Source organism: Clostridioides sp. GD02367 (assembly GCF_045900275.1).
In the GTDB taxonomy this organism is placed as follows: domain Bacteria; phylum Bacillota; class Clostridia; order Peptostreptococcales; family Peptostreptococcaceae; genus Clostridioides; species Clostridioides difficile_A.
The window spans coordinates 1-57,671 of record NZ_JBJODK010000002.1 but is presented as its reverse complement, the minus strand read 5'-3'; the positions used below and the strand labels follow the sequence as shown (position 1 = coordinate 57,671).

Genomic DNA, 57,671 nt, shown 5'->3' with positions numbered 1-57,671 from the left:
GAGTATCAATTTGTGGATTATTACCTATTAATTTTTCAACTCTTATTTTTAATAGCTTTGCTGTCCCTAGACCAGTACCACATATAATTGCTATTTTCTTTATTGAATAAAATCTACTGCTATTTCTTTCTAAATATCCACTAAAATGAATTGCTATATATCCAATCTCATCTTCTGAAACTTCTAAATTATATTTCTGCTCTATTACTCTTCCTGCTATTTGAGCTAATTTAAAAGGAAGTATATAGTTCTGTTTAATCTCTTCTAGCAATATATTCTTTAATTTTATATTAAATAATAGCCTATTTAGAGTAAAACTAAGATGATATCCTAGTCCTATCCTTAATTCATCCTCATTTATCAAAATACCCATATCAATATATATTTGGTTAAATATATTTTCCATCAACTCATCAATATTTTTATTAATTCTACTACTATTTAAAGCACACTCTGATGCTGGTGCATTTCCACTCACTAATGGTATAGTCAAATAAATAATTTCCTCATCATTTAAAACACATTCAAATCTTTTTGATAATATTTGTTTTATTTCCCTAGCAATAAGGTATTCATCATATGATTTGAGTAAATCAAACTTTGCATTATACTCTTTTACTCTATTTTTTTCTTTTACTCTATAAATTAAAACTACAATATAGTTAAGAACTTCTCTTAGCATTTCATCTGTAACATAAAAATTATTATTTTTGAACAAAGTCAATAATTCCTCTTCCAAACTTGTGAGTTCTTCTTTTTTAATGTCTTTAAAATATTTTGAATTATTTAAATCCTTTCTTGAGTTCTTATACAACTGATTTAATATAAGTAATCTAATATCAAGTTCATTTCCATGTAATTTCATCCCTGTATTCTGTTTTTTTATTAAGTTTAAATTATATGAAGCTAGAACTTTTTCTACATACTGGAAATCATTTACTAGAGTAGTTCTTCCTACACACATCTCATCTGCCAAACTATCAAGTGTAATAAATCCATCTAGTTCTATCAAATAATTTAGTATAAACTCTACTCTATCTTCCTTTGAGTTTAATGAGAATATATTTTTTCTATTCATATCAATAATCTTATTAAGTACTTTTTCATCTTTTATTTCCAGTTTATATCCTTGACCTTTTACATATTTAATTACTGCTATATCACTCCCTAAGTCTTTATTCAATTGTTTTATATATGTTCTTACACTTCTAGTTGTAACATTTAGTTCATTTGCTATTGAATTGATACTTACAAACTCTTTTTTACTACATATAATCAATATTTTAAATATCTTGCGGTCAATAGAAGGAATTTTCTCAGTTACATTCATTTTGTATCTCCTCCTTGATTTCATTCTAGTACAAACTTGAAACCAAATTAATACATAAAATTTCACTTTAATAGAGGAAAATTTAGTATTAATCTAAATCGATAATTACAGTTGATTAATAGTATAAAAGCTAGTCTTTCATTAACAAAACTCTTGACTAGCTTAAATTTATATTTTAAATTTTATTAATCAAATTTAAACCTAATACTGACATTAAATATTATCTTAAAGCAAATACCGCAACTCCATATGCAATAATAACAGATATTGGACCAGTTATTAAACGAGAATAAAATAGAGCTGGAACACCATATTCCACGGTTTCTGGTTCTGCTTCTCCCAAACTTAATCCTACTGGGACAAAATCGCATCCAGCTTGTCCATTTATTGCAAATAAAGCAGGAAGTGCTAAGTATGCTGGTATTGCTCCAAGACCAATTTGAGTACCTACAAGAGTTCCTACTACTTGTGCTATAACTGCACCAGGCCCTAATATTGGTGATAAGAATGGAAGTGTACAAATTATTGATATAATCAATAACCCACCAATATTACCAGCAAGTGGAGATATTACCTTTGCAATCCAATCTCCCAACCCAGATGCTAAAATAATTCCCATAAGCATACTTACGAATGCCATAAATGGTATTACATTATTCATTATCATTTGGATAGTATCTCTACCAGCATCATAAAACTTTGAAACTACTTTTCCTGCGCCTTGGCCAATAGAAAGTATTATGTTCTTTTTAGCATATTCACCTTGTGCTTTTGATTTTACTTCATCATAATTATCAGGCTTTCTAATGGAACTCTTATTTTCACTTTTATTTTCTTGAGCTTTTTGTGGCATATCTTCTCCATCTACAACACTTATACAATTAGGGTTAACATCTGATACATAATATTCCTCTGTTATAAATTTTGCTAGAGGACCTGTTTTTCCAACTGGATTTACATTAATTGTTGGTATTTTTTTCTTTGGATATACTCCACATCTAGCAGTTCCACCACAATCAATAATAACTACTGCCACTTCTTCATCAGAAACACCAGTTTTAAATCCATCTACAATCTCACAACCCAGTAGTTCTTTTATTTTTAATGTTACTTCATGGATACCACCAGCAGTCATTGATAAGATTTTATTTCTATTGCCTTCTTTTTTTATATATAAAGGTCCTCCCCAACCTGAACTTCCTTTTTCTATTTTTAATATCTTGTTTTCATCCATTTTAACTACCTCCTAAGCTTTATTTGCTACTTTATTTTTTCTTGTTAAAAAAGCATACATTTTTTCTGTTATTATACCTCTTATAAAAATCACGATTAAACCAACTATAAAATACCATAATGCTAATGTAGTAGTTTCTTTACCTAAAGTAGTTAAACCAGCTGATATTCCTAACCATACAAAAAGTTCTCCTGCATTTGCATGTGGAAAAAGACCTGTAATTGGATGTACAAATGAAACTGCTGCATCATAAAATCCTGCTTTATGTTCTTCTTTTAAAAATCTACCAAATGTATAACACATAGGATTTCCCAAGAAAAACACTGATACTAATGGAAGTAAAATATATCTTGTAAAAGAATTCCTTCCAAGCTTAGAAGCCCAATTATTAACTCTTTCCTCACCAATTATTTTAATCAAAGAGTTAATAGCTACCATTAACACGATTAGCGTTGGAAGAGTTCCTGAAACAAGACCTACAAATTGTTCTCCTCCCTTCTGAAACAAACCAATAAACCACTCTGCACCTTTACTTAGACCTGTAATAACGTTTTCCATAAAATTATAACCTCCCTATAATATCTTTAAATTTTTAATTTTATTACTCGCTATTAATTTTACAAATTACTTCTTTTTTCTGTACTATATGCTATTATTATAAATGTTTTTTATATTAATATCATTTTAATATAATACTTTTGATAAATAAATACATCTTTTTTCAATTTTATGAAGGAAAAAATTGTACTAATTAGAATTTTCAGAAATATACAAATCTTATTTCGACTATATTTTAAATTCTTCTTAAAAATTTAAGAACTTATTTTCATTTATTTTATTATTAATACTATCTAAATCTTATAGAAATAAAAAAATAGATGCTTTATGATAAGCATCTATCCTTTAATTAAATTATTTTTTAGTTTTTTTATAGATTATTTTATAGGTATATAAATATCAATTTGTGAATCCATATTATCAGGACCTAAAAATCGTTCATCGTATACTTCAAAATCCTCTCTTATATCAATTTCGTCTTTTGAACTTAAAAACCAAGTGCCCCATATATATTCATAAGTTTTATCTAAACTTTCCAAGCTACCAATATGAGTAAATACAGCATACTTTCCTCCTGTAATAGTTTTTGAAACAAATGAATTTGGAATATACTCATAACTGCTAACTTCAAACCCTATTATCTCATTAAATTCCATATTTTCACTAACTAGATGTATTTTAGATGTTGCATCACAAATTCCAAAAGCTCTCCTTGCTGGTAAAGTATTTGGAACAATATGATGCACTTTCTTAAACTTTTCCCACAAATTAGGTAATGAGTTATTTTCTAGTATCACATTATCTCTTATACCAATTACCATTATTTCATCTATTTCTTTTATAACTGGTTTAATCGTTATATTCTCCATAAGATGCTTCATAAAATCTAATTCTAATTTTTTCTTTTTACCAACAAATACATCTATTCTATTTTTTCTATATTCCATAGGGCTAACTTTATATATAGACTTAAATGCTCTGCTAAATGCTTCTGAAGATTCAAAACCACTATCAATAGCTATATCTATTATCTTTTTTTCACTGTATAAAAGTTCTTTTGTGCTATTGACCAAACGTCTTTTTTTTATGTAGCTTCCTACACTTTCACCAAACATAGACTTGAATAGGCGTGTCAAATGATAATAAGAATATCCTGATTCTTTTGCCACATCATTTACAGTTATATTTTCTTTTAGATTATTCTCAATATATACTACAGCTTTTTCAAAATACTTTAAGTAGTCCAATATGACACCTCCTCAAATCAGATATTCTTATAATTTGTAAATATACATATCTAAATTAATACTATTTTGTTAATATACTAAAATATAACAAATAATTCAATACCATGTTATATAAAGACTATAAATTCTCATTATGTCTACTAGGATTTAAAATATAATATACTATTTATATATCCTACATTACATATAAAACCTATCCAAAATCATCAGTTTTATTATCAAGCTTCATCATATTCTAATTTATTCTTGTACTGTAATTTTAATTGTTTTTGAAAGTGTCTCAATATAATCTTCACCTGATATAGCAACACATAAAATCAGCTTCTTCATATTATTTGCCCTCTCTTTGGTATATTAAAGGTATTTTTTACTCAATCAATTCAAAAAAATCAGAAGGTGCTTTTTCAATATCTATATTTATTAACTGTGTTGTAGATTTAATATTGTCATTTAGATAGTATTTATTCCATATATTACTTTCTAGTCCACCCCATAATATGTTAAACGTTCCTGTATTTAAGTCCATAACTATACTTTTTAAAGTTCCAAAAAAATCGTTGTAATAATTACAAGATAGTCCATATGGATATTTTAAGGATAAGAAATTCATTAAATCCTTCTCACTAATTTTTTTAGAATTATCTACGTATTCTTTAATTAAATTATATCTATGAATAGAATTATTCATAGACTGTGGTTCTAATTTATGAAGTTTATCAATATGAATATGATTTGTAGAGTGAAGAAAATATTCTCTCTTATTTCCAAATTCATTTATTTTCTTTATCTCTTTTTTTCCATCTAGAGTTTCTACAAGTACCATATTTCCAGACTTATCTGCAAGTAATAGATTAATGTTATATGCAATAGGCATATCTTCTATATATCCTAATGCCTCCTCTACATCTTTGCAATTTTCTAATAAATATCTAATAACAGCCCAAAACTGTAAACCTACAATTTTAGGTTTTCTCATACCTTCTTGAGCTCCTACAGGATAACCACAAGATGTTTGACTTACACCCAAACCACACTCATTCATACCTTCAGTTCTTCCAAACTGCATTACTGTAGTTCCAATGTGTGCATATTTACCAACCACCTTAGTTTTACATAAAGCAAAATCTTCCATATGGTGTGAGAAATCAAAATTACGAGCAAAGAGAACATGCCCATTTTCAGTTAATTCTGGTGTTAAAGCAACTTGACTGCAACCTGGTCTAAGATAGGTCATAGTATAGTATAAAAGTTGACTACTATCTACTTGAATGGCATCAGCAAAACCTTGTAATTCTTCATTAAGTCCTGGGCAATATTTGTCAAATAACTCTACCATATAGTTTTCTTCTTCTTTAGTTACAACATTAGATTTATTAGTTTGTTCACATATCAACTCTGGTATATTTACAATTGATTTTCCTAACTCATATCCTATTTCATAGTTTGTGCCACATAATTCGTAAGTTCTTACTTTTAAAGTCTCCATATTATTTCCTCCTATATATCTCGTGTACTTGATTTTATCATTAGGGCTACAACCTTTCATGATATTTTTTGCTATAATAAGTTTGCAAATCTAAAAAATCTAATACGTACTAGATTTATATAGGATTATTTAAGTGCCTATTATATAAATTAAGTGTCCAAACTTAAAATATTACTTTTGTTCATGCATATTTATTCTTTTAAGCCATGAAATAATTTTTTCTTCTGCGCTATTTCCTCCATTTCCATAAATATCAAATATATCTAAAACTTTTGAATTAGGACATAATTTTTTTATGTCTTTATCAGCATGACCTTTTCCACCACCTCCATGAGTAATAAAAGGTATAATATTTTTTCCACTTAAATTATTCTGGTTAAGTAAAGTTGCTATAGGTGGTGCAATTGTACTCCACCAATTTGGTGTCCCTAAAAAAATAGTATCATAATCACTTAAATCATATGATATTTTTTTAATACTAGGCATAATCCCCTTCTGTATCTCTTGTTGAGCTTGTTTCACTAGTGCATTATAATCCTTTGTGTATGGTGTTTCTGTAAATATCTCTTGTATATCAGCCAATGTATACTTTTGAATAATTTCTGCAATTCTTTTAGTGTTTGACGAACTTGAAAAGTATAATACAATATTTTTTTTACTCATATCTATTCCCCCTTATTTTTCAATGTCATACATTTAGCAACTGTATTTCCTGTTTTTAAATATGTATAACCAGGCATTTCAAATAAAATTGGTTTTAGTTTTTCATAATCAATTTTGTTTTCTTCATTTAAAATTTCTTCATCTGCATATGTATGGCTTATTTTTAATATAAAACTTTCAAATCCCTTTGTTTCATAAATATCATCCACATAACATTCCATGTTTAGTTTTGATTCTTTTATTAGTGGAGCTCCTTCATCACCTATTTCGTATTCAAATACTTTTGATTTATCGATTTTACTTCCACTTACACAACCAACATAATCTGCTTTTGACAACATAGACTCATCTACAACATTTATGGAGAGTACTTTACTTTCTCTAATTCCTTTATTTGTATAATGTGATTTTGCTAAACTTATCATAATATGGTCATGCCCAATAATACCTAAATGTCCTACTAACATCCAGTTAGGGCTTTCATCAATTACTACTCCAACAACTACCAATGGTGTAGGATATAATCCTATTATAGAACCTAAATCCTTTTTCATATATAATTACCTCTTTTCTTTTATTTTCTTATATTGTATTCCCTTAACCAAACTTAAGGTCAAATATTATTTTTTATATTCGTGCTTTTCTTTCCATTCCCTAACCATTTTTTGTGTTACAGGGTCACATAGGTTATAGTAATTTTCAATTTTATACTCAACAACATCTAAACATTCTCGAAGTTTATTAATCTGTGTAGTCAAATCTTCCTTTACTTCTACCAATATTTCTCTACGTACTTCTTTTGTATCATCATCAGAACATGCAAGTCGTACATATTCAATAATAGCTTCTAAAGAAGCTCCTGCTTTCTTAAACTTCATAACAAACTCAATCCAGTGAATAGCACGTTCATCATAATCACGAATTCCAGACTTATTTTTAGGAATAGGTGGTATTAATCCTATCCTTTCATAATAACGTAAATTATCTACTGATATTCCAGTACGTTTTGAAGCTTCTTTAATTGTCATAAGCATCACACTCCTTATAAGTATCTTTTTTTAATATACAACCTTAAGTTAACTTCAAGTCAAGCCTTTTTTAAAACTTTTTTACAAATTGGAAAATTAAATTAAAAAGGTGAACTACACAGAGTTCACCTTTTGTTTTAGAAACTATATTTAAATGTAATTTACTATATTATAAATAATTTAATTTAATATGTTTAATCATAATATATATTGGTTTAAAACTATATAAATATATTTTTAACTTTTTAAAAAGGACCTAAATTAATCTGCACTGCAATCATCAAAAATATAAACCCTAAAGCTAACTCCATAAGTATTATCTTTGATGCAAATTTAAACCATCTTGTATAAGGCACATGAGCAATAGATATTCCAGCCATAAGAACTCCAAGTGTTGGAACTATTCCATTTGCAAATCCATCACCCATTTGGTAAGCTAACACTGCAACCTGTCTAGGTATACCTATAACATCTGCAAGTGGAGCCATAAGGGGCATTGTTACCATAGCTTGACCAGTGCCTGAAGGTATAAAGAAATTGATTACAGACTGCATAATCATCATTACTCCACCGCTAAAAATTCTAGGAACATAATTCAACACCAATGACAATCCATGAACTATTGAATCTAAAATTACTCCCTGTTCTAATATAACTACTATACTAGATGCAAATCCTATCAAAATAGCTGGATAGACCATTTCTTGCATACCTTTCACGAATCCAGAAGCAATTTTATTTGGACTAATTCCATAGACTACTCCACATAAGATTCCTAAAGCAAAGAAATAAGCTGATAAGTCTGACATACTCAAAGAAAATTTTACAATCAATATCATCAAAGCAAGTATACCACCAAAGAATGTAACTAATACTCTTATATTTCCAGCAGACAATTTTTCTTTAATGGAAGACTTATCTAATTGCCAATGACTATAATCAATATCTGCTACTAAACTTTTGCTTGGGTCTTTTTTTATTTTTTTACAATAAAAAATTATGTATGTTGAAAGTAAAATCATGGTGCAAATCCAAAATATCCATCTAAACCACATTCCTGAAAAAAGTGGCAATCCAGAAATACCTTGCGCCAATCCTACAGTAAAAGGATTAATAGTAGCCGAACCATAACCCGATGCAAGCCCTAGAAGTAAAATACCTGCAGCAACTAAAGCATCATACCCTAAAGCAATACACAGAGTCATTAATATAGGCAAGAATGCAATACATTCTTCATACATACCTACCACTCCACCAGCTAAACCAAACGTCAATACTAAGCAGGTAATTATAATCTCGCCTTTTTTGCTTCCTTGACTTTTAGAAATAACTCTTCCAATTAAAGCATCTAGTGAGCCAGTAGAATTTACTATACCAAATGCACCTCCAATAATAAGCACAAAGAAAACTGTTACAGAATTTTTCCCAAGCCCACTTGGTATAGCTCTAAATACATCCATTATACTGACTGGATGTTGTTCTCCATATTTAAAACTTCCTGCTTGCACAAGCATATTTCCAGTAGTTAAATCTTCAACTCTATTATATGTTCCAGAAGGAACAATATAGGTCATTATAGCTGCAAATATTATGAGACCTATCATCAAAACATATGCATCTGGGAATGATAATTTTCTCTTTTTGCCTTCAGTTTTATTAGTCATAGCAAAATCCCCTTTATCTAAAGTCTACTCTTCTTTCATCTTTTTAATTAAGTCTGGGTTTTCAAATAAACTAAAGCCTGTTAAAGCTAATATCTTTATACCATCAATCACTCTGTTTTTTGCATATGGATTCATAGAAGCTTTCAAAAATTCCTTTGTATGTAGCTCTTCACAATTTTCTGAGAATTTCATTAAAGGGTGTATACATGGTATCATTTGACTTAGATTTCCCATATCTGTAGAACCTAGTAATACTTGTTCATCGTCATCATATATACCAAATTCCTCCATAATATTTGTAAAGATACCTGTTAAAACCTTGTTTGCATTTAAACCTTGGCAAGTTGGCTCAAAATGGTAAAACTCAAGTTCACAGCCAGTAGCTATTGCAGCTCCTCTAGCACAATTTTTTACTTTTTCAACTACCTCATCAAAGTAGTCTTGCTCTTTTGCTCGTATTTCTAGTCTTACTTTTCCCATGTCAGGTATTACATTTGCAGCAGTTCCTGCTTCTAGTATGATACCATGTATTCTAGTTCCATCTACCAATTGTTGTCTCAATGCATTCACATTATTATATAATAATACTACTGCATCCAAAGCATTTATTCCATTATATGGCTTAGCTCCTGCATGAGATGCTTTTCCAGTAAATATGAAATCTAATCCCCCTATTGCTATAATTTCTGGCGTTACACATGTTTTTGAATTTGGATGTATCATCATTGCTGCATCATATCCATCAAATACTCCATGTTCTATTAAGTAAGGTTTTCCATCTCCAGTTTCTTCAGCTGGTGTCCCAATTATACTTACCTCTCCTTTGTAAGTATCTAGTATACTTGCAAGAGCTATTCCAGCTCCAACTCCCATGGAAGCTATCAAATGATGGCCACATGCATGACCATTGCCTGGAAGAGCATCGTATTCTGCTATAAATGCTATTCTTGGACCATCACCATTTTTCTTAGTTGCTTTGAAAGCTGTTGCCATACCTGCCAAGTTTTCCTCAACCTCAAAACCTTCTTCTCTTAGAAATTCTGCTATTTTTTTAGCAGACTTGTATTCTTGTAAGGCAATCTCTGGCTCATCATATAAAGATTGACATAGACCTAAAATTTTTTCTTTCTTTAAATCCGCCACTTGTGTTATTTTTTCTTTCATATCAATCTTACCTCCCACTAAATTTATTTATTAATTCTTTTATCCTATTATAAACTTTGATTTACTATATTGAACTTATAATCTATCTACAGTAACATTATTATTAGATTTCTTATAAAATTTAATGATAATGTTACTGTAAAATCTAATCACACAATGAATATCCAAATATCTTTCTATCTATTAAAATAAATAATCTTACTATATACTACTATCCAAAATAACAGTTTTAAATATAAATACTCTATATTTCAAATTCATAAAGTAATCTTCAATAATTTAAAGGTTTAAATAGATTTACTTTAAATTTCAGTTTTTCTCGCATACATAATATTAAGTTGATATTTAATTTTTATTATAAATAATTAAATAAAACATGTATAGGACTCTGTAAAATATCTTTAATTTAACTCATGTTTATTTTCTTTTATGTATTTACTTTCCCAAAATTCAGCATTTTTTATATCTAATTCTATAGGATTAAAAGTTCTATCGCTCCTTTTTACTCCCATCTTTTTCTGCCTTTGATAATCGTAATATGCTTTTATAGCTGGTTTTTTTAGTGTAAATATACCAACTAAGTTTATATATGTTAATACACCTATACATATATCACCAAGTGCCCAACTTGTAAGTGGTTCTATAAAGCAACACATTGCTGCACATATTATAAGCATAAATCTACAGACATTAATTATGTGCTTTTCATGTTTTTCTGCCTTAATTCTAGTCACTAAGTAAGATACGTTGGTCTCCATCATGTATGAGAAGGCTAATAATGTTGTAAATGTAAATAGTAGTAAAACTATTGCTATAAAAATATCACCTAATTGAGGATGTAATGTATTTATTGCACTCTGTACATATTGTGGACCTGGTTCTACACCTGGTAATGTTGTGTAAACATCTGTAACATTATACATTCCTGTTATTATAATCATAATACCTGTAGCCATACATATTAATAGTGTGTCTACATAAACAGAAAAAGCTTGGACTAATCCTTGTTTGGCTGGATGACTCACTTCTGCTGCTGCTGCACCATAAGTTCCAGAACCTTCTCCCGCTTCATTTGAGTATATACCTCTTTTTACTCCCCAAGATATTGCTGAACCTAACATCCCTCCAAAAACCGAACCAAATCCAAATGCAGATTTAAACATTGTCATAATAGCTCCTGGAACTAGATTTATATTTGCTATGATTATTACCAATGTCATAATAAGGTATGCTCCACCCATTATAGGTACTACTTTCTCAGCAAATAAACCAATTCTTTTAATTCCTCCAAAAATTATTATACCTAGTGCAATAGAAGATGTAACTGCTATTGTCATTTTTGAAAATCCAAATGCTTGATTCATTGCTAGATATAGAGTATTTGATTGTGTACCAGGCATAAAAAATGTATAACTTATGATTGCAACCACTGAAAATAAAATTGAACATTTTTTCCAACCAAGACCTTTTTCAAAGTAATATGGAGGACCTCCTCTGTACTGTCCATCATGCTCATCTTTATATATCTGAGCTAAAGTAGATTCTACAAATGCAGTTGCCGACCCTAATGTAGCCATTATGCACATCCACACTAATGCTCCTGGTCCTCCCATTGCTATCGCTACAGCTACACCAGCTATATTTCCAGTTCCTATCCTTCCTGCCATAGATGTAGCAAAACCTTGGAAAGAAGATATTCCAACATGAGAACTATCTCCTTCAAGCAAAAGAGTAAACATTTCTTTTACATCTTTTATTTGAAAAAATCTTAATTTCATTGAAAAATATAATCCTATACACAAACACATTGCAACTAATACAGGTGACCAAACAATTCCATTAATGGTGTTAACTAAATCGGTCACTTAACTCACCACCATTCATTTTATATTTATAGACAATAATTTAAATATCTATGTTTCAACATTCTATATAATCTTCAACTAAATATATCTAAAAAATCTATCTTCTATTTATATTATTTTTAATCCAAAAACTATAAGTATCTATTTCTAAAACAAAGAATATTAATCGATATATAAACGTAAATTTATAAACTTTTTAACGATATGTATTTGACAAATAATCAAACAATATAAATTGGAATACATGTAATGAAAAGCCTGAAACTGTTACTATATAAATAGTACCATATACAATTATTAATATATAATTGAATAGTATATAGTTAGATTTTAAATTTTCGTATTTATTATGAGGTGTAAAATTGAGTACAATTACCACCTATTTTTGAAATTCTTTTAATTTAAATTAAATAGGTTTATGTAAATATATAAATAGATGATAATTGCTACTCAATTCCAGACCTTTAGGGGTAACTTTATACTAAAACCTAGAAAACTTGATAACATTTTGGTGTGTTGCACTTTAAATTTTAAGTATTGCTATAAAACTTAATAATTTGGTATTTTTACAATATTTATGCTTCTAACTTACTTTCTCTTTTCTTCTTAACTTTTAATATATATAAACAAGATAGTATACCAATTATTAGAATTGCTATCTGGAATATAAATGTATATGTGTAACCTTTATTACCATAAGTATCTATCCAGTGTCCTATTAATGCAAATTGGAATACATCTGGTGAAAATCCTAAAGCTGCAGCTATACCTATAGTAGTTGCTGAATATTTAACTGGAACTTTTACTTCATCTTGAACTGCATAGTATATACCTTTTCCCATGTAACCTAATATGCCTACTACAAATGTTAAAGCTATAAATATAGTCATTGGAGTAGATGCAGGTAATACTAGGAATAAAACTATTACTGCTATACCAAATACATATATTGGTAGTAGTACTTTTGTAGGTGATTTTACTTTATCTGCACAATATCCTCCAAATGGTGCTCCAAACAATTTTAGACCATGTTGTCTTATTATTGCTAATGCCCCAGACAATGCCACAGAACCTCCAAGTACTGATGTTATATATGGTGTAAAATAAGACATTGTAACTGTGAATGAATATACACAGAATATGCTTATTCCTACTAGCCAAGTGTTTGGTGATTTTAGTACTGTCATAAAATCACCAGCAGACATTTTTTCACTTGCTTCTTCTTCTTTGTCTTCTCTGATATCTACATCTTTAATTACAAACCATAATACTGGACACATTACTATTGATAATATTCCTAAAGATATCATTACCCATCTCATACCCAATACAGGAGTTGAAAAGCATGTATAAATATATAAGAATATTGCTCCCATTACTACGCCAGAAACTCCAACCATAGCTTCATTGAATCCATAAACTTTACCTTGATTATCTTTTCCTATAACTCTAAGTATTTTTACCATAGAAGGATAGTTCATAACTAATGATGTGATTGCACAACCTACCCAAGTTGCAACTGCAAACGGATAGTTCATGTTAAATGCAAATGCAAATGATACTAATCCATTAAGAAATATAGAACCTAAAATTATCTTTCTATAATCAAATCTATCTGCTAACCAACCCCCTATAGGAGCTCCAAATATATTCCCTAATCCATAAATCGTAAGTAGAAAACCTAGTTGAGTATTTGTACACTCTAATGCTTTTAAGATTGGATCATATAATGTATATTGGATAAATGGTATAATATAAACTAATTCCCAAGATATTGCTATAATAACAAGTTGAAACATTAACTTTCCAAACTTTATACCGTTCCCTTTTTCTCCCATATTTAAGCCCTCACTTTTTATATTTATTCACAAGCATAATTGAGTTCTTTTTTTATAACTTCTGCAAGTATTTGAATTCCATCAACTATTTGTTCTTCTGACATAGTTGTATAGTTAAGTCTCATAGTGTTCTTTGGTCCATTATTTGCAAAGAATGACTCTCCAGAAACGTATGCAACTCCAGCATCAATAGCTTTGTCTAGTAAATCATCTACATTTATGTTTTCAGGAAGCTCAACCCATATAAACATTCCTCCATCTGGCTCTGTATATTTAGCTTCTTCTGGAAAATGCTTTTTCATAGCATCTAACATCAATAAACATCTTTTTTTGTACTCAGCTCTTATTTTTTCTATATGTTCATTTAAATTATATTTCTTTAAGAATTCTATTACTTGTACTTGAGAAAATTGATTTGATTGTAAATCTATACCTTGTTTTAAAAGTTCTGCTTTATCTATGATGTCTACATTACCACACATCCAAGCAACTCTAAACCCTGGACATAATACTTTTGAAAATGAACCTAAGTATAATACTTTATCTTTAGTATCAAGAGATTTAAGTGTAGGTAGAGGCTCTGGTGTAAATCTTATTTCTCCATAAGGATTATCTTCTATTACTATGACATCATACTTATTCACGACTTCCATAAAATCTTTTCTTCTTTGTAAAGACCATGTTTTTCCTGTAGGATTTTGAAATGTTGGTATTACATAGATTACCTTTATGTTAGAATTTTCAGATAATAATTTATCCAAATCATCTGTTACCATTCCTTCATCATCAGTATCTACTCCTAAAAAATCACATTCATAAGGTCTAAATGCATTTATTGCACCTAAGTAACTTGGATTTTCTGTAACTACTATGTCTCCTTTTTCTAATAAAATCATAGCACTAAGAGATATACCTTGTTGTGAGCCAGTAGTTATTATGATATTTTCTGCTTTTGTATCAATATTTTCTTCTTCCTTCATTCTTTTTACTAATAACTCCAATAACTCATCTTCACCTTTAGTAGGTCCATATGCTAAAGCAAATTTGCCTCTTTCACTAAGTACTTTTTGAGTTACTTCACTTATCTCTTCTATTGGAAATAAGTTTGGGTCAGGAAGTCCTGCAGCAAAAGATATAACAGTACCACCACTTGCCACCTTCTGAGCTATTTTCTTTTGAGAAGCTCTTATAGCTGAAGCTTTTACCATATCCATTCTTTTTGCATATTTCATAATACTTTCTCCTCCTTAATAATAATTTCTTATTGTGACGCTAAGCATGCTAATGCTATTGAATTTATTTTAATTTCAGCTGTATCAGAACGTGAACCTAAAATTATTGGATTTGTTGCTCCTAAAACTATACCAGCCCACTTAGCTTGATTAAATCTAAGCCATGATTTTCCTAATATATTCCCTGCTTCTATATTTGGAAATACTAGCAAATCAACATCACCAGCTATATTACTTTTAATACCTTTATGTTCTGCTGCATGTGCATCAAATGCCACATCAAATGCTATCGGACCCTCTGCTATACATTTTGGTATTTCTCCTGATTTTTCCATTTCTACAAGTAGGTTTGCATCTACTGTAGATTGTATTTTATGATCTACCATTTCATTTGCAGTAAGTATAGCAGTTTTAGGATTTTCCATGCCTATACTCTTCATAGTAAGAAGTGCATTTATCATTATATCTTTTTTTTGATTTAAATTTGGTGATACATTTATACCACTATCAGTGCAATAAAGAAGTTTGTGATATTGAGGTAATTCATATACTGCAAGTAAACTCAATAATCTCCCTGTTCTAAGACCTGTTTCTTTATTTAATATAGCTCTCATATAGACACTCGTATTAACTAATCCCTTCATAAGAACTTTAGCCTCTTTATTCTTAACTATCTCTACAGCTTTTTTAACTGATTCATCAGGATTTTGACATCCTATTATTTCGTGACCTTTTAATCCAATTTCTTTTGATATATTTTCTATTTTATCCTTGTCTCCTACAAGAATTGGCTTTATAATATTTAAATCTGTTGCTGATTTTACAGCCTTTAATACTTCTTTATCTTCTGCAACAGCAACACTTACAATAACAGGTTCAAGCTTTTTAGCCTCTTCTAATAAATTATTAAAATCTTTTAACATACTCTCTCTCCTAAATATTAATAAGTTTTTGCTATTTCTTCTCCTTTAAGTACTCTAAGTGCTCCAAGAGCAAGTGCTTCCATTTCCATTTCTCCTGGAACTATTTCTACTGGTGCCAAATATGAAACTTTTTCTATTACTCCTTTAACTACCATTTCCGAATGTGATATCCCCCCAGTTAAAATAATTCTATCTACATTCCCTGAAAGTGAAGCTCCATACATAGATATTTCTTTTGCTATTTGATAAATAAATGCATCCATTATAAGTTTTGCCTTTTTATCACCATCATTAATTCTATTCTCAATTTCTATCATATCCTTAGTTCCTAAGTAATCGTACATTCCTCCAATTGAACTTACTTTTGCGACCATTTCATCATGAGTATATTTTCCAGAGTAACACAATTCTACAAGAGGATATGCAAGTAATCCACCACTTCTTTCTGGAGAAAATGGACCATCAGACCTTCCACCACTTCCATCAATCATTTTCCCTTGTTTATGTGCTACAATTGATATCCCTGAACCTAGATGGGCTACAATAAAGTTATAATCCTCGTATTTTCCACCTAGTTTTTGTGCAATTTTTCTTGAAACAGCTTTATGGTTTAATGCATGTAACCAACTAGCTTTTTCTATGTCTGAAATTCCTGTAATCCTTGATACATCATCAAACTCATCTACAGAAACTGGATCTACTACAAATGATTGTACTCCTATTTCATCTGCTATAGTCTTAGCCAATAATGCACCTAGATTAGAGGCATGTTCTCCATTTATCTCATTTCTCATATCCTCAATCATTTCTTCACTAACAGTATAAGTGCCGCCTTTTATAGCTTTCATAAGTCCACCACGTCCAACTACTGCATCAAAAGAATTTATACTATGATTCTCGCTACTTAAGATATCCACTATTAATTGTTTTCTATAGTCATATTCATCAAATACTTTAGAAAATTTTTTTAAATCCTCTCTTGTATGAGTTATATTTTTTTTCAAAACTTCATTTTCATCTTGGAAAACAGAAATCTTTGTAGATGTACCACCAGGATTTATTACTAAAACTTTCAATTTAACACCCCCAGTTTCACTATGTAGAACATCGTTCTGATATTTCGTTTTAAAAAGTTACGTCCTACTACTCAGAACGATGTTCTATATTTTATTAATTAAATACTAACATATAAAAATAAGTATTTCAATAATTATTTTAAATATTTAAAATATTCACTTATAATCATACCCAGCTTCAAATGCTTCTATATTTTTGGCATTAAACTTGCCTTTTCCTTGATTTTCAAAGTATTCGCACATACCCTTTTCAAATTCTTCCTTTGTAAATAAATCTAAATTTTTTACCATAACACCTAACATACAAATATTAGCAGCTTTTTCATTACCTAAATTTTGTGCGATTTCAGTAACAGGTGCTTTTATAACATTTATATCTTCTCTATATTTTCTATCCTTACTTACTAGTGATTCATTGACAAACATATAACCATTTTCTTTCATTAAACTTTCATACTTATCTACTGATACACTATTCATTCCTAATAATATATCTGGATTTTTTACACAAGGATTTGCAATTTTCTCATCACTTACAACAACATTACAATTTGCACTTCCTCCTCTCATCTCATTTCCGTAAGATGGGAACCATGTAATTTTCTTATCTGCTTTATATGCAACATACATTATAATTTTTCCTGCTGTAAGAACTCCCTGTCCTCCAAAACCAGCACATATGATTTCATTTAACATATCATTTCCTCCCTAATCAATAAATTCTCCAAGTGGATACTTTGGAACAAGTTCATTTTCGATTCTCTTCATAGCATCTACTGGCTTTAACCCCCAGTTTGTTGGGCATGGTACAAGTACTTCTATTAAACAAAAACCTTTATTTTCTTTTTGTTTTTCTAGTGCTTTTTTGATGTATCTTTTTGTTGTATTTATTTCTTTAGGGTTAGTTATTGTTCCTCTTGCTAGATACGCTATATCTAAATTACCCATAACTTTTACAACATCAAATGTTGAACCATGATCTGCGTAATTTCTACCATTTGGAGTAGAAGCTGTATATTGACCTTCTATAGTAGTTGGAGCCATTTGACCACCTGTCATTGCAAACATATTATTGTTCATAACAAGGAATATAACATTATCATTTCTAGTAGCAGCTGACATAGTTTCCCCAAGCCCTATCGCATAAGCTCCACCATCTCCAGCTATTGTAAATATATATTTATCTGGTCTAACTCTTTTCATAGCTGCCATTGCTGCACCCATTTTACCATGTGGTGGAACGACAACATCTACATTCATACTAAATTGAAACATATGATTACAACCTATATCTGAACATATAATTGTATCTTGACATATATCCATTTCTGTTAATACTTCTCCAATAATTCTATCGACTATAGAGTGTCCACAGCCTCCACAGAACATATTTTCACACATCATTATTGCTGGTGCTTTCTTAGCCATAATTAAAATACCTCCTCTTGCTTAGCTTTTCCATCTATAATCTGTTGAGCAAAATCTATCAATTGATTTACTTCTGCCATATATTGAGCTGTTGCTACTGAATATACTGGGAATCTATTATCACATGCTATAATTACATCTTCCTTCATTTGTGCCATCATGTTCATTTCAACTGTTACAAGACCTTTTAGTGAATCATTCAATTTTTTAAATGCTTTTCTTGGGTAAGGCCACAATGTTTTTGGTCTTATTAATCCTAATTTTATTCCTTTTGCTCTAGCATCTCTAACTGCACCTTCTGCTATTCTTGATGAAATCCCATATGCTACAAATACTACATCAGCATCTTCTATCTCTATTTCTTCCCATCTTTGTTCATTTTCTTGAACTTTTCTCATTTTTTCTATATAACCTTTTTGCCATGTATCTTGGTCTTCAAAATATGTTATATCAGTTATAACTTTATTTTTTTCTCCTACAGGAGTTCCTTTTGCTGCCCATGGAGCTTTATCCTTATCATACTCTTTCATTGGTGGGGCTATACAAGGCTCTACCATTTGACCTATTGTAGCATCAGAAAGTATAAGCACTGGATGCATATATTTCTCAGCTAATTCAAAAGACTCATATGCCATATCCATATTTTCTTGAACACTATTAGGTGCCAATACAATTAAATGATAATCTCCATTTCCTCCACCTTTTACAGCTTGCCAATAGTTATCTTGACCTGCTCCTATAAATCCATCACCTATACCATATCTTTGTACACATGCTACAACTGCTGGCAAACCAGCTGATACCCAGTATGCGATGCCTTCTTGTTTTAATGAAAATCCTGGCCCAGATGAAGAAGTCATAGCTCTTGCTCCAAGTGCACTTGCTCCCATAACCATATTTACACTGGCTATTTCTGATTCACCTTGAATAAATACTCCTCCTACTTCTTTTTGTCTCCATGCCATCATTTCTAATATTTCTGATTGTGGTGTTATTGGATAACCTGCATAAAATCTACAGCCACCACGTATAGCACCTTCTGCTAAAGCTTCATTTCCCTTAATTAATAAACTCTGCATACGTTTTCTCCCCTCCAATAAAATATAGTTTATAATATCTCAAATACTAAATCAGGACACATTGTATAACAAGCGCCACATTGAATGCATTTTTCTTCATCAACTTTGATAGTTACAAAGCCTTTTTTATTTGTGTAATCAGAAAGACTTATTGCATCTTTTTTACAAGCTTCAATACAAAGATAACACCCCTTACATCTTTCAACACTCAACTTGACTTTTTCCATTTCTTAAATCTCCCCTTTATGTAATATTTTTTTACTTAATTTTAAATATATAATATTTATATTTTATATAGACATTATATATGCTTCAGCATTGTTCCATACTTTAGAACATCGTTCTATTTTATATTGCTTAATTAAAAGATAACACATTCGCTTATATATTTCAACAACATTTTAAATTTTAAGAATATTTAATTTTTGATTAAATAAAAAGAGGTCACATTTAAACTGATATTCACAAATAACAATTTAAATATAACCTCTTTTTATTGTTTCGATTAAAAAATTATCTAAAAAGCTCAGATATACTTTTTGCAGTTTCCATAACTCTTTTAATTTTATACTCAAAATCTCCTTCTCTCATTCTTATAGTTGGACCAGATAAACTTATTGCTGCAATAGCTTTATTATCTTTATCTAAAATAGGTGCTCCAATACAAGTTAGCCCATGTTCTAATTCTTCATCATCTATGGCATATCCTTGTTCTTTTATTTTTGCTAAAAAAAGCATCATATCATCCCAATTATCAATTGTATGCTCTGTGTATTTGTGTATTGGTGTCTTTCTATATTTTTCAAAGTCTATAGAATCATTAAATGCCATAAGACATTTTCCAACTGCTGAACAATAACATTCGCTACTGGAGCCAACTGATGGATTTACTGAGAGTAGTTGATTTGAGCCATATTCTTTATGTATTATTATACTTCTTGGAGAATCTTGAGCTCTTTCTTCTAATATAGATACATTAACCACTTCGTTAAATTCTTGATTTAATTTTTTCGTATATGGTTTTACTATTTCATTCAATGACATTTTTTCTCCCACAACCATACCTATTGCATATAAATTTATTCCTAGCCAATACTTACCATTTTCTGTGTTTTGTATAACAAAACCCTTGTTTTCAAGAGTGACTAAAGTTCTATGTACAGTACTTTTATATACTCCCATAGCTTTACTTATTTCAGTTATTCCCATTTCTCTCTTTTCATGATACAATAGCAAAATTATGTCTAGGGCTCTATCTAATGCATTTATTATTTCTCCCATATACAAATACTCCTCCTGCGAATATTAAGTGCTACTTCAACACTCTACTAAATATTATATATTAAAATTACAAAATTATCTATTTATCTTAATTATATTTTATAAAACAAAAATATTATACTTATTTTATAAAATAAAAACAAAATACTTGCCATGTCTTCCTTATTTTTTCTCTGAATGATATTGTACTGTTATATTTTCATCCTATCTAGATAATAATAATATATATCTCTATTATACAATAGATTCAGTTTTATACAAGACTAATAACGAGGTGTGACAATGGATAATTTTAAGAAAAGATTGTTAAATGAACTACCCAACTTTAAAGAATATTCTTTGAAGTTCTTAAATGAAGAGATAAATAAAATGCAATACAAAGGCTTTTCTGGTGGATATGGAGTTTATGCTCAAAGGGACAAAAAGTCTTTTATGATAAGGCTTAGAGTATCTGCTGGAGTTTTATCCAAATATCAACTTAATAAAATTTACGAAATGGCTGTTAAGAATGACTTAAATAAAATACACTTAACAACTAGACAAGCTATACAACTACATGATTTGTCTATAGACTCCATTGTTGATGTTATGGAAGAAGGAATAAAAAACGACATCTTTACTAGAGGTGGTGGTGGTAATTATCCTAGAAATGTCGGATTATCTCCACTATCGGGAGTTGACCCTGATGAAGCCTTTGATGTTACTCCATATGCAGTTGCTACTGATAAATATTTTATCAAAAATGCTACTACATATAATTTACCTAGAAAATTAAAGGTTTCTTATTCTAGTTGCTATACAGATGCTGCTCATTGTAGCATACAAGATTTAGGATTTGTGGCTACTTTAAAAGATGGTAAACCATATTTTAGAGTTTTCTTAGGTGGAGGTTTAGGTAAACAACCTAAGGTTGCTTTAGAGCTTGGTGAACTTATAAAACCTACAGATGCACTATACTGTGTTGAAGGTATGATTAAGTTTTTTATGGCTTATGGTAATTATGAAAATAAAAATAAAGCTAGAGTTAGATATATGGTCGAAACACTTGGTGAGAAGTTGTTTTTAGAGAAGTTTAAAGAATATTATAAAGCAGAAAAAGAAAAAGGTAACCTTGAACTCAATGTTGAAGAAATAGATTACTCAAAACCTGGTGTTAAAATAGATGTTCAGGATTCTAGATTGATACCTCAAAAACAAGATGGTTTATACACTGTATATATACATCCTGTTGGGGGTATCTTATCGACAAATGATTTAAGTATTTTACTTCAAGAATTAGACATTATTGAATCTCCTATGATTAGACTAGGAATGACAGAGGGATTATACATCTTAAATTTAAATGGAAATGAAGCAAAAAAAATATTGGAAATAAGTAAGACTATTAGTTGTAATTCTCAACTAGAACAAAGTATCTCCTGTATAGGTGTTCCAATATGTCAAATGGGTATACAAAACAGTCAGAAAATGTTACATGAAATCATAGATTACTTTAGATCGCAAAATAATGAAGAAATTTTAAATAAAGCTCCTAAATTATATATATCAGGATGCTTAAATTCATGTGGTGTTCATCAAGTTGGTAGTATCGGTTTATGCGGTAAAAAGAAGAGTGTTGATGGTGTATCTACAGATGCATTTGAATTGTTTGTTGGAGGCAGTTTTGAGATAGGCAAAACTAAATTAGGAAAATCTATAGGTGATTTTAAAGCTAGTGATATTCCTGAAATGCTTTATAAAATATCTGAAGTTTCTTCAGGAGATTTTTATGAGTGGATAAATTCTAATAGTGATATTTTAAATAAAATAACTGATAAGTATAAGATATAATTTATTATGTTTGCTTATAAAAAATGAGATAGCTATAAGCTATCTCATTTTTTATAAGTAATTTAAGTTTTCTTATTTATAAACTATTTTAGATAAATCACAAATCTCTAACATAGTATCATATATTTGTTTAAGTAAACCAAGTCTATTATTCTTAATAGCTTCATCATTATCCATAACCATAACTGAATCAAATAAGTTATCAACTACTGGTCTTAAAGATGCAAATTCATCCAAAGCAACACCATATTTCTTATCTTTCAATAATTCTTTAACTTTTACTTTTACTTGTTTAAACTCATTGTAAAGTTTGATTTCTGCATCTTCTTTTAATAACATTTCGTCAACTTTATCACAATCTGCTTTTTGAGCTAAAGTAGAAACTCTATTAAATGCAGTAAGCATTTCCACTAACTCATCTTTTTCTAACCAATTATTAAGCTCTAAAGCTCTCATATGCATATCAGAAACATCATTTATATCAGAACTTAATACAGCATCAACAACATCATATCTTATACCTAAATCTTTAAACAGATTTTTCACTCTCTCATTGAAGAAATTCATTATTTGTTCAACAACTTCTTCTTTGTTAAAATCTAAGTCAGAATAATTATCTAAAGCATGTTCAATAAGCACTTTTATATCTACAGCAACTTTTCTATCCATTAGTATACTAAGTATACCTAAAGCTTGTCTTCTTAAAGCATATGGGTCTTGAGAACCTGTCGGTTGTATCCCTATAGCAAAGAAACCTGCTATTGAATCCAACTTATCAGCTATTGATAATGCAACCCCGGCATTAGTTTTAGGAAGTATATCTCCTGCAAATCTTGGAAGATAATGTTCAAAAATAGCTTCGCTTACAACATCATTTTCTCCTCCAACTTTTGCATATTCTTTTCCCATAAAACCTTGTAATTCGTCAAATTCTCCTACCATTCCAGTAACTAAATCTGCCTTACATAACTTAGCAGCTCTTATAGCGTCTGTCTTTTCATCTACTAAACCTAAACTATCAAGTATATCAGCACTTAATTTTTCAAGTCTTAAAGTTTTATCATAAATAGTTCCTAGTTTTACTTGGAATACAACAGTTTTTAATTTTTCTATGTAGCTTTCTAAGTTTCTCTTAGTATCTTCTCTATAGAAAAATAAAGCATCTGCAAGTCTTGCTTCTAAAACCTTTTCGTTTCCAGCTTTAACATTATCTATTCTGTAAGAATCACCATTTCTAACAGCTATAAAGTTAGGTAACAGTTTTCCATCTTTAAGCACTGGGAAATATCTTTGATGTTGTTTCATAGGAGTTATAACAACTTCTTTTGGTAATTTTATATAATCTGTATCAAATTCTCCATAAAAAGCAGTTGGATACTCAACTAAGTAAGTTACTTCTTCAAGTAAATCTTCATCAAATTCAACTTCTCCACCTAAAGAATTTGCAACTTCTATACATTGTTTTCTTATAATTTCTTTTCTCTTATTTTGGTCTAAAACTATATAATTTTTTTCTAATTTTTCAAGATAGTCTTCTATAGAATTTACTTCTATTGTACTTTCTCCTAAGAATCTATGACCTTTTGTTATATTAGAAGATATTATTCCTTCTAAGTCAAACTCTAATACCTTGTCATTCAACAATGTAACTATCCATCTTATAGGTCTTGCAAATTTAAGATTTTTACCTCCCCAACGCATAGCTTTTGGGAATACTACAGATTTTATAGTCTCTGGTAATATATCTTTTAATACTTCTGAAGTCTCTTTTCCATCTTGTTTTATAGTTGCAAATATATATTCATCTTTACCAACTTGTTTAAAGTATATATCAGACTCACTTAATCCTTTGCTTTTTATAAATCCTAATGCTGGCTTTGTTAAATTATTTTCTGCATCAACAGCAATTTTTTTAGCAGGACCTTTTATTTCTTCTTCTAAGTCACTCTGTTTATCACTCAATCCTTCAACTACCAAAGTCAGTCTTCTTGGTGTACCATATGCACTTATTTTGTCAAAAGATATTCTATTTTCATCAAATAATTTGTTAAGATTGTTTTTTAATTGTTCTAGTGTACTGCCTACAAATCTAGATGGCATTTCTTCAACACCGATTTCAAATAAAAGATAATTTTTCATTATTTGTCACCGTCCTTTAAAAGAGGGAATCCCATTTCTTCTCTTTGTTTTACAAAAGTTTCTGCAACAGTCTTTGCCATATTTCTAACTCTACCTATAAATGATGCTCTTTGACTAACACCTATTGCGCCTCTTGCATCCAATGTATTAAATGCATGAGAGCATTTTAATACATAATCATATGAAGGTATTACAAGTCCTTTTTCCATAAGTCTTAATGCTTCTTTTTCATATATATCAAACAGATTAAACAGCATATCTGCATCACATAATTCAAACGCATACATTGAGTTTTCATACTCAGCTTTATTAAATACTTCACCATAAGTTATTTTATCATTCCATTTTAAATCATAAACACTATCAACTTCTTGAATGTACATAGCTAATCTTTCTAATCCATATGTAATTTCTCCTGTCTCAAGCTCACATTCAATATTACCTACTTGTTGGAAATACGTAAATTGTGTTATTTCCATACCATCTAGCCAAACTTCCCATCCAAGTCCCCATGCACCAACTGTAGCAGCTTCCCAGTTGTCTTCAACAAATCTTATATCATGCTCACTTGGGTCAATTCCAATTTCTTTTAAACTTTCCAAATACAACTCTTGTATATTATCTGGAGATGGCTTTAATATAACTTGGAACTGATGATGTTGATATAGTCTGTTTGGGTTTTCACCATATCTTCCATCTGCTGGTCTTCTTGAAGGTTCTACATAACATACTTGCCAAGGCTCAGGTCCTAGTGATCTTAAAAAAGTATTTGGATTCATAGTTCCTGCACCTTTTTCAATATCATAAGGTTGCATCATGATACAACCTTGCTTTGACCAGTATTTTTGCAACGCTAGTATCATCTCTTGAAAATTCATAAAAATCCCTCCTATAACAATAAAGCCTCTCGTCTACACGAAAGGCTATTTTAATAGTTCTTCTACAACTTTTAGAATATCAAATTCTATAAAATTTGTCAATGTTAGTGATAATTCTTATAATTATCTTCTCTTCATTTTTTAAAAGTCACTTTATATCTATTTATTTTCGTCTTCGTCTTCTTTATTCTTTTCAAATTCTTCTTTCATAAGGTCAGCAGTTACATCTTTATCATCTTCTTTTTTGTCAACCACTACATCCTTAACATCTTTAGCAGCATTAGTTATCATATTCTTCAAAACATGAAGTTTTTCTTCATTCAACTCACCTAAGTCTACGATTTCTCCATCTTCTTCATTTTGAACTTTTATACGATATTTACTTATAACAGCAGCTGATAAGCCTACTAAAGTAGCTAATGGAACAAAAGCTAATCCAACAACTCCAACTGTTAAAGGAATGTTCATCATAGTTTTTCCATCTTTCTCAACTATTACTCTTACTACACTACTTTTTCTAAGAAGCTCTTTTAGTTGAAGTTTTATATTTTCTCCATCTTTACCAAACACTTCTTCCATAGTTTCTTTAGCAGATTTTGCTTTACAATTACAAGTATTTTTTTTATTTTCTAAATATATTACTGCCTCAATTACGTCTCCATTGCATACTACTAATGCTTCTTTTGCTTCTGCATAAGTTGCTCCTGGAACTCTTTCAAAGACTGAATCAACCATTTCAATAGTTATATTACTACTCATCATTATCCACTCCCTTATTGTTTTTTACACTTTGTAATACGTGTAATGATTTAAAATTAATATTATCAACATAAACTTTCAAATACTTGTCTAGAATATTTTCAAGCTCATGTGTTATATATTTTGATACTTTAGCTTTACTACATGTTAAAATATCATTCTTTAATACATATTCCATAAGACTTATAGTTGTTAAGTCTAATTTTATGTTATTATCAAAAAGTTTACTACACTTACTACATAGTATACCACCTTCATAGATATTAAACACAGAATTTTGTAAAATTTTACATTCACAATTAATGCATTTATTTACTATAGGTTTAAATCCTATATAGTCTAAAAACTTCAACTCGAATGCTGCTGTTATAAACCTATTATCTGTATTCTCCTGTGTATACAAGTACAATGTCTGTGCAAGTAATATAAATAGCCTATTATTAGTCTGATTTTCAAGTATAGAATTCTCAACTAATTTTGTAATATATGTAGCATAAGAAAATGCTTCTATATCATAGGATATATTATAAAAACTTTTTATTATTTCACTTTGAGTAACCTTGTACATATTACCTTGTTTTTTTAAGGTAAAATTGCTATAAGAAAATAACTGTGATGATGAAAGTAAAGAGCTCTTATTTTTTTTAGCTCCTTTTGCTATTGCAGATACTTTTCCAAGCTTTCTTGTAAATAGTGTAAGTATTACGTCACTTTCCTTGTACCTTATAGCTTTAAGTACTATCCCCTGGGTGTTCAGGATTATCATCGTCTTCTTTTTTCTCCCTTACTTCTTCAATTTCTTCATGTATGTTTTTGCAATCACAGAAATATAGATATGCATCTATACTACCTGTTTTTTTAAAAACTTCCCAACTTATATTGTTCATTTTTAAAAAACCCCCTTCTTACATTTATACTTATATTTTTAGTAAGAAGAGGATAAATCATACATAAAGTTATTAAACAATTTTTGACAATAATGCCGTTGTTATTATAAAGTAAACTGCTATACCAGTTATATCAAGAGCTGTAGATATAATTGGTGATGAAACTGTAGATGGGTCTGCATCCATTTTTTTTAATAGAACAGGCATAAATGCACCTATTGTTGCACCTAAAACCATATTTATAAATAATGATATTGAAACAATTAGTACAATGTCTAATTTTCTCATAACAAAGTAAATCACAATACCAGTTATTATACTACATAAAAGACCTGTAATAATTCCTACAATACCTTCTCTTACCACATTACTAAAATTTAAATCTTTATTAGATAGTGTTATTACTGTAACAGATGATGATTGAGTTCCAATATTTCCACCCATACCTATTACTACAGGTATAAAGAACACTAATGGAGCATATACAGGATTCATTATATAATCTAAGTTAGAAAGTATTAAGGAAGCTAATAATCCTCCTATTAATGTAATAATTAACCAAGGTAATCTTCCTCTAAGTGCTGATATTGTTTGCTCTTTCAATGTAGGATTTTCTTTTTCAGCAACTTCTCTTTCATGTTCTGAACTTCCTGCAAATTTATACATATCTTCTGTTGCTTCTTCTTCCATTACATCGATTATATCATCTACTGTTATTATTCCTTTTAATTTTTCTTGTCTATCAACTACTGGAATTGCTATTAAGTTGTATTTAGATACTAATCTTACTGCTTCTTCTCTATCTTCATCTACATAAACAGAGATTATATTTTCACTCATTAATTCTTCTACTATATTTGCATCTCTTGCTATTATTAATTCTCTTAATGATAATACTCCAACTAGTTTTTCTTCATCATCAACCACATATATATAATAAATAGTTTCAGCTTCTTCAGCTTCTTCCCTCATATGGTCTATAGCTTCAAGAGCTGTCATGTCTTTATTTATAGATATATATCCAGTCGTCATTGTTCCACCAGCAGAATCTTCATCATAGAATAACAGTTCTTTTACATACTCAGCATTTTCTTGATTCAAAAGATTTATTATATGTTCTCTCTCTTCTTCTTCAAGCTCACTTAATTTATCTGCCATATCTCCAAGAGACATAAGTTCAAGTATATTTTTTGAGTGTTCTACATCAAGCTTAGATAAAATACTAACAAAAAACTCTACACTACCTTCTTCTAATATAGAAGATGCCATATCTAAAGGAAGTACTTCAAATAATTGAATTTTCATGTCTTCCTCTAAATTTTCCATTATATCGAATATATCAATTATATGATATTCCTCTATTAATTCTCTTAACTCCAATACTTTATTATTAGCAATTAATGATTTTACTTCATATAATAAATCTTGGGAAGCATCCAGTTTCCTATCCATATAACCCACCTTTATTTATCATTATATCCAAAATTATTTATATAATTTTGTAAATTTCTCCAATTTTCTTTAACCTTAACCCATAATTGAAGATTTATTTGTGACCCTAAAAGTAATTCTATATCTTGTCTTGCTGATTTTCCTATTCCTTTTAGTTTCCTACCATTCTTTCCTATTATTATTCCTTTATGTGAATCTCTTTCACAATATATCACAGCAGATACATCCACTATCTCTTTATCATTTCTTGCTTTCATTTTTTCAATTTCAACAGCTACACCATGAGGTATCTCATCATTAAGATAGTGAAGAACTTTTTCTCTTATAAGTTCTGCTATTAATACTCTCTCTGGTTGGTCTGTAATCATATAATCTGGAAAATACTTTGGACCTTCTTCTAAATAATTTTGTATAACTTTTATTAAGGTATTCGTGTTTTTTCCTTTTAATGCTGATATTGGCACTATTTCTTTAAAAATACCTTCATTATCATACATTTTGATTATATCAAATAACTCATCTTTTTGGTCTAGTTGATCTATTTTATTTACAACTAGAATTATTGGTGTTTTAACACTTCTTAAGTCCTCCATTATCTTTCTATCTCCAGGACCTATTTTTTTAGAATCATCAACTACAAATAATATCAAATCTACATTTTTGAAGGCATCTGTTGCTGCCTTCACCATAAATTCACCTAACTTATTTTTTGGTTTGTGAATGCCTGGTGTATCTAAAAATACTATTTGCATCTCTTCATCTGTATATACTGCTTGTATTGTATTTCTTGTAGTTTGAGGCTTATCACTCATTATAGCTATTTTTTCTCCAACTACATTATTCATTAAAGTAGATTTCCCTACATTTGGTCTCCCTACTATACTGACAAAACCTGATTTGAACATTAACTGTCTCCTAACTTTATTTATCTTCTTGTTTTAATTATTTATATTTTTTAAATCTATTTTAAATCATTTCTAGAGAAATAGTTTGGCAACAAATCCTTTATATCTTGCTCAAAAACCTCTCCTTTAGTATATCCTGTTATTATTTTTATATCAGAACCAAACTCTATAATTACCTGTCTGCATATTCCACAAGGATATGTTTGCTCATTATTTTCTGAGTTGTCACTTGCTATAGCTATTTTATATATATCTTTGTCTCCTTCTGATATTGCTTTAAAAATAGCTGTTCTTTCTGCGCAATTTGTTCCACCTAATGATGCACATTCAATATTACACCCAGTATAAACTTTACCACTCTTAGTTAAAAGAGCTGCACCTACTCTAAAACCAGAGTAAGGAGCATAAGAATGTTGCCTGGCATTTTCTGCCAACTTTAACAATTCTATGTTATCCACAACATCTCCTCCTGTATACAATAATTAAAAGTTATTTTTATTTAATACTCTACATTATATCATAAAAATTTAATTAGCACAGATTTGTTTTATTTTAAACATTTTATGTACATTTATTTTAATTGTAGAACATTCCAAGCTGAAACACTAGTATAGCTATTAATACACCTAACAAAGCTCCAGCTATAGTTTCCCAAAATGTATGTATTTTTCCTTCAATCCTACTTTGGGCAACTAATACAGCCATTATATATGCAAGAGTAGACGCAACTACTCTTTCAGTCATAAGTGTAATTGCAGTTGCTATAGCAAATGCTAATGCAGCATGACCACTTGGCATACCTCCTTTTAGAGGTGTTCCTGTAGAAGTCAATGCTTTTACAACCACTACAGCTATAAGAACCAATAATATACATATCAAGGTTATATGTAATTCTGATTCTCTTATCTTATAAATTAATATCCCAGATATATCTGTCAATTTATCATAAAATAAAATATATCCAACCACTACTGAATTTAGTGCTGCCACTAGAACACCACCTGCTGCAACATCTTTTGCTATCTTAGCAAGTACATGGTATTCATCAGTCACTAAATCAACAGCCTTTTCTATAGCTGTATTAAACATCTCAGCAACTACAACTAAACATATAGACATTAATAACATTATCATTTCTAATTTTGAGAAGTTAAAAAACAAACTTATTATAAGCACAGCAACTGAGCCTAAATAGTGTATTTTCATATTTCTTTCAAATTTAAATGTATACAATATCCCTTCTATAGCTGCATTAAAAGCTTTAATTATACCTTGACGAGTTTTTCCTGGTTTCATAAAAACTACTCCCTTGTTATGTTTAACTTATTCAATATATGTTCTTCTTTTTCTCTCATTTCCTTTGTATTCTCATCTGTATCATGGTCATAACCTAAAAGATGAAACATACTATGACATATTAAAAAACACACTTCTCTTTCAAAACTATGGTTATACTCTATACTCTGTTCTAAAGCTCTTTCAAGAGACACTACTATATCACCTAGAGATTCTTCTTCTAACTCAACATCCTCAAAATCATCACTTAAAAGAGGAAATGATAAAACATCAGTTGCTCTATCAACACCTCTATATTCTCTATTTAACTCATGAATCTCTTTATTATCTACAAAAGAAAGACTCACCTCATAATTATCATCATATCCTTCATAATCCAAACATTCTATGATTATATCCTTTATCTTTTCAATTAGCTCTTCATTTACTTCTAATTTATCTTGTCTATCATCTAATATCAAATCCATTAATTACACCTACTTTTTATTCATTAATAATGCTATACATCTATATTACTACACTTTTACTTTCTTTTGAAAGTCTTTTCCTGTATTTTCATTTTTTTACGTTCTTCTTTTTTAAATTCTTCTCTTTTATCATGTTTCTCATAAGCTCTTATTATCCTCTGTACTAACTCATGTCTTACAACATCTCTATCTGTTAACATTATAGACCCAATCCCTGGAACTCCTTTAAGAATCTCTGTAGCTTGTATTAGACCACTTTTCTTATTTTGTGGTAAATCTGTTTGTGTTATATCACCTGTAACTACAGCCTTAGAGCCAAATCCTAATCTAGTTAAAAACATTTTCATTTGCTCTGAAGTAGTATTTTGAGCTTCATCCAATATTATAAAAGAATTATCAAGTGTTCTACCTCTCATAAAAGCAAGTGGTGCAACTTCAATAGTGCCTCTTTCCAAATATTTATTAAATTTATCAGCACCTAACATTTCAAATAATGCATCATATAATGGTCTTAAATATGGGTCAACTTTATCCTTTAAATCCCCTGGTAAAAAACCTAGACTCTCCCCAGCTTCCACAGCTGGTCTTGTAAGTATAATTCTACTAACCTCATCTCTTTTAAAGGCTTTTACTGCCATAGCTACTGCAAGGTAAGTCTTTCCTGTTCCAGCAGGTCCAACGCCAAAAGTTATATCATTATTTTCTATAAGCTTTATATATTCTTTTTGACCTAGTGTTTTAGGTTGAACAGCTTTCCCTCTTTGTGTTATAACAATGGTTCCCTCAAGTTCTTTTATTTTTTGTTCACTACCTTCAAGTAAAAGGGATAACGAATAAGAAATACTCTGTTTATCTAAATGTTTACCATTTGATACAGTTTGATGCAATTCATTCATAAGCTTTAGTGCAGAATCTACATTTTTTTCTTCTCCAATTAAAATTATATTGCCTTCTCTAAGTATCACATCTATATTTAAAGTTTTCTCTATTAATTTTACATTTTCATCAAAATTTCCAAATAATTCTCTTTCAAAATTTCCATCTGCTATTGTAAATTTTTTTTGTATTATCAATTGAATTGTTCCTCCTCAAGTTTTAAGTTTAATTTTATTAGTTATTGTTACTATTATTATTTTGACTGTTGTTACTATTTTGATTACTATTATTTTCATTAGAGTTATTTTTATTATTATCTTTAGTATCCTCATCAAAGTCATTTCTTATATCATTTAATGGTCTTTTTTCTGGATTAGAAGGAACTTCCTCTTCTCCTTCTTTTGGTTTACTTTCTTCCTTTATAAATCTTTCTGCTTCTGATTTACTAAGAGGATAAATTTTAGCAATATTTTCACTAGTTTGAACTGTTATTAAATATTCTAACATGTTTTTATTAACCTTAAAGTTATGTTTTACATCTATTATTCTAGCCGAAGCTGGGATTATGTATTCTAACTCTTTTAAAGCTTTTTCAGATAATTCTTTTTTCAACTCTTCTTTATTTCTTTTTACCTCAACTTTTTTTGTTTCATAGAAGGTACTCGTCTTTATCTTTATTGGAAAAGTATAATCTCCTATTGCTAATTTTTTTTCTTTATTTTCAACAACATAATTTTTATATTTTATATTTTTCCTCATTGTAAATTCTTTATCATAAAAGCTTATTGTGTATATGTTTTTCTTTTCTCCTGTCTTTTTATTTACAGTGTCCACATAACTTGCCTTCTTGGCAGATTCATAAAAAGTACTTGCCCATACTTCTGGTATTGATTTTGTATTAGCTCCATTTAGCAATACATCTCCCTTTTGTACTATATCTCCAGATTTAATAACGGATTTACCACTTCTAGGGATTACCTTTTCTATTATACCATTTTTTAAAGCAATTACATTACAATAATTTGATTGGTCTGTAGATTTTAGGGATTCTGCTTTTTTCGTAACAGTAACAAATATATTTGTTCCTTTTACATTAATAGATAAATACGCCACATCATTAAATTTCGACATCATATGGTCTCTAACTTCTTTTCTATCAATACTCTTCTTATAAACTCCTGGCCTTACTCCAACCTTGTAAAGCTCACTTCTGAGAGCTTCTTTTTTTATACCTTCAGGAGATTGTATATATACATCTGTCACAAACTGCGATGTCGACATCAATAAAAATAAAGAGAGAATAGCACAAATCCACATACCTTTGTGCTTATAAATTCTTTTAATAATAAAAGGAACCCCTGTTTTTTGTTTTACCTTTATCTCAAACTTACTGCCTCTATAAATATTCTTAAATTCTTTTATATCTTGTCTATCTATATGAAACTCAATTTTAGTATTTTTTATTCTAGTTACATTGTAAACACTTATCCCATTTCTTATAAGATGATTTAAAAATTGTTCAAGTCCTACTCCTTCCACAACTATAACATAGTATCCCCTTATAAAGCTTATCAAGTGTATCTCCTCCTAATCAACATACTCCATATTGTAGATAATTCCTTTTATACCTATCTCACTATCAGTAATATACTTAAGCGAAAGTTTATCACCAGATATTTTAATCGTTTTAACTTTGGTCTTTATTCTTATTAAATCAACTTCATACTCAAGTATTGATAGATAATTTTCTATACTAATAAACGTATTACCTGTAACAGTAACAACTGGTTGATTTACCTGTAAATCAGTGGATATTTCTAACATAAGCATTACCCCCTTAATTAATTTTATGCTTGAAATAGGTATTTATGCACTTTATTGATGTTATAACAGATTAGTTCTAAAATTTTTATACAATAAATACCCTAATAATTAATATATTATTTAAACAATAAAAAGGTAATCATATTGATAAAAAATCAACATGATTACCTTTTTATTTTTCTTATATAGAATCTACAATGTATACAATTTTTTTATTAGTCTTGTTCTATTAAACCATATCCACCAGCTTTACGCTTATACACTATGTTTATTTCAAAATTATCTTGATTTCTAAACATATAGAAATTGTGTCCTACCAATTCCATTTGAAGTATTGCCTCTTCTGAACTCATAGGTTTTACATTAAATTTCTTTCTTCTTTCTATAACTATATTTTCATCTTCTTCATCATCATAATCATAATCATTAAATTCACTGCTGTTATCTATAAAGTCAACATTTTCAAATCTTATGCTCTTATTATTTTGACCTTTGTCTTTAACTTTAGTTTTATACTTGACAACTTGTCTACTTAATTTGTCACAAACAATGTCAATTGCTGCATATAAATCATCTTCTACATCTTCTGCTCTTATTATTTGCCCACTAATAGGAATTATTGTGACCTCAACTTTTTGTCTATCCTTTTTCGCACTTACTGTTACTTTCACTTCTGATTCAGGATCAAGGTATTTTTCTAACCTACTTAATTTTCCATCTACGTATCCTTTTATTCCGTCAGTTAATTTCATTTGTCTCCCAGATACTATTATTTGCATAAAAACCTCTCCCTTCAAGCCTTTCCAATTCTAATACTTTAATATGTTAATCTTTAAATACAATTTTGATAAATTTATTATATTTAAATTAATATTATTGTATATGAAAATGATTCTTTTTAATAGTCTATTCATTTTTTATTTGATATGATATTATTAAAAGTACAGGGTAATTTACAGAATCTTTACATTCTATTTATTAATAAACCATATAAAATAATTCAAGAATCCAGCATAAACAAGCCACATCAAATAAACCAAATTTATGTATCCAGCTCTCTTATCTATTTTAGAAAACTTTGAAATCATTATTACAGAAACCAAAATCATTATTATTATGTCTACTAAAGCTGTAAATCTAAGTCCAAATCCAAAAAATAATATAGTCCAAACAAAATTTAATGCAAGTTGTAACCCATAATAAAAGATTGCATCTCTTACTTTAGGTAAATTGTAACCCTTTCTTAATATTAAATATGAAGATATACCCATCAATATGTACAATATAGTCCAAACTATCGGAAAGATAAATGCTGGTGGTGCAAAGCTTGGCTTTGTGAGCTGTAAATAGTAGGTTGAGATATCTGTCCCACTAATAATCATTGTTAAAACACTACTTAAATAACCTATTATTAATGGTATCAATATGTTTATCAAAAAATTTCTAATTTCCTTTACTGATATAATCAAATTCTTCCCCTTCTTTCAAAATTTTCTTTGATTATAGATATGCTCAAATATGACTTGTTATTCTCAAAAAATATAAAAAGCCTAGAGATTTCTCTCTAGGCTATATCAATCTATTGTAAGTTTTGTTTTACCAACTTATTTATAAGTTTTCCATCAGCTCTTCCTTTAACCTTTGGTTGGATAACTGACATTATTTTTCCCATATCCTTCATAGAAGTTGCTCCTACTTCAGATATAGTAGATTTTACAATTTCTTCTAACTCTTCTTCGCTTAATTGTTGAGGTAGGTACTCTTTTAAAACTTCAATTTCAGCTTCTGTTTCTTTTATTAAGTCTTCTCTTCCAGCTTTTTCAAATTCAACTAATGCATCTCTACGTTGCTTTAATTGCTTTGCTATTACATCGATAATTCCATCTTCATCAAGTTCGACTCTATTATCAACCTCATACTGTTTAATGGAAGCTCTTATTAAAGTTACTACAGATTTTCTCACTGTATCTTTGTTTTTCATAGAAGATTTCAAATCCTCTTGTAACTTTTGCTTAAGGGACATCCCCTTCACCTCTTTATTCTTATTTACTACTATTTCTTAGCGTTTTTTCTTCTTGCTGCTTCAGCTTTTTTCTTACGCTTAACGCTTGGCTTATCATAGTGCTCTCTTTTTCTCACTTCTGACATGATGCCAGACATTGCACATTGACGCTTGAATCTTCTTAAAGCGCTGTCTAATGTTTCATTCTCTCTAACTCTTACTTCTGACATTTCTTTTTCCCTCCCTCCAATAGCGCAATTATGCTGGGACTGTAACTATGTTCTTTTTGCATAATATGCATTACAACCTAACACTTTGTTTATTATAAACTAAATTTTTACTTTTATCAAGTATTTTTATCAAGAAGGAACTCAATTTTTCAATAATTTAGTTTAGTTTTGTCCCGCTTCGTAATTAGGAAGCTTTTTACCAGCTAAAATATGATAGTGCAAATGTTTAACTTCTTGCCCTCCATCACTTCCACAATTATTTATGATTCTGAATCCAGTTTGGTCAAAACCTTTCTCCTTAGCTATTTTATTAATAACAACATGAATATGTGACACAATATCCATCTCTTTATCAGGAATATCAATTACACTATCGTAATGTTTTTTAGGTACTACCAATATATGGTATGGAGCAACTGGGTTTAAGTCGTTAAATGCTAAGACTCTATCATCTTCATAAACTTTAGTTGAAGGTATTTCTCCGTTCGCTATTTTACAAAAAATACAATCCATTTTTTCCACCTCCTATCTTATAAATATTATAATTTCTACATGTTATATCAAAATTCCTTCTACATATTCATCTTTTACATCATTTATTTTCACTTTTAATATCTGACCTTGTATATTTTTGTCACTTTCAACAACAACTCTTATATAATTTGATGTTAGTCCCTCAAATTTATTGCCTTCTGTATTTTGTTCAAATAAAACATCTAACTCACTTCCAATAAATTTATTTGCAAATTTATTAAAATTTACTTTGCTTAAATTTAAAAGTTGCTCACTTCTAAAATGTTTCATTTGAGGGTCAACCTGATTTTCCATAGTCGCAGCTGGAGTCCCTTTTCTTGGTGAGTATTTAAAAATATGCATTTGTGAAAGCTCTATTTCTTTTAAAAACTCATATGTTTCTTTAAACTCATCGTTTGTCTCTCCTGGAAATCCTACTATCACATCTGTAGTTATTGCGACATTTGGCATTTTACTTCTCAACCTATCTACAATAGTTTTGTACTCTGAAGTTGTGTATCTTCTATTCATTCTTTTTAAAGTTTCATCACATCCACTTTGAAGTGATAAATGGTAATGAGGACAAACTTTATCCATCTTTAAAACTTCATTCACAAATTCATCTGTAAATAAGATTGGTTCAACAGAACTAAGTCTAATTCTCTCTATTTTATCTATTTCATTTATTTGTTTTATTACATCAAGAAGTTTAATATCCTTATCTTTTAAATCTTTTCCATAAGAGGCAACATGTATTCCTGTTAATACGACCTCTTTATAGCCATTATTAGCCAATTTTTTTACTTCATCGACTATACTATCAATATCTCTACTTCTAACGCGTCCTCGTGCATAAGGAATTATACAGTAGGTACAAAATCTGTCACACCCATCTTGTATTTTCATAAATGCTCTAGTCTTTCCGTTAGTTTGGCTGATTTCTATTTCTTCAAATGCTTTAACCTTCATTATATCATCAACTGTACTAACTTTCTTACTTGCATCTATCTTTTTAATTTCTTCAACAATCTTTCTTCTGTCATTTGTACCCATAACTAAATTTACTTCTTCTATATCCAAAATTTCCTCTGGAGATACCTGAGAATAGCATCCCACCACGGCTATTACTGCATCTGGATTTTTCTTTTTAACTCGTCTTATATATTGACGAGATTTTCTATCACTCATATGAGTAACCGTACATGTATTTATAACATAAACATCAGCATATTCTTCACTATTAACTTGTTCATAACCATCTTTTTCAAATAGCTCTAACATAGCCTCAGTTTCATATTGATTGACTTTACACCCAAGTGTATAAAAAGCTACTTTTTTCAATTTATTTTTCTCCTCCTAAATCACTTAGCTCATACAAAGTTATTGTTGATGCTACAACAGAAGCTGTCTCAGTTCTCAATATTCTAGGCCCTAATGATACAACACTACAATTATCTTGTTGTACTTGCTCTATCTCTTCTTCAGAAAATCCACCTTCAGGACCTACAAAAATTCCAACACTATCTATATTAGAATCACACTTTTTAAGTGCATCTTTTATTGAAACTGTTCTTTCATTTTCATAAGGGCAAATATTTATATTATTTTTCTTCATATCTTCTAAAGCTTCTCTAAAACTTAAAATACCTCTTAGTTTTGGTATTTTACCTCTTTTACTTTGCTTTGCTGCTTCATAAATTATTCTTTCCCAACGTTCAAATTTTTTGTCTTCTTTTTTGTCATCAACTTTAGTAACACTTCTCTTAGTTTGAACTAATATTATTTCTTCTACACCTACTTCAGTTAACTTTTGAAGTATCATCTCCATTTTTGGGGCTTTGGGAAGCCCTTGATATAATCTTATTTTAAGTACTGATTCTCTATTTATATCAACTTTTTCTAAAATATTTAAATTAACCACACTTTTATCTATATTCGTTATCTCACAAATATACTCATTATTATTCTTGTCACATACCTCAAGCTTCTCGCCTAACTTACATCTTAAAACTTTTGAAATATGTTTTACATCTTCACCTTCTATAGTGCAAGTTTTATCTTGTAGATTTATATTATTTTTTTCAACAAAAAATCTGTCCATTATACTCCACCATACCCTCTATTTTTTAAGCTTAGAAACTATTGCTGACCATTCACCTAATTTTTGAACTTCAACTATTTCAAATCCATTTTCAATTAAACTTTCTTTAACTTCTTCTACTTTATCCAGAATTATACCTGAAGATATGAATATAGCATCTTCTTTCATAAAGTTTTGAACATCTTTTGCAAGTATTTTTATTATATCAGCTATTATATTTGCAACTATTACATCAGCTTTATCTTTTATTACATCTGTTAAATTACCATGCATTACAGATACATTTTCCTCTACCTTATTTTCAATAACATTTTCTTTTGCAACTTTTACTGCCACTTCATCTAAATCTACAGCTATAACTTCTTTTGCCCCTAATTTGGCTGCTGCTATTGCAAGTATTCCACTACCACAACCAATATCAAATACTTTAGAATCTTTATTCACATATTTTTCTAATTCTCTGATACACATACTAGTAGTCTCATGTGTCCCTGTACCAAATGCCATACCAGGGTCAAGCTCTATTATTAAGTCCCCTTCTTGCATAGTATAATCTTCCCATGTAGGTTTTACTACTACTCTTTGTCCTACTTTTGTTGGTTTGTAATATGCCTTCCATGCATTTGCCCAATCAGCTTCATTTACTTGGTCTAATGATACACTTCCTTCACCTATATCTATACCAAAATCTTTTAGACCTAAAACTTTTTGCTTTATTATTTCGACAAATTCCATCACATTTTTTTCTTCTGAAACGTAAGTTTTTATAAGTACATCATCTTCTTCATTCTTTTTAAATACTTCTTCTTCAACATAGTCCCAATCTAATTCATTTTTCTTCTGAAATAGAAAGTCTTTTGGGTCTTCTATTACAGCCCCACCAGCTCCTTGTTCATATAGTATATTTGTTATAGGTTCAACTGCTTCTGTTGTTGTTTTTATAGTTACTTCTATCCAATTATTCATAAGTTTACCTCTCTTCTTTATAGTAATCTTCCTGTTTTTCCATAACTTTTATTATATCATAAATATCATACTTTTTTGTTTTATAAATTTTTAATAGTAATATCTTAATGACATATACTTTTCATTTTTTACCAAGCTAAGTATATAAACAGTAATTTAGAAACCATATATTATTAAATTTTATTAAAAAAATAATAAATATCACTTTTAATCTCTTTTACAGATTACATAATAATCTACATTATATGTAAAAATAATAGTAATTAAACTATTAAACAAAAAAGTTTGGCTATTTTACACATTTAATAGAATAAAAAAATTTGATACTATATAATTAAAATTTAAATATTAAGGAGAACACAATGTCTGAAGTAATCTTAAAAAATATATCAAAACTTTACTCTAATGGATTTAATGCAGTAAAAAATATAAATATAGATATCAATGATAAAGAATTTATCGTTTTAGTAGGTCCATCTGGTTGTGGTAAATCAACCACACTTAGAATGATTGCTGGTCTTGAAGAAATCTCTGAAGGAGAATTATACATTGGAGATAAACTAGTCAATGATATAGAACCAAAAGATAGAGATATAGCTATGGTTTTTCAAAACTATGCTCTGTATCCACATTTATCAGTTTATGAAAATATGGCATTTGCACTTAAACTTAGAAAATTATCCAAAGATGAGATAGACAAAAAAGTTAAAGAAGCTGCTAAAATATTAGATTTAACGCCTCTTTTAAATAAAAAACCTAAAACATTATCTGGAGGACAGAGACAAAGGGTTGCATTAGGGCGTGCAATAGTTAGAAATCCTAAGGTATTCTTAATGGATGAACCCCTATCCAACTTAGATGCAAAACTTAGAACTGCCATGAGAACAGAGATAACTAAACTTCACCAACAGCTTGGAACTACATTTATCTATGTAACACATGACCAAGTTGAAGCTATGACTATGGCTGATAGAATTGTTGTAATGAAAGATGGAGTAGTTCAACAAATTGCAACTCCACAAGATGTATATGATTATCCAGCTAATATATTTGTTGCAGGATTTATTGGAGCACCACAGATGAATTTTATTGATGTAATATTAATAGAGGAGAACAATGAAATCTATGCACAAAATGAAAATATTAAACTTAAATTGAATAAGGAAAAACACTACAATTTAATAAAAGACAATTATATTAATAATGAAGTCGTTATAGGTATCAGACCAGAAGATATTCATGTAGAAGATGCTTTTATTAAATCCAACCCAGATACTTGTTTTAAATCAAAGATTGAAATAAAAGAACTTATGGGAGCAGAAACTTATGCTCACTTAAAATTAGGTGAAAATACGATAACAATTAGATTTGATAGTAAAAACAGAATTAATGTTGGTGATGACTTAACACTTTCAGTTGATAACAGTAGAATACACATATTTGACAAAGAAACTACTTTAGCTATAAGATAAGAATATAATCTTATTTTTAAGGAGACTTTATGGAAGATTTAAAAAGTTTTTTAGAAAGACAACTTAATAAAAAAATAAATATCTATCCGTATGAAAATCAAAGTTTAAGTTCTAATAGCAATTTAATTACTTTCAACAATACTATTTATGTTGTTGATTTTCTAGTTGAAAATAATCTCGACAATCTAAAAGGTAACTTTTATTTAATTTATCAGTCTCATATAGATTTTGAATATCTAAAAAATATTTTTTATAACTTATATGATAATATAAATATAATACAACACAATGGTTTTTTTATTATAAATTCTAAATACAACTTAGATATTAATATAACTACACAAAATATAATTGAAACTGAAACTTATCAAAGTACCTATATTTTTTATCTTGGTGAGTTAGATAATAAATCCGATTTTAATCTTAGATTACAATTATGTTCTGACTTACTACCTTATATTGTAAAAGATAACGCTGAAAATAAATTTTTAAATTTATTTGACCTCATTAGATATAAAACTTTTGATTTGATTAATAAAGATAATACACTCAATAAATTAATAGATTTTAATAAGATTAAATCTATTGATGAAGAACTTCTATATACCGGAATAAAGTTTATAAGTAATGATTTAAATATCTCTAAGACATCTACTAGTATGTTTTTACATAGAAACACACTGGTATATAGGTTGGAAAAAATCAATGAGATACTTGGATTTGATTTGAAAAATTTTGAAAATGCAATGATTTTTTATCTGAGTGTCAAATCTTATTTTCTATATAAAAAAATTTAAGTACTAAATTAAGCAGAACTCCAAAACATTAGTTCAAAGTTCTGCTTAATTTTAATTTATAATATTGTATACTTATTAAGTATTCTTTATTTAAAAGCTTGAAGTTTATAAATATCAATCACTCATGTTTTACAAACAATATTTTCAAGTGTGTAAAATACTAGACTTATTAAATCCATAAATCTACTATTTTACTGTTCTTAATTCTTTCTTTAAAACAAAATTCAATAAAAAACTTATTGTACCTAAAACCACCATAACATAACCTAATATTTGAAATTGAGCTGATGTTATACTTGCTTCAAATACCATTCCAAGTAAAACTGTTGCTAAAATAGAACCTAAATAACGACTAGTTTGAAATAGACCTGAAGCTGTCCCTATACTGTCAGAAGGGCTTTCTTTAAACATAGAGGATTGTAATGCCACATTCCCAACTCCATAGCTAATACCTGCCAATGATAAAATAATGCCCTTTCCTATTACTGGTATATGAACAAAAACTATTGAAAGAAGTACTGCACTAATCAACATAAAAATTGATGACATCATCAGAGGCAATCTAGTACCAGATTTGTCTATCCATCTCCCAGTTAATGGAGATATAAATATACCTATACCAGACATAAATAACATAAATAACCCAGTCGATTTTGCACTATAATGTAGTGCATCTTGAAAGTAACTAGGAAGACCAAAAAACAAAATATAATTAAAGAAATTTAATATAATAAACTGTAAATAGACCTTTGACAGCTTAGGATTATTTACAAATAACCTAATATCTATAAATGGTAATTTTGTTCTAAGCTCATGCCAAATAAAAATACACATCAATATTACACCAAATACAAGTTGTTCTAAATTAAGAGACTCCTTCATAGATAACAAGAATAGTAATAGAAAAATCATTGCAATTGAAAATATAAGTATACCAATAATATCTAATCTCGATAATACATTTTTTAAAGTCTCTTTTATACAGTTCTTCTCTTTTGTTTCTTTTGGAAATAGAAAATATCCTAGACATATAGAAACCATAACAATAGGTATGTTGACAAGAAATATAGCATGCCATCCACCTAAATCCAATAATAAACCTCCTAATGTTGGTCCTAACCCTGCTGTAGTTGAAGCAAAGATAGTTAAAACGGCTAATGCAGAAGATTGTCTTTCCTTTATATTATTTTGTATAAGAGCAACCCCAGATGGATATAGGGTACTTGTTCCAATAGCCTGAATTACTCTTATAAAAATCAATATAAAAAATGATTGAACAAATGGTACTATAGATGCTGACAAAATCACAAGTATCAAACCACTCAAAAACAAGACTTTCCTACCTATTAAATCTCCTATCTTCCCTGAAACTGGTTGTGCAATGGCACTAGCCAAATAAAACGCTGAAACAATCCACGATACAGTTGTAAAACTAATATGAAAATCATTTTGTATACTATGTAAAGCAAGTGAAATCATAGACGAATTAAGAGGATTAAGCATAGTTCCTGAACCTATTGCTATCAAAAAAAGTGTTCTTCTAGCATTTATCTTACTCATATATCATGCCTCCAGTAAGCAACTCCTTTACCTTATAAAAAAGCAGCTCCTATAATTCCTGCGTCTGAGCCTAAAGTTGCACATGTAATTGTAGCTATATCTTCTTTTTTGTACAATACAAATTTTCTTACTAAGTCCTCTATTCCATCGAGTATTATATCACTAGCTTTAGAAATACCTCCACCGATAGATATAATTTCTGGGTCTAAAGAATTTATTGTATTTGCAAAAGTTTTAGCTAAATACTCCTTAAATCGATTTATTACTTCAATTGCAACTTCATCATTTTCCCTATATGAATCAAACACCATCTTTGCATTTATATTTTCTAAATGTCCTTCTGCTAAATTTAAAATCATACTTTCTCGTCCTTCTTGTATCAACTTCTGAGAATACTTTATAATTGCAGTTGCAGAACAAAAAGTTTCTACACAACCATTATTTCCACAATTACAATCAAAATAGTTTTCTCCTATAATTTGATGACCTATTTCTGAGCCTAATCCATGTGCTCCAGAAAAAACTTTTTGATTAATTACTATTCCTCCACCTACACCAGTTCCTAAAGTATATAAAACACCAACATCAGCACCCTTCATGCTTCCAAATTTAGCTTCTCCAAGTGCTGCTACTGTTGCATCATTTTCTCCATGAATTTCAACCTCTGGAAAGATTCTTTTTAGTTCATTATTAAAATCTTTTCCATCCCATTTTAAATTTACACATGTTACTAAACCATCTTTATTTATAAATCCAGGTACTCCAAATCCAATAGATTTTATATTGCTAATAATAAGCTCATTCTCTTCTAGCAACTTATCAATCATTACTTTTATGTCATTAAGTATTCCTTCAAAACCTTTTTCAATAACAGTTTTACATTCTGACCTAAAAAGTATCTTTCCATTATTATCAACTACACCTGCTTGTATACCTGTTCCACCTATATCTACACCTATATAATACATCCTTTTCACCTTTCTCTTTTGAATCATTTAATTTTGCTCTATATTTTATTATATATATAGTATATTAAAATGTGACACTATGCAAATTTTTCATAACAACTTATACACAAAGTAAAAACATCTTCCCATAGTATATTTTTACTATGAGAAGATGCCTATTTTATTAATTATTTTAATTTGTTAAGCGTTCAAAACAAACTATATCTAAAACAAGTATTTTAAGTCTTTATATCTACTTATTTTTTATCTACAACATTATTTATAACTAAATATCAAACAAATCTTAAGTATGCCTTTTAGTAGATAGAATTTGACTTTCTACACAACATATGCATACTTCTTTACATATATCTAGCTAGATACATATTTCTTTACATACATATCTAGTACAATAAATAATAATACATACATATTTCTTTACACATATACATATTAAAATCAATTTACAACTAACTTTTCATAACTGAATCATAATCAGATAAATCTTTTGTAAAAATATTAATTTATACTATACAAAAGATTTAAAAATTAGATACCTTGTCTATAGAATATTACTATTTTACTATTAAAGGTTTAAGTCTAGGTAATTACAATAATTATCCCAGCTCGTGAGTTTTTCCAGTACTTAATATAGCACTAAAAGTATCTAATTTTATCTTACATATTATAATTGAGTTTTCTTCATCATTTGGCAGTGCCACATCCGTTCCCACTGGAATCACCCCTTTCTGTTGTTTGATTATATTATAGCATATTATATATTTGGGGACAAGTATTTTTCAGAAAATTATTTATATTCAGTTTTTATTTCCCCCCATAAAAATAGCCAATATAAAAATCATACTATCTCCATTGAAAATCTCTTAAATAGATAAGATTTCAGAAATACGATTATATATTGGCCATTTTAATTACTTTTTCTTAAACATATCTTCTATTTTCTGCCCGAATGTTTTTTTCTTTTCGTGGACGTTCGACCCACACTCCTTCGCAAATTCCTTTAACAGGTCTTTTTGCTTGTCATTTAATTTTTTAGGAATTTCAACTACAACTTTAACATACTGGTCTCCTCTTGAATTACCTCTAATTCTAGGGATTCCTTTTTCTTTAAGTCTAAATACAGTTCCAGTTTGTGTTCCTTCTGGCACGCTATATTTAACTTTTCCATCCAAAGTAGGTACTTCTATCTCATCACCTAAAGTTGCTTGAACAAATGTAATTGGCATTTCAAAGTAAATATCATTTCCATCCCTAGTAAATAGTGGATGTGACTTAACATTAACTACGATATATAAGTCTCCTCTTGGAGCACCTTTTTCTCCTACCTCACCTTGACCAGAAAGTTTTATCATTTGACCATCATCTATACCTGCAGGTATGTCTACTTCTATAGTCTTAACTTTTCTTGTATTTCCAGTTCCATGACATTTACTACATGGAGATTCAATAACTTCTCCAGTTCCATTACAAGCACTACAAGGTCTTGAACTTGCTATATTACCAAATGGAGTTCTTTGAACAGTTCTAACTTGACCAGTTCCATTACAAGTTGAACAAGTTTTCTTTGATGTACCTGGTTTTGCTCCAGTTCCACTACATTCTTCACACTCTTCACTTCTGTTTACTTTTATAGACATCTTTTTACCAAATGCAGCTTCTTCAAAAGATATAGTGACACTTTGTCTTATATCCGCACCACGTTGAGGACCTCTTCTTCTCTGTCTTCCACCTCCGAAGCCTCCTCCAAACATGTCTCCAAATATGTCTCCAAACATATCTTCAAAACCACCAAAGCCTTGACCGCCAAATCCTCCTTGACCGCCAAAACCGCCTTGACCATTTAGCCCATCATGCCCAAACTGGTCGTAAGTTTTTCTCTTTGTATCATCTGATAGTACTTCATAAGCTTCATTTATCTCTTTAAACTTTTCTTCTGCTTCTTTATCGCCAGGATTTCTATCTGGATGGTACTTCATTGCTAATTTTCTATAAGCTTTTTTTATCTCTTGAGCTTCTGCACCTTTACTGATGCCTAAGACTTCATAATAATCCCTTTTTGTACTCAAAAATTGACACCACCTTCATTTTACAAAACGATAGCTTGTAGAATAATAAACTACAAGCTATCATTAATTCTTATATTCTACTTTAAGTTATATAATCTATGATATATTATATTCTTTATGATGTATATTGTCCATATATCTTTAACATCTATATGATTTTCATAAATCATATATTATCCAGCTATCATTTAGTGTTACATATTATATATCTTATTTGTCTTCATCTACCTCTTTAAAGTCAGCATCTACTACATTGTCATCTTTAGGTCCATTGTCTTGAGCTTGTTGTTCTGCTCCTTGTGCTGCTTGTTGCTCTTGAGCTGCTTGTTGGTACATTTCTTGAGATACTTTTTGGAACTTAGTCATTACTTCATCTGTAGCTTTTTTAAGTTCTTCTGCTGTAGCATCTTGTTTGTCTTTTACAGATTTCAAGTTTTCTATAGCTTTTTCTATATCTTCTTTATCACTTGAACTTATTTTATCTCCAAGTTCATTTAAAGTCTTTTCAGTTTGATATATAGTAGATTCAGCTTGGTTAAATGCTTCTATTTTTTCTTTCTTTTGTTTGTCAGCTTCTGCATTCATTTCTGCTTCTTTTATCTTTTGCTCTATCTCTGATTCTGATAGATTAGTGTTTGATGTTATAGTTATTTTTTGTTCTTTTCCTGTACCTAAGTCTTTAGCTGAAACATTAACTATACCATTTGCATCTATATCAAATGTAACTTCTATTTGAGGTATTCCTCTTTGTGCTGGTGGTATATCTGTTAATTGGAATCTTCCTAAAGTTGTATTGTCATAAGCCATACTTCTTTCACCTTGAAGAACATGTATATCAACAGCTGTTTGATTATCAGCAGCAGTTGAGAATACTTGAGATTTCTTAGTTGGTATTGTAGTGTTTCTTTCTATTATCTTAGTCATTACATTACCCATAGTTTCTATACCAAGAGATAATGGAGTAACGTCTAGTAATAATAAATCTTTAACATCTCCTGCTAAAACTCCTGCTTGTATAGAAGCTCCTGCTGCAACACACTCATCTGGGTTTATACCTTTATGAGGGTCTTTTCCTATAAATTTCTTAACAGCTTCTTGTACTGCTGGTATTCTTGTAGAACCACCTACTAATAATACATCATCTATATCACCTGTAGAAAGTCCAGCATCTTGTAAAGCTCTCTTAGTTGGTTCCATAGTTTTTTCAACTAAACCTCTAGTTAATTCTTCAAATTTAGCTCTTGATAAGTCTATATTTAAGTGTTTTGGTCCTTCTGCTGTAGCAGTTATGAAAGGTAAGTTTATGTTTGAATTCATTGTTGATGATAATTCTTTCTTAGCCTTTTCTGCTGCTTCTTTTAATCTTTGAAGAGCCATATTATCATTTCTTAAGTCTACACCTTCAGCTTTTTTGAATTCATCCGCTAAATAGTCTATTACTATTTGGTCAAAATCATCTCCACCTAATCTATTGTTACCAGCTGTAGCTAAAACTTCGAAAGTTCCATCTCCTATTTCAAGTATAGATACGTCAAAAGTTCCTCCACCTAAGTCAAATACTAATATTTTCTTTTCTTGGTCTAATTTATCCATACCATAAGCAAGAGCAGCTGCTGTTGGTTCGTTTATTATTCTCTTAACATCAAGTCCTGCTATTCTACCAGCATCTTTAGTAGCTTGTCTTTGAGCATCTGTAAAGTAAGCTGGTACTGTTATAACTGCCTCTGTTACTGTTTGTCCTAAGTAACTTTCTGCATCTGATTTTAATTTTTGTAATATTATTGCTGATATTTCTTGTGGAGTATATGATTTTCCATCTATATTTACTTTGTAATCAGTTCCCATATGAGTTTTTATAGAAGTTATTGTTTTATCTGCATTTGTAACTGCTTGTCTTTTTGCAGGCTCTCCAACTATTCTTTCACCATCTTTTGTAAATGCTACTACTGATGGAGTAGTTCTCATACCTTCACTATTTGCTATTATTTGTGCTTCTCCACCTTCTAATACTGCAACACATGAATTTGTTGTTCCTAAATCTATTCCTATTATTTTTCCCATGACTAAAATCCTCCTCGAGTAATTATATAATTAAGTTTTACTTATTTGAATATTTTATATTAGGTTAAATAATCAACCTTTAATTTATACTTAGCAAGAAACTTTAACCATTGAAGGTCTTATAACTTTAGTTCCTAGCTTATATCCTTTTTGAAGTACCATTACTATTTGATTTGCTTCAACTCCATCTACACTTTCTTGCATAACTGCTAGGTGTAAATTAGGGTCAAATTCCTTAGATTCTGCTTCTATTTCTTCTACTCCAAATTTTACTAGAGTGTCCATTAACTGTTTATGTACAAGGCTTATACCCTTATACATAGTATCTTCCTTATCTTCACATGCATCTAAGGCTCTTTCCATACTATCTATAACTGGTATCAACTCAGTTATTATCTTTTCATTTGCAAACACACCTATCGTCTCTTTTTCTTGTTGAGTTCTTCTTCTGTAGTTTGCATATTCGGCTTGAAGTCTTTGATATTTATCATTTGATTCATCTAATTCGTCTTGCAATTTTTTTTCTGCTAATTTAGAATTTATATCTGTTACATTTTCATCATCAACTTCTTTTTCATCACTTGTTTCACTTGATTCCTTACATTCTTCATTAACAATTTCCTCTTCTAACTCTACTTGAGTTTCAGATTCTTGGTTAATAGAAGTATCATTTTCTTCTTTTACTTCCTGTTGCTCATTTTTTTTATCCAAGACTTTACACCTCTCAATTTAAAATTTCTTTACTTTCTATTAATTAATAAACTCATATAATTTATTATAGAGTAAATTCTAGCATAATCCATTCTTGTAGGGCCTATAAAACTTATTCGCCCAACCAAGTCTCTATCTACATTATAAGTTGCTGTAACTATACTACAATCCTGTGCCAATTCACAATCATTATCACTACCAATTATTATATTTAGATTGTCCTTTTGTATTCCCTTTGATTTAATTATGTCAGCTATTGTCTCTTTTTTCTCCAACATATTTAAAAATGACTTTGCTTTTAATACATCATTAAATTCTGGATAGCTAAATATGTTAGTAGCTCCATTTAATGATAGAGAAAAATCTTCTTCTTTCATATTTGAATTCAAAGCATTTAAAAGCTCATCTATAAGCCCAGAATACTCACTTATTTCGTATTTAATAAAAGCAATTAGATTATCATCCAAATCTGTTATACTTTTACCTAAGAGCTTCCTTGTAAGATTATCAGAAATCAAGTTTAACTTAGATTGATCTAAATATACATTAGTTGTAAGGTTAGCTTTTTTTAAATCTCCTTTATCTGTTACAACTATAAGTAAAATATTATTGTCATTCATAGCAACCAATTGTATGTGCTTTATAACACTTTGATTTATTAAACTCTTAGTAACTGCTACAGTTGTATAGTTTGTTAGTTGAGATAATAGCTTTGAAGTTTCATGAATCAATTCTTTTATATGATTTATATTATGATTCATACATTGTTCAATAAGAATTTTATCATTATCATCCAATTCGCTTTTACTCATAAGAGAGTTTACATATAACTTATAGCCTTTTTCAGACGGAACTCTACCCGCAGAAGTATGAGGCTGAATCAAGTACCCTAATTCTTCAAGGTCAGCCATTTCATTTCTTATGGTAGCAGCACTAACACCTAAATCATGTCTTTTAGATATTGTTCTAGAACCTATAGCTTCAGCTGTTTCTATATAATCTTTAACTATAGCTTTGAGGATATTTAATTTTCTTTCATTTAATTCCATCTTATTATGCCTCCTAGCTGTTAGCACTCACCAAGTTCGAGTGCTAAAAAGATTATATATATTATATACCATTATAAATTTATTTTGTCAACACCTTAAAAATTATTCCATAAATTCTATAAAGATACTATTAGATATTTCTCTTCCTTTTTGAGTTAGTTGTATTCCCTCAAAGCTCTGATTTATAAGCTTTCTATCTAATAGCATTTCTATTTGCTTATTATATTTTTCTCTAAAATCTAGCCCAAAAATTTTTTTAAAATCTTCAAATTCTATACCTTTATTCATTCTAAGCCCCATAAATATCTTCTCTTCTATCATATCTTTTTCAGAAAGAATCTCATTTTCTTGTATTGGTTTCTCTCTTTTTGTTAAACTCAAATGATAGTCATCTAAAGATTCTAAATTATTATATCTATTCTTATTAATATAACCAGAAGCTCCTGCTCCTAGACCTATGTAATGTTCACATTCCCAATATAAGATATTATGCTCACAATTATAACCATCTTTTGAGTAATTTGATATTTCGTATTGATTATACCCTTTTGATTTTAGATAGTTTATTGTATACTCATACATTTCTATATCCATATTTTCATCTATGAGCTCAAACTTATTATTCTCATACATATTATATAACTCTGTTCCTTCTTCTAATATAAGAGAATAGGCTGATATATGTGTTGGATTTAGGTCTGAAACTTTTTGAAGGGTTTCCTTCCAATCACATAGAGTTTGATTTGGAAGACTGTACATTAAATCTATATTAATATTTTTAAAGCCTACACTTAATGCATCTTTATAGTTTTTCTCAAATTCTTCATAAGTATGTATTCTTCCTATAAAGTTCAAATGTTGTTCTTGAACAGCTTGTAAACCAATACTAAGTCTATTTATACCAATATCTTTCATAGTTTTTAATTTTTCTAGTGTCAGTGTACCAGGATTACACTCTATAGTTATTTCTGCATTCTTATCTATATTAAACATCGCTCTTACACTTGTAAATATTTCTCTTATTTCATCAGATGTCAATATACTAGGTGTACCTCCTCCTACAAATATACTCGTTATTGTATCGTCACTATTTAGATGGTAATCTTCTTTCTTCTTGTATTTGTTATCCTTATATAATTTATTACTGTACAATTCCATTTCAATTTTTAAATCTTCTATATATCTTTTTTTTGCATCTATGTCCATTTTGTAAGAGTTAAAATCACAATACTTACATTTTTTTACACAAAATGGAATATGTATATAAAGTCCCAACATTTTTTATTCCTCGTTTCTTTAATTATCTTAAAACATCAATTACTAAATTATAAATCAAACAAGATAGCACATCAAGTAACATATAAAATACTTATATTATGTAATATTATAAAAAATTTGGATAAAAGTTAATTTTTACTCTTATCCAAATTCATCTAACTTAAATTAAGTACTTATCTTTTCTTCATATAATAATAAACTGGCAAACCTAATAGTGTTATAAATATTCCACCTAAAGATATTACTGTTGAAGTCAACAATTGATTTATTATTACAAACATACCTCCCAGTATAGCTATGATTGGTATTATTGGATATAAAGGAACTCTATATGGTCTGTGTAAATCAGGTTTTTCTCTTCTAAGCCTCATAACTCCTATAAAAGTCAGTACATAAAATACCCATATTGAAAATATAGTTAAATCTGTAAGAAGATTAAATTGGCCAGATAAGGCATATACACAGGCTAATACAGTTATAAGTAATATTGAATTTACAGGAGAACCTCCAGAATTTACTTTTAAAAGAGCTTTAGATGCTGGTAAAGTTCCCATTTCAGCTAATGTATATGGTATTCTTGAACCTGTCAATAAGTACCCATTCAATGTACCAAATACTGATATTAATATACCAACAGTTATTACTTTTCCACCCAAGTTTCCAAATAATCTTGTTGCTACTAATGTAGCTGGGGAAGTAACTGTTGCTAATTCACTTGCTGGCACTACCCAAAGGTAAGCTATATTTATTATAATATAAACTGCCATAACTAACGATAATCCACCAACTATTGCTCTTGGCAAATCTTTCTCTGGAGACTTCATTTCTCCTGATATAGCCCCAACATTTATCCATCCATCATATGCAAATAAAGTTGCTATTAGGACTTGTCCAAGTGCGTTTGATACACTAACACCATCACCTACAAATGGACTTAACACTTCACTACTTTGACCTTTAATAAACCCAAAAATTATTATTAAAATTAAAGGTATCATTTTTCCAACAGTTGCTACTGTCTGAACTTTCCCTCCTAAGGATGAGCCTATTATATTTAGTACTGCTAAAAATAGTATAACTCCAATTGCTATAGGAAGTACATTAGCCATATTATTTGGACTCATGCCCAAAAGTTCAGATGCTTGTTGAGCAAAGATTACTCCTAGCGCCGCTGATGTTCCTGGGAAAAATAATACAGTTTGCATCCATCCAGTTAAAAAACCTAACTTTTCTCCATATATCTCTTCAATATAAATCATCATACCACCAGTTTTTGGTATAGCAGCTGAGATTTCTGTAGCTGTAAGACCTGCAGTTATTGTTATAAAGCCACCTAAAAGCCATGCTATAATACCTAGACCTGGAGCTCCATTAGTTGTAGTGTATATTGCTTGTGGCTTAAAAAAAACTCCCGAACCTATAACCATACCTACAACAGTAGAAAGAGCTGCTGAAAGACCAATAGTCTTTTGTAGTTGAGTACGCATACTGTCCCTCCTCACTGTTTTATAGTGCATAAAATATTAATTTTATAAATTATGGTTTTAGTATTCCCAAAGTTTTTTTTTATATTAATCTGCTAATTTTAGATTAAGTTTCTATACATTTAAAAAAGATACAATCTCAATGTTTAAAACAATCTCTAAAAATCATTTATTTTTCTAAAAAAGTACTCTATTTTCAGCTTTTTAAATTAATTAAACTAAAATTTTTATACTCTATTCTAAAATGTATATATATTTAATACTTCTTCTTTCAGTATTTCTTTTTCATTTAGTTCTGGATTATTTATAACTATTTCAAGCATCTTATTTAATATATGTCCCATATCTTTACCTGGTTTTACACCTATAGATATCAAATCTCTTCCATTAATAGCTAAATCCTTAATATTGAAGCATTCATTTTGATTTATTATATGTCTAAATTCTTTTTCACACTCAATAAGGTTTAATATCTTTCTTTTTGCATATTTTGGATTTTTAGCAAGTGTATCTGCCCAATTAACCTTTATTAAATCTTCAAATAGTTCAACATCTTCAAGTTTATTTAATAACTTTTTAATTATTTTCCGTTTTGGCTCTATTCTATAATCATGATATTGTATTAATAACAAAACTTTATTAATAGTATAATTATCGTACTTGAGTCTCTTTAAAATCCTCTTTGCAATCTTCACAGACTCTCTACTATGATTATAAAAATGGTCAATTCCATTTTTATCAGTCGTTTTAGTTACTTTTTTTCCTAAATCATGAAACAACATTGTAAGTTTTAAATATAATTCATCCTCAATTACTTCTGTGGCCATTAAAGTATGTTTTTGTACATCATAAATATGATATGGATTATGTTGTGTAACCTCTTCTAGTTCACATATTTCAGGGATTATAAATTTCAACAAACCTGTTGAATTTAATAATTCTAATTTAGATGAATCAGATACTAGTATTTTGTTTAATTCTGTTTGGATTCTTTCTATAGAAACATTTTTAATCAAGTCTGCTTTTTTGTAGATACTTTGCTTAGTCCCTTCAGCTATTTTAAAACTTAGTTGTGCTGAAAACCTAACTGCCCTAAGCATTCTAAGTGCATCTTCTTCAAATCTATCTACTGGATTTCCAACACAACGTATATACTTATTTCGTATATCTTCATACCCATTAAATGGGTCAACCAATCCATTCTTTGCATTGTATGCAATTGCATTGATAGTAAAATCTCTTCTCGATAGGTCCTTAATTATGTTATTTGTAAATTCTATTGAATCTGGATGTCTACCATCACTATAATTTCCATCTATTCTGTAAGTTGTCACTTCAAATGGTTCATGCTCAATCATAACTGTTACAGTGCCATGTTGTATACCAGTTGGAATTGTTTTTTTAAATAGCTCTACTACTTCTTCTGGTCTAGCACTAGTTGTTATGTCCCAGTCATTTGGAATCCTTTCTAACAAACAATCTCTGACACATCCTCCAACTACATATGCTTCATGACCATGTTTTTCTAATTCTTTAATTATACACTCTACTTTTTTAGGAATTTCTATATTAATCATAAATATCACCTTTTTATTTTTCTTTAATATACTCTTGTTTATATTTTCTATGAGTTTACTTAAAATATACCACAAAAAAGCTAGATTAATTTAGAAATAATTCTAAAATCACTCTAGCTTATAAATATCCTTATCTAAATTTATAAAAATTTACTCATCTAATTTAAGTACAGACATAAATGCTTTTTGAGGAACTTCAACAGAACCAATTTGTCTCATACGCTTCTTACCTTCTTTTTGTTTTTCAAGAAGTTTCTTCTTACGAGATATATCCCCACCATAACATTTAGCAAGTACATCTTTTCTTAACGCACTTATTGTCTCTCTTGCTATAACCTTATTACCAACAGCGGCTTGTATAGGTATAGCAAATTGATGTCTTGGAATTTCACCTTTTAGTTTCTCACACATTGCCTTTCCTCTAGGGAATGCTCGAGTTTCATGAACAATAAAACTAAGTGCGTCAACTTGCTCTTTATTAATTAATACGTCAAGTTTTACAAGTGTAGATGCCACATAACCTTTAACTTCATAATCAAGAGAACCATAACCTCTAGTTCTTGATTTCAAAGCATCAAAGAAATCGTAAACAACCTCATTAAGAGGAAGGTCATAGTGAAGCATTACTCTTCTCTCATCTATATATTCCATATTTAACATGTTTCCACGTCTCTCTTGACAAAGTTCCATAACTACACCTACATAGTCTTTAGGAACTATTATATCTCCTTTTACTATAGGTTCTTCTATCATCTTTATCTCAGATGGCTCTGGCAGGTTTGCAGGATTTTGTATCATTACAACTTCTCCATCAATTTTTGTAACTCTGTATATAACTGATGGTGCTGTCGTAATTATATCAAGATTAAATTCTCTCTCAAGTCTTTCTTGCATTATCTCCATATGTAAAAGACCTAAGAAACCACATCTAAAACCAAATCCTAATGCTGCTGAAGTCTCAGCTTCATACTCAAGTGCAGCATCATTTACTTGAAGCTTTTCAAGAGCATCTCTTACATTTTCATATTTTTCTCCTTCTCCTGGATATATACCACAGTATACCATTGGAGTAGCTTTTTTATATCCTGGTAAAGGTTCATCTGTAGGATTATTTGAATCTGTTATTGTATCTCCCACACGACAACTTCTTATATCTTTTATACTGGCTGCAATATAACCAACATCACCTGCTGATAATTCACTAAGCTCAGTTTGACCTGGAGCCATAACACCAACTTCAGTTACTTCAAACTTTTTATTAGTGTTCATCATTTTTATTGTCATGCCTTTTTTTGCAGTTCCTTCAAATACCCTAACATAAGCTACAACACCTTTATAAGCATCATAGTAAGAATCGAATATCAATGCCTTTAATGGTGCTTCATTATCTCCTTTAGGTGGCGGAACATTTTTTACAATATCTTCTAAGACATCTTCTATGTTTAAACCAGTCTTAGCAGAAATAAGAGGTGCTTCACTTGAGTCAAGTCCTATTAAATCTTCTATTTCATGTTTTACTTCCTCTGGTCTTGCACTTGGTAAATCTATTTTATTTATTATTGGTAATATTTCTAAATCTTGGTCTATAGCAAGATAGACATTAGCTAAGGTTTGTGCCTCAACACCTTGAGCTGCATCAACTACCAGTAATGCCCCTTCGCATGCAGCCAAACTTCTTGATACCTCATAGTTAAAGTCTACATGTCCAGGAGTATCTATAAGATTTAAATAATATTCATTTCCATCCTTCGCTTTATACATTAATCTTATGTTTTGAAGCTTTATAGTAATTCCTCTTTCTCTTTCAAGGTCCATATTGTCAAGCAATTGACTTTTCATGTCCCTTTCACTAACAAGCCCCGTTTGTTGTATTAATCTATCAGCTAAGGTAGACTTTCCATGGTCTATATGTGCAATTATACTAAAATTTCTAGTTCTACTTTGTTTATTGTCCACCTTAAAATTCCCTCCTCTTAATTATTCTTATAGTTATTATTTTACATTATATAAAAACTCTTTATATCTGAACCTCACATGACTAAAGTCACATGGTTCCTGTTTCATAGAATTTTGCATACTAAAATATGTCTTACAAACTCTCCACAGGCTATCCCCGTAGTTCCTACGGTTCTTACATAAGTTATCTATTTTAAACTCTTATTAGTCTTAATCCTTCTTTTAGTATATTTATACTTGCATTTATATCTCTATCATGAGTTTCATTACAACAAGGACAAATCCATTCTCTTATACTTAAATTCTTCACTTCCTTGTTTTTGTACCCACATTTATTGCATATTTGTGAACTTGCAAAGAATTTACCTACCTTTACAACTTGTCTACCATACCAATTAGCCTTGTATTCTAATTGACGAACAAATTCTGACCATGACACATCAGAAATTAAGCGAGATAGTTTGCGATTTC

At 29.4% G+C, this 57,671-nt stretch carries 55 protein-coding genes (1 of these 55 running past the window's edge); 3 read left to right on the top strand and 52 right to left on the bottom strand.

The annotated features are described in order from the left end of the window. From Q3223_RS02285 to Q3223_RS02190, 20 genes are all read right to left on the bottom strand, one after another. On the bottom strand, window positions 1-1,330 hold the 5' portion of the coding sequence (locus Q3223_RS02285; protein WP_054271023.1) for a BglG family transcription antiterminator. It extends 644 nt beyond the left edge of the window; the window shows 1,330 of its 1,974 coding nt (coding positions 1-1,330); it begins with the start codon at window positions 1,328-1,330; the stop codon falls past the left edge of the window. A gap of 220 nt (window positions 1,331-1,550) precedes the next feature. Continuing rightward, window positions 1,551-2,564 (bottom strand): PTS glucitol/sorbitol transporter subunit IIB, encoded by a 1,014-nt coding sequence (locus tag Q3223_RS02280; RefSeq protein WP_054271024.1) that lies wholly within the window; start codon window positions 2,562-2,564, stop codon window positions 1,551-1,553. Between the two features lie 12 nt (window positions 2,565-2,576). Continuing rightward, a complete protein-coding gene (locus tag Q3223_RS02275) occupies window positions 2,577-3,122 on the bottom strand; it encodes a PTS glucitol/sorbitol transporter subunit IIC (protein ID WP_054271025.1) in 546 nt (181 codons plus the stop codon). A 377-nt stretch (window positions 3,123-3,499) separates the two neighbouring features. Further along, the gene (locus tag Q3223_RS02270) at window positions 3,500-4,369 is read right to left on the bottom strand and encodes an effector binding domain-containing protein (protein ID WP_407811536.1); all 870 of its coding nucleotides are present in this window, start codon (window positions 4,367-4,369) and stop codon (window positions 3,500-3,502) included. Between the two features lie 367 nt (window positions 4,370-4,736). Beyond that, entirely contained in the window at window positions 4,737-5,855 is a 1,119-nt protein-coding gene (locus tag Q3223_RS02265) for a C45 family peptidase (RefSeq protein WP_223152821.1), read from the bottom strand. A 171-nt stretch (window positions 5,856-6,026) separates the two neighbouring features. Next, window positions 6,027-6,518 carry a flavodoxin gene (locus Q3223_RS02260; RefSeq protein WP_407811535.1) on the bottom strand — a complete coding sequence of 164 codons (492 nt, stop codon included), beginning with the start codon at window positions 6,516-6,518 and terminating at the stop codon, window positions 6,027-6,029. 2 nt (window positions 6,519-6,520) lie between these two features. Next, entirely contained in the window at window positions 6,521-7,072 is a 552-nt protein-coding gene (locus Q3223_RS02255) for a flavin reductase family protein (protein WP_407811534.1), read from the bottom strand. Window positions 7,073-7,138: 66 nt separating this feature from the next. Beyond that, the gene (locus Q3223_RS02250; RefSeq protein ID WP_054271031.1) at window positions 7,139-7,546 is read right to left on the bottom strand and encodes a MerR family transcriptional regulator; all 408 of its coding nucleotides are present in this window, start codon (window positions 7,544-7,546) and stop codon (window positions 7,139-7,141) included. 245 nt (window positions 7,547-7,791) lie between these two features. After that, window positions 7,792-9,210 (bottom strand): YfcC family protein, encoded by a 1,419-nt coding sequence (locus tag Q3223_RS02245; protein ID WP_407811533.1) that lies wholly within the window; start codon window positions 9,208-9,210, stop codon window positions 7,792-7,794. 24 nt (window positions 9,211-9,234) lie between these two features. After that, window positions 9,235-10,374 carry a M20 family metallopeptidase gene (locus Q3223_RS02240; RefSeq protein ID WP_054271033.1) on the bottom strand — a complete coding sequence of 380 codons (1,140 nt, stop codon included), beginning with the start codon at window positions 10,372-10,374 and terminating at the stop codon, window positions 9,235-9,237. Window positions 10,375-10,775: 401 nt separating this feature from the next. Continuing rightward, window positions 10,776-12,239, bottom strand: a complete 1,464-nt coding sequence (locus tag Q3223_RS02235) for a sodium:alanine symporter family protein (RefSeq protein WP_054271034.1) — start codon at window positions 12,237-12,239, stop codon at window positions 10,776-10,778. Window positions 12,240-12,814: 575 nt separating this feature from the next. Continuing rightward, a complete protein-coding gene (locus tag Q3223_RS02230; RefSeq protein WP_054271035.1) occupies window positions 12,815-14,077 on the bottom strand; it encodes an MFS transporter in 1,263 nt (420 codons plus the stop codon). 23 nt (window positions 14,078-14,100) lie between these two features. Continuing rightward, window positions 14,101-15,309, bottom strand: coding sequence for a PLP-dependent aminotransferase family protein (locus Q3223_RS02225; protein WP_054271036.1), 1,209 nt, complete (start codon window positions 15,307-15,309; stop codon window positions 14,101-14,103). Window positions 15,310-15,338: 29 nt separating this feature from the next. Beyond that, window positions 15,339-16,232 (bottom strand): bifunctional enoyl-CoA hydratase/phosphate acetyltransferase, encoded by an 894-nt coding sequence (locus Q3223_RS02220; protein ID WP_054271037.1) that lies wholly within the window; start codon window positions 16,230-16,232, stop codon window positions 15,339-15,341. 17 nt (window positions 16,233-16,249) lie between these two features. Further along, window positions 16,250-17,308, bottom strand: coding sequence for a butyrate kinase (buk, locus tag Q3223_RS02215; RefSeq protein ID WP_227832382.1), 1,059 nt, complete (start codon window positions 17,306-17,308; stop codon window positions 16,250-16,252). A 156-nt stretch (window positions 17,309-17,464) separates the two neighbouring features. Further along, window positions 17,465-18,004, bottom strand: coding sequence for a 2-oxoacid:acceptor oxidoreductase family protein (locus Q3223_RS02210; RefSeq protein ID WP_054271039.1), 540 nt, complete (start codon window positions 18,002-18,004; stop codon window positions 17,465-17,467). Window positions 18,005-18,016: 12 nt separating this feature from the next. Continuing rightward, window positions 18,017-18,736: a thiamine pyrophosphate-dependent enzyme gene (locus tag Q3223_RS02205; protein WP_054271040.1), complete on the bottom strand. Its 720-nt coding sequence runs from the start codon at window positions 18,734-18,736 to the stop codon at window positions 18,017-18,019. A 2-nt stretch (window positions 18,737-18,738) separates the two neighbouring features. After that, window positions 18,739-19,815, bottom strand: coding sequence for a 3-methyl-2-oxobutanoate dehydrogenase subunit VorB (gene vorB / locus Q3223_RS02200; protein WP_054271041.1), 1,077 nt, complete (start codon window positions 19,813-19,815; stop codon window positions 18,739-18,741). Window positions 19,816-19,844: 29 nt separating this feature from the next. Then, on the bottom strand, window positions 19,845-20,042 hold the full coding sequence (locus Q3223_RS02195) for a 4Fe-4S binding protein (protein WP_003416663.1): 198 nt from the start codon (window positions 20,040-20,042) through the stop codon (window positions 19,845-19,847). A 286-nt stretch (window positions 20,043-20,328) separates the two neighbouring features. After that, window positions 20,329-21,096 carry an IclR family transcriptional regulator gene (locus tag Q3223_RS02190; protein ID WP_054271042.1) on the bottom strand — a complete coding sequence of 256 codons (768 nt, stop codon included), beginning with the start codon at window positions 21,094-21,096 and terminating at the stop codon, window positions 20,329-20,331. 282 nt (window positions 21,097-21,378) lie between these two features. On the opposite strand from Q3223_RS02190, the gene Q3223_RS02185 reads away from it, so the two are divergent. After that, a complete protein-coding gene (locus tag Q3223_RS02185; RefSeq protein WP_074178422.1) occupies window positions 21,379-22,926 on the top strand; it encodes a nitrite/sulfite reductase in 1,548 nt (515 codons plus the stop codon). Between the two features lie 72 nt (window positions 22,927-22,998). Here Q3223_RS02185 and glyS read toward each other — a convergent pair whose 3' ends face one another. From glyS to prmA, 21 genes are all read right to left on the bottom strand, one after another. Continuing rightward, window positions 22,999-25,065, bottom strand: a complete 2,067-nt coding sequence (glyS, locus tag Q3223_RS02180) for a glycine--tRNA ligase subunit beta (protein ID WP_054277177.1) — start codon at window positions 25,063-25,065, stop codon at window positions 22,999-23,001. Beyond that, on the bottom strand, window positions 25,065-25,943 hold the full coding sequence (gene glyQ / locus Q3223_RS02175; RefSeq protein ID WP_021385338.1) for a glycine--tRNA ligase subunit alpha: 879 nt from the start codon (window positions 25,941-25,943) through the stop codon (window positions 25,065-25,067). The genes glyS and glyQ overlap by 1 nt, the downstream gene beginning before the upstream one ends. Window positions 25,944-26,102: 159 nt before the next feature. Beyond that, window positions 26,103-26,702 carry a DUF4342 domain-containing protein gene (locus Q3223_RS02170; RefSeq protein ID WP_021385335.1) on the bottom strand — a complete coding sequence of 200 codons (600 nt, stop codon included), beginning with the start codon at window positions 26,700-26,702 and terminating at the stop codon, window positions 26,103-26,105. Beyond that, window positions 26,695-27,468 carry a DNA repair protein RecO gene (gene recO, locus Q3223_RS02165; protein WP_054271045.1) on the bottom strand — a complete coding sequence of 258 codons (774 nt, stop codon included), beginning with the start codon at window positions 27,466-27,468 and terminating at the stop codon, window positions 26,695-26,697. Before recO ends, Q3223_RS02170 begins: the two co-directional genes overlap by 8 nt. Then, entirely contained in the window at window positions 27,434-27,589 is a 156-nt protein-coding gene (locus tag Q3223_RS02160) for a YqzL family protein (protein WP_003416649.1), read from the bottom strand. Before Q3223_RS02160 ends, recO begins: the two co-directional genes overlap by 35 nt. A 72-nt stretch (window positions 27,590-27,661) precedes the next feature. Continuing rightward, window positions 27,662-29,041 carry a magnesium transporter gene (gene mgtE / locus Q3223_RS02155; RefSeq protein WP_054271046.1) on the bottom strand — a complete coding sequence of 460 codons (1,380 nt, stop codon included), beginning with the start codon at window positions 29,039-29,041 and terminating at the stop codon, window positions 27,662-27,664. Between the two features lie 11 nt (window positions 29,042-29,052). Continuing rightward, entirely contained in the window at window positions 29,053-29,946 is an 894-nt protein-coding gene (gene era / locus Q3223_RS02150; RefSeq protein WP_227832377.1) for a GTPase Era, read from the bottom strand. A 56-nt stretch (window positions 29,947-30,002) separates the two neighbouring features. Beyond that, on the bottom strand, window positions 30,003-30,404 hold the full coding sequence (locus tag Q3223_RS02145; RefSeq protein WP_407811532.1) for a cytidine deaminase: 402 nt from the start codon (window positions 30,402-30,404) through the stop codon (window positions 30,003-30,005). 118 nt (window positions 30,405-30,522) lie between these two features. Continuing rightward, window positions 30,523-31,242, bottom strand: a complete 720-nt coding sequence (locus Q3223_RS02140) for a diacylglycerol kinase (protein ID WP_021385290.1) — start codon at window positions 31,240-31,242, stop codon at window positions 30,523-30,525. A gap of 5 nt (window positions 31,243-31,247) precedes the next feature. Beyond that, the gene (gene ybeY / locus Q3223_RS02135; protein WP_021385287.1) at window positions 31,248-31,709 is read right to left on the bottom strand and encodes an rRNA maturation RNase YbeY; all 462 of its coding nucleotides are present in this window, start codon (window positions 31,707-31,709) and stop codon (window positions 31,248-31,250) included. A gap of 56 nt (window positions 31,710-31,765) precedes the next feature. Then, on the bottom strand, window positions 31,766-32,782 hold the full coding sequence (locus tag Q3223_RS02130) for a PhoH family protein (RefSeq protein ID WP_054271049.1): 1,017 nt from the start codon (window positions 32,780-32,782) through the stop codon (window positions 31,766-31,768). Window positions 32,783-32,819: 37 nt separating this feature from the next. Then, the gene (gene yqfD / locus Q3223_RS02125; protein WP_054271050.1) at window positions 32,820-34,160 is read right to left on the bottom strand and encodes a sporulation protein YqfD; all 1,341 of its coding nucleotides are present in this window, start codon (window positions 34,158-34,160) and stop codon (window positions 32,820-32,822) included. A gap of 12 nt (window positions 34,161-34,172) precedes the next feature. Next, on the bottom strand, window positions 34,173-34,409 hold the full coding sequence (locus tag Q3223_RS02120) for a YabP/YqfC family sporulation protein (protein ID WP_021385288.1): 237 nt from the start codon (window positions 34,407-34,409) through the stop codon (window positions 34,173-34,175). Window positions 34,410-34,624: 215 nt separating this feature from the next. Beyond that, window positions 34,625-35,188, bottom strand: a complete 564-nt coding sequence (hpf, locus tag Q3223_RS02115) for a ribosome hibernation-promoting factor, HPF/YfiA family (RefSeq protein ID WP_054271051.1) — start codon at window positions 35,186-35,188, stop codon at window positions 34,625-34,627. Between the two features lie 192 nt (window positions 35,189-35,380). After that, window positions 35,381-35,878 carry a TspO/MBR family protein gene (locus Q3223_RS02110; protein ID WP_054271052.1) on the bottom strand — a complete coding sequence of 166 codons (498 nt, stop codon included), beginning with the start codon at window positions 35,876-35,878 and terminating at the stop codon, window positions 35,381-35,383. Window positions 35,879-35,988: 110 nt separating this feature from the next. After that, window positions 35,989-36,432, bottom strand: a complete 444-nt coding sequence (locus tag Q3223_RS02105) for a GatB/YqeY domain-containing protein (protein WP_054271053.1) — start codon at window positions 36,430-36,432, stop codon at window positions 35,989-35,991. Between the two features lie 29 nt (window positions 36,433-36,461). Next, window positions 36,462-36,641, bottom strand: a complete 180-nt coding sequence (gene rpsU, locus Q3223_RS02100) for a 30S ribosomal protein S21 (protein WP_003416618.1) — start codon at window positions 36,639-36,641, stop codon at window positions 36,462-36,464. Between the two features lie 162 nt (window positions 36,642-36,803). Continuing rightward, window positions 36,804-37,154 (bottom strand): histidine triad nucleotide-binding protein, encoded by a 351-nt coding sequence (locus tag Q3223_RS02095; RefSeq protein ID WP_054271054.1) that lies wholly within the window; start codon window positions 37,152-37,154, stop codon window positions 36,804-36,806. Window positions 37,155-37,196: 42 nt separating this feature from the next. Beyond that, window positions 37,197-38,495 (bottom strand): tRNA (N(6)-L-threonylcarbamoyladenosine(37)-C(2))-methylthiotransferase MtaB, encoded by a 1,299-nt coding sequence (gene mtaB / locus Q3223_RS02090; protein ID WP_074178427.1) that lies wholly within the window; start codon window positions 38,493-38,495, stop codon window positions 37,197-37,199. Window position 38,496: 1 nt separating this feature from the next. Then, window positions 38,497-39,255 carry an RsmE family RNA methyltransferase gene (locus Q3223_RS02085; RefSeq protein ID WP_243192686.1) on the bottom strand — a complete coding sequence of 253 codons (759 nt, stop codon included), beginning with the start codon at window positions 39,253-39,255 and terminating at the stop codon, window positions 38,497-38,499. Between the two features lie 18 nt (window positions 39,256-39,273). Continuing rightward, the gene (prmA, locus tag Q3223_RS02080) at window positions 39,274-40,221 is read right to left on the bottom strand and encodes a 50S ribosomal protein L11 methyltransferase (RefSeq protein ID WP_054271057.1); all 948 of its coding nucleotides are present in this window, start codon (window positions 40,219-40,221) and stop codon (window positions 39,274-39,276) included. Between the two features lie 362 nt (window positions 40,222-40,583). Here prmA and Q3223_RS02075 point away from each other — a divergent pair, with 362 nt between their 5' ends. Together Q3223_RS02075 and Q3223_RS02070 are read left to right on the top strand one after the other, a co-directional pair. Further along, window positions 40,584-41,693, top strand: a complete 1,110-nt coding sequence (locus Q3223_RS02075; protein WP_054271058.1) for an ABC transporter ATP-binding protein — start codon at window positions 40,584-40,586, stop codon at window positions 41,691-41,693. Between the two features lie 29 nt (window positions 41,694-41,722). Next, window positions 41,723-42,490: a helix-turn-helix domain-containing protein gene (locus tag Q3223_RS02070; protein WP_219673005.1), complete on the top strand. Its 768-nt coding sequence runs from the start codon at window positions 41,723-41,725 to the stop codon at window positions 42,488-42,490. 186 nt (window positions 42,491-42,676) lie between these two features. Here Q3223_RS02070 and Q3223_RS02065 read toward each other — a convergent pair whose 3' ends face one another. From Q3223_RS02065 to Q3223_RS02015, 11 genes are all read right to left on the bottom strand, one after another. Next, window positions 42,677-44,050 (bottom strand): MFS transporter, encoded by a 1,374-nt coding sequence (locus Q3223_RS02065; protein WP_167640887.1) that lies wholly within the window; start codon window positions 44,048-44,050, stop codon window positions 42,677-42,679. A gap of 32 nt (window positions 44,051-44,082) precedes the next feature. After that, window positions 44,083-45,018, bottom strand: coding sequence for an ROK family protein (locus tag Q3223_RS02060; protein ID WP_407811531.1), 936 nt, complete (start codon window positions 45,016-45,018; stop codon window positions 44,083-44,085). A gap of 911 nt (window positions 45,019-45,929) precedes the next feature. Beyond that, complete coding sequence (dnaJ, locus tag Q3223_RS02055; protein WP_054271063.1) at window positions 45,930-47,084, bottom strand: molecular chaperone DnaJ; 1,155 nt, start codon at window positions 47,082-47,084, stop codon at window positions 45,930-45,932. A 210-nt stretch (window positions 47,085-47,294) separates the two neighbouring features. Then, the gene (gene dnaK, locus Q3223_RS02050; protein WP_054277191.1) at window positions 47,295-49,145 is read right to left on the bottom strand and encodes a molecular chaperone DnaK; all 1,851 of its coding nucleotides are present in this window, start codon (window positions 49,143-49,145) and stop codon (window positions 47,295-47,297) included. A 90-nt stretch (window positions 49,146-49,235) separates the two neighbouring features. Beyond that, on the bottom strand, window positions 49,236-49,856 hold the full coding sequence (gene grpE, locus Q3223_RS02045) for a nucleotide exchange factor GrpE (protein WP_054277192.1): 621 nt from the start codon (window positions 49,854-49,856) through the stop codon (window positions 49,236-49,238). Between the two features lie 29 nt (window positions 49,857-49,885). Continuing rightward, the gene (hrcA, locus tag Q3223_RS02040) at window positions 49,886-50,905 is read right to left on the bottom strand and encodes a heat-inducible transcriptional repressor HrcA (protein WP_004454754.1); all 1,020 of its coding nucleotides are present in this window, start codon (window positions 50,903-50,905) and stop codon (window positions 49,886-49,888) included. A 102-nt stretch (window positions 50,906-51,007) separates the two neighbouring features. Continuing rightward, window positions 51,008-52,183: a radical SAM family heme chaperone HemW gene (gene hemW / locus Q3223_RS02035; protein WP_407811530.1), complete on the bottom strand. Its 1,176-nt coding sequence runs from the start codon at window positions 52,181-52,183 to the stop codon at window positions 51,008-51,010. A gap of 173 nt (window positions 52,184-52,356) precedes the next feature. Continuing rightward, on the bottom strand, window positions 52,357-53,670 hold the full coding sequence (locus tag Q3223_RS02030) for an APC family permease (RefSeq protein ID WP_054271067.1): 1,314 nt from the start codon (window positions 53,668-53,670) through the stop codon (window positions 52,357-52,359). Between the two features lie 236 nt (window positions 53,671-53,906). Continuing rightward, entirely contained in the window at window positions 53,907-55,244 is a 1,338-nt protein-coding gene (locus tag Q3223_RS02025; protein WP_407811529.1) for a CCA tRNA nucleotidyltransferase, read from the bottom strand. A gap of 150 nt (window positions 55,245-55,394) precedes the next feature. Then, a complete protein-coding gene (gene lepA, locus Q3223_RS02020) occupies window positions 55,395-57,200 on the bottom strand; it encodes a translation elongation factor 4 (RefSeq protein ID WP_054271068.1) in 1,806 nt (601 codons plus the stop codon). Between the two features lie 193 nt (window positions 57,201-57,393). Then, window positions 57,394-57,671 (bottom strand): RNA-guided endonuclease TnpB family protein (locus Q3223_RS02015; RefSeq protein ID WP_407811528.1); only part of this gene is annotated, 278 nt, incomplete at its 5' end.

Coding starts and splice junctions, on each gene's coding strand:
- Q3223_RS02280 (WP_054271024.1), bottom strand. CDS start 2,564: ATGGATGAAAACAAGATATTAAAAATAGAAAAAGGAAGTTCAGGTTGG.
- Q3223_RS02275 (WP_054271025.1), bottom strand. CDS start 3,122: ATGGAAAACGTTATTACAGGTCTAAGTAAAGGTGCAGAGTGGTTTATT.
- Q3223_RS02265 (WP_223152821.1), bottom strand. CDS start 5,855: ATGGAGACTTTAAAAGTAAGAACTTACGAATTATGTGGCACAAACTAT.
- Q3223_RS02260 (WP_407811535.1), bottom strand. CDS start 6,518: ATGAGTAAAAAAAATATTGTATTATACTTTTCAAGTTCGTCAAACACT.
- Q3223_RS02255 (WP_407811534.1), bottom strand. CDS start 7,072: ATGAAAAAGGATTTAGGTTCTATAATAGGATTATATCCTACACCATTG.
- Q3223_RS02250 (WP_054271031.1), bottom strand. CDS start 7,546: ATGACAATTAAAGAAGCTTCAAAACGTACTGGAATATCAGTAGATAAT.
- Q3223_RS02245 (WP_407811533.1), bottom strand. CDS start 9,210: ATGACTAATAAAACTGAAGGCAAAAAGAGAAAATTATCATTCCCAGAT.
- Q3223_RS02240 (WP_054271033.1), bottom strand. CDS start 10,374: ATGAAAGAAAAAATAACACAAGTGGCGGATTTAAAGAAAGAAAAAATT.
- Q3223_RS02230 (WP_054271035.1), bottom strand. CDS start 14,077: ATGGGAGAAAAAGGGAACGGTATAAAGTTTGGAAAGTTAATGTTTCAA.
- Q3223_RS02225 (WP_054271036.1), bottom strand. CDS start 15,309: ATGAAATATGCAAAAAGAATGGATATGGTAAAAGCTTCAGCTATAAGA.
- Q3223_RS02220 (WP_054271037.1), bottom strand. CDS start 16,232: ATGTTAAAAGATTTTAATAATTTATTAGAAGAGGCTAAAAAGCTTGAA.
- Q3223_RS02210 (WP_054271039.1), bottom strand. CDS start 18,004: ATGTTAAATGAAATCATATGTGCTGGTTTTGGAGGACAGGGAGTTCTT.
- Q3223_RS02205 (WP_054271040.1), bottom strand. CDS start 18,736: ATGGCTAAGAAAGCACCAGCAATAATGATGTGTGAAAATATGTTCTGT.
- vorB (WP_054271041.1), bottom strand. CDS start 19,815: ATGCAGAGTTTATTAATTAAGGGAAATGAAGCTTTAGCAGAAGGTGCT.
- Q3223_RS02195 (WP_003416663.1), bottom strand. CDS start 20,042: ATGGAAAAAGTCAAGTTGAGTGTTGAAAGATGTAAGGGGTGTTATCTT.
- Q3223_RS02190 (WP_054271042.1), bottom strand. CDS start 21,096: ATGGGAGAAATAATAAATGCATTAGATAGAGCCCTAGACATAATTTTG.
- Q3223_RS02185 (WP_074178422.1), top strand. CDS start 21,379: ATGGATAATTTTAAGAAAAGATTGTTAAATGAACTACCCAACTTTAAA.
- glyS (WP_054277177.1), bottom strand. CDS start 25,065: ATGAAAAATTATCTTTTATTTGAAATCGGTGTTGAAGAAATGCCATCT.
- glyQ (WP_021385338.1), bottom strand. CDS start 25,943: ATGAATTTTCAAGAGATGATACTAGCGTTGCAAAAATACTGGTCAAAG.
- Q3223_RS02170 (WP_021385335.1), bottom strand. CDS start 26,702: ATGAGTAGTAATATAACTATTGAAATGGTTGATTCAGTCTTTGAAAGA.
- recO (WP_054271045.1), bottom strand. CDS start 27,468: ATGATAATCCTGAACACCCAGGGGATAGTACTTAAAGCTATAAGGTAC.
- Q3223_RS02160 (WP_003416649.1), bottom strand. CDS start 27,589: ATGAACAATATAAGTTGGGAAGTTTTTAAAAAAACAGGTAGTATAGAT.
- mgtE (WP_054271046.1), bottom strand. CDS start 29,041: ATGGATAGGAAACTGGATGCTTCCCAAGATTTATTATATGAAGTAAAA.
- era (WP_227832377.1), bottom strand. CDS start 29,946: ATGTTCAAATCAGGTTTTGTCAGTATAGTAGGGAGACCAAATGTAGGG.
- Q3223_RS02140 (WP_021385290.1), bottom strand. CDS start 31,242: ATGAAACCAGGAAAAACTCGTCAAGGTATAATTAAAGCTTTTAATGCA.
- ybeY (WP_021385287.1), bottom strand. CDS start 31,709: ATGGATTTGATATTAGATGATAGACAAGATAAATTAGAAGTAAATGAA.
- Q3223_RS02120 (WP_021385288.1), bottom strand. CDS start 34,409: ATGTTAGAAATATCCACTGATTTACAGGTAAATCAACCAGTTGTTACT.
- hpf (WP_054271051.1), bottom strand. CDS start 35,188: ATGCAAATAATAGTATCTGGGAGACAAATGAAATTAACTGACGGAATA.
- Q3223_RS02105 (WP_054271053.1), bottom strand. CDS start 36,432: ATGTCCCTTAAGCAAAAGTTACAAGAGGATTTGAAATCTTCTATGAAA.
- rpsU (WP_003416618.1), bottom strand. CDS start 36,641: ATGTCAGAAGTAAGAGTTAGAGAGAATGAAACATTAGACAGCGCTTTA.
- Q3223_RS02095 (WP_054271054.1), bottom strand. CDS start 37,154: ATGGATTGTATTTTTTGTAAAATAGCGAACGGAGAAATACCTTCAACT.
- Q3223_RS02085 (WP_243192686.1), bottom strand. CDS start 39,255: ATGGACAGATTTTTTGTTGAAAAAAATAATATAAATCTACAAGATAAA.
- prmA (WP_054271057.1), bottom strand. CDS start 40,221: ATGAATAATTGGATAGAAGTAACTATAAAAACAACAACAGAAGCAGTT.
- Q3223_RS02075 (WP_054271058.1), top strand. CDS start 40,584: ATGTCTGAAGTAATCTTAAAAAATATATCAAAACTTTACTCTAATGGA.
- Q3223_RS02070 (WP_219673005.1), top strand. CDS start 41,723: ATGGAAGATTTAAAAAGTTTTTTAGAAAGACAACTTAATAAAAAAATA.
- Q3223_RS02065 (WP_167640887.1), bottom strand. CDS start 44,050: ATGAGTAAGATAAATGCTAGAAGAACACTTTTTTTGATAGCAATAGGT.
- Q3223_RS02060 (WP_407811531.1), bottom strand. CDS start 45,018: ATGTATTATATAGGTGTAGATATAGGTGGAACAGGTATACAAGCAGGT.
- dnaK (WP_054277191.1), bottom strand. CDS start 49,145: ATGGGAAAAATAATAGGAATAGATTTAGGAACAACAAATTCATGTGTT.
- hrcA (WP_004454754.1), bottom strand. CDS start 50,905: ATGGAATTAAATGAAAGAAAATTAAATATCCTCAAAGCTATAGTTAAA.
- hemW (WP_407811530.1), bottom strand. CDS start 52,183: ATGTTGGGACTTTATATACATATTCCATTTTGTGTAAAAAAATGTAAG.
- Q3223_RS02030 (WP_054271067.1), bottom strand. CDS start 53,670: ATGCGTACTCAACTACAAAAGACTATTGGTCTTTCAGCAGCTCTTTCT.
- Q3223_RS02025 (WP_407811529.1), bottom strand. CDS start 55,244: ATGATTAATATAGAAATTCCTAAAAAAGTAGAGTGTATAATTAAAGAA.